The sequence below is a fragment of the Methanococcoides methylutens genome (genome assembly GCF_000765475.1).
In the GTDB taxonomy this organism is placed as follows: domain Archaea; phylum Halobacteriota; class Methanosarcinia; order Methanosarcinales; family Methanosarcinaceae; genus Methanococcoides; species Methanococcoides methylutens.
In genome coordinates this window covers 230,687-288,357 of the sequence record NZ_JRHO01000009.1, presented here as the reverse complement: position 1 = coordinate 288,357, position 57,671 = coordinate 230,687, and the positions used below count along the sequence as shown (strand labels likewise).

The window sequence follows — 57,671 nt, the reverse complement described above, 5'->3', positions numbered from 1 at the left end:
ATGAAATCATTATCCAGCAAATAGAAAGAACTACAATCCCTTACAAGGATACCGTGGGATGCAAGCCGTTCTGTAAGTTCCACTGAATCCATCAGAAGTTCACTGATGTCAACAAGAACATAGTTCACAGTGCTTGGAAGGGGTTTAAAGCCATAGATGCCAGAAAGCCGCTCTACAAGATAGTCCCTCTCCTGCTCAATGAAACTGCGGGACTCTGCAAGGTATTTGCTGTAACACCCACCTTCCATCTCCAGAAGGGCAGTACCTACAACATCAGGAACAGAACCAAGGTTCCAGGAAAGTCTTGCAGTGTTCAATGCAACCGCCATCTTCTCAGATGCAACACCAAATCCCAGACGTATGCCAGGGATTGCAAAGTTCTTGGTTAGAGAACGAAGTACAAAAATATGATCATTTGTCGCAGCCATATCAGCCACGCTCTGCAAAGGGTCAGCAAGTTCGATGAAAGCTTCGTCGACGAACAGAAGAGTACCGTTTGCCTCACACCGCTTTGCAAGGTCAAGGATATCATCCCTTGGTATTAATTTGCCCGTAGGATTGTTAGGATTACAGACAAAGAGGATCTTTACATCATCCAGTGCCTCATCTGAGATATCCATCAGCCCTTCGTGCTCAAAGTAACGGATGTTCGCACCCATTATCCTGCACTGCTGCTCATACTCATCAAATGTTGGCTGTGGTATCCCCACAGTATCGTTCGTATCAAGCATACACTCTGCAACAAGGCGAATGGTCTCGCATGAACCATTACCGGGAATAATGTTCACAGCACTTACCCCATCACCCAAAAAGGATGCTGCAGCCTCCTTGTACTGGAGATAACGGTTATCAGGATAGTGATACATCCCCGGCTTCGAAGCGGCAAAGAGAGAAGACAGGTCAAGACCATATTCCGGATGATCGAATGGGCTGTCTAAGGGGTTCAGGCTTGCGCTCATATCTATGATATCCGACTCAGATATCCCGTATTCCTGTGATGCCTTTCGCACAAGACCACCATGCGATGCAGGCACAAGACCCACGATATGTTTTTTGAGAGGTAAACTTCTTTCATCTTCCAGATTCATCGTCACATTAATCGTGCTATGATATGAACAAAAGCTATATTAATTTATGTAAACTTTTCTTTAGAAACTCCGACATTGTATTTCCGAACAGTTTTTTTCGAAGAAACGGCATCTATAGCAAACATACCATACAATTACTAAAATTGGACAACTGCAAATGTTCACAGATATGAATTGCATAAAAAACAATTAATCCGAAATTGTTAAATATGGAACCCAGCAATGAGAGTGTATCAGTGGTTTCATTGGGTATTATATCCACCAAATGACTACCACGAATATGTAAGGAAAGCCAGAGTATCCATAACCATTTAGCATACACAATATGGAGACTTGATCATGTAGATCGAACGGACTCTAAATCCGTTCAGCCGGGTTAGATTCCCGGAGTTTCCGCCAGATGGACATGGCTTTCCATTAAAACATATAGCGCCATGATGTGACAAACATCGTGCGTAAGTAAAGGATGATGATAATATGAAGTACTTCGCAATAGGAGCATAGGCCTATGGAAAAGCAATTACTGGATGTTCTGGTCGGGCTCAACGGAGTCTGGCTATCGCGAAGCGGATTACTTCATGGGATAAGAGACTTTGATATCACAAGGAATCATATTCATATTGAAACCGAGTGTGGGGCACGGTTCACAGTAAGAAATTCCAGATCCAGCCGTTCTGCAAGATCCCTAAGGAACAATAAGTACCGCAAACCTTGCAAGCGCTGTCGTCCAAGTGACGAACAGATCAATCGTTTTGTCAAAAAGACCTTCAAAGAGAGAGGACAGACCGTTAGTGTGTTCTCCACAAAGAAGCCTACTCCCAAGAAGCCAAAACAAGCTGTTGTTAAATCCGTTTCAGTTTCTACACCAACTCCGACGACTACAAGTGAAGCAGCCCCTGCTACACCTGAGAACAAAGGAGCAAAAGACAACAACAAGCCGGAAGTGAAATATTCACCTTCCCAGATCGAGAGGCTGAAGACACTGATGGCGCCTGATGACAAGATCCCGGTGCAGGGAGAATTACCGGAATTCAAGGATCTTGAAAAGGAACTGATCCAAAGAAGGCGCAACGACCTCATATCAATGTATGAAGAGGACAGGGAAGATCGCCTCGGTAAACTTGAAAGGACGATAACCGCTTTCTTCGTGGAAAGAGGTTTCCTTGAGATCAAATCCCCGATAATGATACCATTCGAATATGTCGAAAGAATGGGTATCGATAAGGACGATCATCTCTACAAGCAGATATTCCGTGTAGGAGACAACATGTGCCTGCGACCAATGCTGGCACCCTGCCTGTACAATTACCTGCGCAAGCTGGACAAGGTACTTCCTGACCCCATAAGGATATTCGAGATAGGACCATGCTACCGCAAGGAATCCGATGGCAGCAGACACCTGGAAGAGTTCACGATGCTGAACTTCTGCCAGATGGGATCAAACTGCACAAGGGAAAACCTTGAAGGCATCATCAGCGAGTTCCTCGAGCATCTGGGAATAGAGTATCAAATAGAAGCAGATGACTGCATGGTCTATGGAGACACTATAGACATTATGCATGGTGACCTGGAACTTTCCTCAGCAGTTGTCGGACCTATTCCTCTTGACAGGGAATGGGGAGTCAACAAACCATGGATCGGAGCAGGTTTCGGATTGGAAAGATTGCTTAAGGTAAAGCATGACTACACCAACATACGCCGTGCAAGCAGGTCCGAACTGTACTACAACGGAATCAATACTAATCTGTGAGGTGAACATCTTGTTTAATAACATGGATAACGAAGACCTTGACAACTATGCAGAGCAGATCATAGACGGGTCAGAGTTGTCCGATGATGATATCAGGAGACTTCTTGAAACACAAAGCCCTGATGAAATTGAAAAGCTGCACTATGTGGCACGACGTATCAGGGACCATTTCTTCGGAAATAAGGTGTTCATGTACAGCTTTGTGTACTTCTCTACATACTGCAAGAACAAATGCACATTCTGTTATTATCGGAATGCAAATGAAATTGACAGATACCGTCTTAGCGTAGAAGATATCAGGAAGATCTGCCAGGTGATCAAGACAGAAGATGTGCACATGGTCGACCTCACAATGGGAGAAGACCCATACTTCCACAACAAACCTGAACGACTGGCAGAGTTTGTCAGGACCGTGAGGGAAGAGGTCGGAAAGCCGATCATGATATCCCCCGGAGTTGTTGACAACGATACCCTTGAAATGCTCAGGGACAACGGTGCTAATTTCCTTGCCTTGTATCAGGAAACATATGACATGGAACTGTACAAGCAACTAAGGGTCGAGCAATCATTTGAAGGCAGGATCAATTCAAGGAACCATGCTAAAAGGATCGGCTATTGTGTTGAGGACGGCATCCTGACAGAGGTCGAGCCAGACATTGAATCCACGATCATATCATTAAGGGGACTGGCAACATCCAATCCAGACATGGTGCGTGTGATGACATTCCTCCCACAGCAGGGAACACCACTGGAAGGAAAGGAAATAAGGGACAGCTCATCAGAGCTGAAGATCATCTCAATACTCCGCCTGCTCTACCCGGACAAGCTTATTCCAGCATCACTTGACCTTGAAGGGATCGATGGAATGGTTCACAGGCTCAACGCAGGAGCAAACGTGGTCACATCCATAATATCTTCCAACTCATCCCTCGAAGGTGTCGTGAACTACGACAGGGAACATGCCGAGAGGGACAGGGATGTCAAGAGCGTAATCGCCAGACTGAAGACAATGGGCATGGAGCCCGCCGAACAAAGCGAGTTCGAGAAGTTGTTGGGGCGATAGGATGACGACGATCTGTTTAATAGGAGGCAAGCTACAGGGATTCGAAGTGAACTACCTTGCCAGGAAAGCGGGGATGAATGTTGTTCTGATAGACCGGAACGAGAAGCCCCTTATCAGCAATGTTGTTGACGAATTCTACTGTTTTGACATAATTGAGGAACCGGAAAAGTTCATCGACATCTCAAGGGAAGTCGATGCCATAATACCGGTAAATGAGAACCTTAATACCCTGAACTTCATAAGGGATATCAGCAGCAAGCTGGATTGTCCCATTCTTTTTGATTTTGATGCATACCACATCAGTATGGACAAGAACAGGTCCAAGGAATATTTTGTATCAATAGGAGTACCAACTCCGGATGACAAACCATCCCAACCACCATATTTTGTAAAACCTCCCTGTGAAAGCAGCAGCATCGGAACCAAGATAATCTACGACGATAGTGAACTTGAAGGGATCGACCCTTCCATGATGATCGAGGAATATCTGGAAGGCGATGTTGTATCACTGGAGATCATCGGTGATGGCAAGCATTTTGCAGTGGTGAAGGAAACAAAGGTACATATCGATGATACCTACGATTGTCATATGATTACGCCTATCGACCACGACCCTGAATTCAGGCAGATATCATACCAGCTTGCTGCCAACCTCAACCTGAAAGGTATCATGGATGTAGAGGCGATAGCTTCCGACAGGGGACTTAAAGTTCTCGAGATCGATGCCCGTTTCCCAAGCCAGACACCAACGGCCGTATACCATTCAAGTGGCATCAACCTTGTAGAGATGCTGATGCAGGCATTTACTGATGGCGTAACTGAGATAGAAAAAGCACCTGAAAAAGGATACTGTATCTTTGAGCACTTATTACTGAAAGAGGGGGAACTCATACCCGTTGGAGAACACGTCCTGTCCATGGGAAACAGCTATGACCTATTCCATGAGGAGAACGAACTTGAAATATTCAGGTCTGACGGGAAGGATACTGTATTCACCCTCATCTCGAAAGGCATCGATGAAGAGGAAGTACAAGTCGTACGTAACAGAGGAATTGCATATATCGGACAACATTATGGATTTTAAGAGGTAATCACTATGGCACTATTGACACCTGAAGACCTGGAAGACCTGTTGAACAAGCTCAACATGAACAATAACATCATCAAAGAAGCCACCGGAATGGATATTGCACAGATGTGTGAAGCCGTCTATGGTACGACCCCCAGCTCCCAGAAAGTAGGGATCGTACCCATAACTTCCGGAAACGGCATAATCGGGAATTTCTCAGCATCCCTGCTTGCAATAACCGAATATTTCGGTCTTGAAGGTTTTATTACCGAACATCCTGACATAACAGGATACCATCAGGCAGTAGCAGGTGGTGCAGACATCATACTAATGGCAGATGACCACATTTTCATTGCCCATAACCTTAGGAACGGTAAGATAGCAACCAACCATGTATGCACCGGCGTGATCTACTCGGAAATAGCTTCAAGATACAAGCACACTGATTCAAAGGATGTACTGGTCATAGGTCTTGGACGTGTGGGTTATGCCGGCGCGTCACATCTTGTAGAAAAGGGATTCAACGTATATGCTTGTGATCCGAACACCGATTTCATGAACAAGGCAATTGAAGAGCTTGGCGTGAAGGCATATGATGTTGACAAACCAAGGAAGTTCTCAATGGTCTTTGAGGCAACACCAAATGCAAATACCATATCAGAAGGAATGATCGCAGAACGCTGTCTTGTATCAACGCCCGGGATCCCATGCGCCCTACCGGATGAACTTGTTGAAAAGTATGATATCGACCTTGTAATGGAACCACTGGTAATTGGAGTAGCAGCAATGCTCTATTCAGTTTTCTAAGAAGTTACTAAAATAGGCGTTATGCTTTGGCAGGAAAAAAATGCCTGCTAAAAACATGCCTGAAATCAACATAATAAATCCATAATACTTGTCTAATGCGACTATTGCAGTTGATTTTTTCCAAACAAAAAGGTATATATATGGCAAATACATAGCGTATGTACCTTTCTAGCGATTATAAAGGATTTAAAGTAAGGAGAATGTAAATGTCCGAATACACACAGAAGGAAAGATTAATCCGCGTACTGAATGGAGAGAAAGTTGACAGAATGCCAGCTATCTGTGTCACACAGACCGGAACAGTAGACCAGATGGAAAAAATCGGTGTTTTCTGGCCAGAAGCAAACTATGATGCGGCACAGCTTGCTGCACTCGCAGAAGCAGGTCACACAGAAATCGGTTTCGAAGCAATCCGTGTCCCATTCGACATCACCGCAGAAGCAGAGTTCTTCGGCAGTGGAATCAAGGACGGTACAAAGGTACAGCAGCCATCCGTCATCACCCACGTTGTAAACAGCCTCGACGACCTCAAGCAGTTCGAAGGATACGATGTTACAGACACAAGCAAGAGAACATCCGTAGTCCTCGAGTCAATCAAGATCCTCGCTGACAAGTATGGAGAAGAAGTCCCAATCATCGGAAGTATGATCGGTCCTTTCTCACTTGCACAGCACATCACCGGTGACTCCTGGTTTATGGACATCATGACAAAGGAAGCATACGGTCTTGAGATCATGGAGTTCACAACCGACTTCGCAATCAAGTACGCACTCGCACAGGTCGACAACGGCGCAAGCGTATTCTCCATCATTGACCCAACAGCAAGCTACCAGCTTATCGGTGCAGACTTCTACGCAAAGTTCGTAGTACCATTCCACCAGAAGCTCATTGACGCACTCCACGAGCGTGGTGTACCAGCTGTACTCCACATCTGCGGTGACACAACCGAAGGTCTTGCACTCATGGAAACCTGTGGTGTAGACGCAATCAGTGTTGACCAGAACGTTAACGCAGCAACAGCAGTCAGCAAAGTCGAGAAGGCACTCATCGTAGGTAACCTCGACCCAGTCAACTGCCTCTGGAACACAGACGTCGCAAACGTCAAAGCAGAGTCCGAGAGAGTACTCAAGGAACTCGATGGCAAGGGACTTCTCGCACCTGGCTGTGGTATCGTAAGCCAGACCCCAACCGAGAACCTCCAGGCAATGATCGAAGTAGCAAAGACTTGGACATACTAATTGTCCAATTCTTTTTTTCTTTAATTTCTTTTTTTAATTCGTTAAGTATTTGAACTTTATTTTGTCCGTAGTATATCTTCTGCAAATTAATTCTGTTTGAACTTTTTATTTGGTTTTATTCTATTCTGAGCTTCACCCTTAGCTTATCCATATTCATTACATTTTTATCGGCATCCTTCAAAATCAAAAATTGACTATCATCAGGATCCATTCGGATACACAGGATTTCAGAGATCCAGATCCAGCCCTATAGAAACAGGAATACATCAGAAAGTGTTTTTTAAAAGATGGAAATGTACAGATGAGAGTAAATATATCAATGTTTCCCATCAACTTTAAATACTTCATCGTATATGAGCATAATACATCAAAATTAAAAATATACGAGGTAAAAAGATGAAAGTATGCGTACCTTCTGCAAAAACTGGTGGATTGGAAGATAATGTCGGACAGCACTTTGGAATGGTTCCGGTCTATACTGTACTGGATACAGAAACAGATGAGGTCCAGATCGTAGAGAACACAAGCCAGCACAACGGAGGCGTTGGACTGCCACCGGAACTACTATCAGAAGCAGGTGTCCATGTAATGCTTTGTGGAGGACTTGGAACAAAAGCTGTTAACATGTTCTCGGAATTTGGGATCGAGGTCTTCGTTGGAGCACAGGGAACTGTAGAAACAGCGATCGGCGATTGGAAAGAAGGCAACCTTGCAAGTCCAAACAGTGAGAATGTCTGCCAGGGACACGATCACGACCATGATCACCAACACTGAATGATATCATGAAGATTGCCATAGCAAGCGGAAAAGGCGGTACCGGCAAAACTACCGTAGCTGTGAACCTTGCCCTTTCGCTTCAGGACGCTCAGTTAATAGACTGTGACGTTGAAGAACCAAACTGCAACCTGTTCCTCAATAAGGAACTGGATCAGCTCACAGAAGTAACATCCATGATCCCTGAAATTGTGGAAGAGAACTGCACATATTGTAAGAAATGTTCTGACTTCTGTCGTTTCAACGCGATCGCAACCCTCCCGAACAAGATCCTGACGTTCCCGACATTATGCCACAGCTGCGGAGGATGCATTATGGTCTGTCCTGAAGGAGCCATACAGGAACATGAGATAGTCACAGGGATCATAAGGAAAACTTCCGGAGATGATAAAAAAAGCCCTGAACTCTACGAAGGTTTACTGGACATCGGACAAACTATGGCATCACCTGTGATCAGTGAGCTTAAGAAGAACATCGATCCTGACAAGACAGCCATCATTGATGCACCGCCAGGAACCGCATGTCCGGTCCTGACAACACTTGAGGATGTTGACTACTGCATCCTTGTTACAGAACCCACTCCTTTTGGATTGCATGACCTGAAGCTGGCAGTGGAAGTAGTTCGAACACTTGAGATCCCACACGGGATAATCATCAACAGAAGTGGTAGCGGTGATAATAGTGTTGAAGATTTTTGCATGAGCGAAAATGTAGAGATACTGATGAAGATACCACATGACACAAAGATAGCGCAATTGTATTCGGAAGGGATACCATTTGTGCAGGAAATGGAACATTGGAAAGAAAAGTTCATACAACTCTACAGCTCGATACAGGACAGATATGGCAGGGAGATAGAAGCATGAAGCAACTTGTGATCATCAGCGGCAAAGGAGGAACAGGGAAGACCACGATCACCGCTGCAATTGCATCAATGGCAGAGAATGCCATAATTGCGGACTGTGATGTTGATGCTCCGAACCTGCACCTGGTCCTGGAGCCTGAGATAATTGAGACCTCCGATTTCTACGGAATGGACATTGCACATATCGATACTGAAAAGTGTACCGGCTGCAACGTGTGTATCGAGAATTGCAATTTTGATGCTATCCATACAGACCATTCCATAAACAGTTGCAAATGCGAAGGTTGCGGGGTCTGTGAATATGTTTGCCCTGAAAATGCTATCAAGATGATAAATAACCCATCCGGAAGTGTTTTTGATTCCATGACCAGATATGGTCCAATGGTACATGCAGAGCTCATGATCGGGGAAGAAGCAAGCGGAAAATTGGTAACTGCAGTAAAAGAACATGCAGTATCACTTGCCAATGAGAAGGAGGCCGAGCTTATAATATGTGACGGACCACCCGGAACCGGATGCCCCGTAATAGCAGCCATTACCGGTGCAGACCTTGCTCTTATTGTCACAGAACCGAGCTTATCCGGAATACACGATCTGGAAAGGATCATACAGGTAACTGACCACTTCAGGATACCGGCAATCGTCTGTATTAATAAATATAACATCAATGAAGGGAACACAAAGCAGATCGAAAGTTCCTGTGAGGAAAATGGCATAATGGTAGCAGGAAAACTTCCATATGATACAGTTCCGAACAAAGCGATGATCGGTAAAAAGACCATCATTGAATATGAAGACAATGAGTTCTCAGAAAAACTCCGGAACATCTGGAGAACGGTAAGGTCAGAGCTCTGTGAAGGTCAATGATCCGGAAAACAGATTAACTTTTAAGAGGTGAACAGGTCATGAAATGTGCGTCCTGTGATACAAGAAGATGCAGACAGGGAAAAGATTGCACTCCAAGAGAAGTACAACCGGAATATGCTTCAGAAGACCTTGAGATGATGAAAGCAGCTTCAAAGATAGAGGCGAACTTCTACATGGAGAAAACAAGGCTTGAAGAGCTGGTCCTTTTTGCAAAAGAAATGGGATATCGTAAGCTTGGGGTCGCTTTTTGCGTGGGGCTTGAGAACGAGGCCAGAACCTTTTGTAAGATACTTGAAAAGGACTTCATTGTTGAATCCGTCTGCTGCAAGATATGTGGCGTAGACAAGGAAGAATACGGACTGGACAAGATAAGAGAAGGCAGGGAAACTACCTGCAACCCCATTGCACAGGCAATGATGCTCAACCGTGCAGGTACCGAACTTAACATCATCGTAGGACTCTGTATGGGTCATGACATATTGTTTAACAAGCATTCTGAAGCACCTGTTACTACATTCATTGTAAAGGACCGGATACTCACACATAATCCTGCAGGAGCACTTTATTCCGGATATTACCTGAAGAAACGTTTCGGCTTGGAGAAAATTTGATGGAAATTACCATTGTCTATGACAATGAAGCAAAGACTGGTCTCAAAAAGGGCTGGGGATTTTCTTGTTATATCGAAACCGAAGACCGGAAAATACTCTTTGACACCGGATGGAACGGTTGTGCTTTAAGGAACAATCTTTCAACACTTAACATCCCGATCGAGGATATCGACATCCTTGTACTTTCCCACCAGCACTGGGACCATATCGGAGGTGTTCCGGAAATACTGGATGCTAACCCTGACCTCGATATTTATGCCCCTGCATCATTTTCAGAGAAACTTAAAAATGAGATGTCAGCTCATTCAACCTTACACGAGATCACCGAAAAATGCAGGATATGCAACAACGTCTTTTCTACAGGTGAACTCGGGAATGGGCCGAAGGAGCAGTCACTGATCCTCAAAACGGATACCGGGATATATGCTATTACAGGCTGTGCACACCCGGGACTGGAAGCTATCGTAGGAGCAGCAGCAGCAGAAGGGGATGTCCATGGCATCATCGGAGGATTGCATGATAGCCAGGAATACAATATGCTGAATGGACTGAAATTCATAGGTGCCGGACATTGCACATCGAATATTGATACCATCAGAACAAGATTCCCGAATGCTTTTGTGCCTATTGCAGCAGGGTCCCGTTTCAAGCTCTGAATTGCCCGATCGTGCACATCCAGATGACTGAAAGCTTACATGATGCAGAAGTATATCAAACAGTGAGAACATATTCTTTCAGAGAAAAGGTGAGAATATGAAAATTGCTATACCCAGCACGGAAAAAGGCGGATTGGATGATGACATCGAACTCCATTTCGGAAAGGCTGCAACATATACGATCTACGACAGCGAAACAGAGGAAGTTGAGATCATTGAGAACACGAGTGTCCACGTGGGCGGGAAGGGGCTTCCACATGAACTGCTGGTCAAGAATGGAGTTGATATCGTCCTGTGTTCCGGGGTCGGTCAGAAGATCGTTGACCTGCTGAACAAGAAGGACATTGACATTTTCGTGGGTGCTGATGGTACGGTACAAGAAGCCATTAATTCCTGGAAAGCAGGGGATCTCTACCGACCAAAGAGCATAAACCTGAGCAAGGATCGCGGATTCGGGCTGACACAGCATAGCCTTTGAGAGGAAGAACAACGTTTGACCAGAAAAATATCCATGAAAGAGAAAACACAAGTAAATGTAACTCTTTTGTATTTTTTCTATATACGCGTTCTAAACTTTATAAACACACACAATAATATATAAATACTATTATTTTTATTATGTGTTGCTAACGATTTGATTAATTATATTTTAATAATATTATATTACCAAGTTCGGAATTAGCCAACAATATATGTTCCCTTTGAATTTTCCAACAATCGGGAACAATCAGGATTTGTTCTTATGCGACCTGTTACAATAATTACACTGACAATATTAATATTTTGTATAGCTAATGTTGCACTTGCTGCATCTGAGATCAATGATTCACCTCCAATAAATGAAACTATAAGTCCAGCACCAGAGTTGGCTCCACTTAATCCGGCATTCATTGAGTATATGGAAAAACTGGAAGAAAATAAGGATAATCAGGACTTCATAACATCATCCTCGCTAAGCACAAACGGATCAACAGAGGAAAGATATCCCGTAAATGGCCTGATCCCATCACCGGTTGGCAATTCACATATAGACAGAACCTATTCATCCGATGCAAATGATATTTTCTTTTTATCAGCATCTGAAGAAACCTTACTTTCATATTACGATCTTCGCAATGAGAGCAGAGTAACTCCTGTACGAGACCAGGGACAATCAGGAAGTTGCTGGGCACATGCAGTATACGCATCCCTTGAATCATGCATGATCCCTAATAACGGGGTTCATGATTTTTCCGAAAATCATATGAAGAATCTAATGTCAAATAATTACCCCGAAGGTTTTGACTATGAAGAGGGTGGAACTGCTGGGATGGCAGTTGCATATCTGTCCCGCTGGACCGGACCAGTCAATGAATCTGATGATCCGTATGATGATACATCAATTTATTCTGATACCAATATCCCTGAGAGAAGACATGTCCAGGAAGCCATATTTCTTCCGGAGAGGGATTATGAAACTTCACATGATGATGATTTTTTGAAAAATGCAATCATGGAATATGGGGCAATATACTCTCCTTTCCGTGTCAATTGGACTGGATTTGATGACAACTCTCTGACTTACTATTATAATGACACGAATTATATAGGAGGTCACGCTGTTGCCCTGGTGGGTTGGAACGATTCCTATCCAAAGGAAAAATTTAACATCACGCCTCCTGAAGACGGTGCTTTTATATGTAAGAACAGTTGGGGCACCAGTGTTGGTGATGAAGGGTATTTCTACATATCATATTATGAAACATCATTTGAGCCCAGAGCAGTCTTTGTAGGTGCGGAGGAGGTGGATAATTACGATAATATCTACCAATATGACCCCTTGGGACATGTACGTAATTTCGGGTATCTAAATACTACAACTAATGTTTCATGGGCTGCAAATATTTTCACAGCAGACTCAGATCAATATCTGAATGCTGTCAGTTTCTACACACCGGATGAGATGACAGACTATGGACTATACATACATAAGAATCCAGATCAGAGACCTATTAACTCCACCGGCCATGTATATTCCACATCAGGCACCATTGAGTACGCAGGATACCATACAATCGACTTAAGTAATCCTATAAAATTAGAACAAGGTCAGGACTTTTCTGTTGTAATTAAATTTACGGATCCGGATTATGCGTATCTTGTTGCAATAGAACGTCCAATTGATGGCCACAGCAGCAAAGCAACCGCCAATCCCGGTGAAGGTTACATCAGTCCAAATGGAACTTCATGGGCCGACATAACAACTGATTATGAAAATACAAGCATCTGCATCAAAGCATTTACTGATGATCCACATGTTGATGAGATCATACTTGATCCGGTAAATGATACCACATATGCAGGAGAAAATCTACATTTCAACGAGGAAGCATTCGACCAGTACAATAGTCCAATTGATGCTAATGTTGTCTGGAGTTCTCAGAATGAGACTGTTGGCACCATCGATGCAATCTCAGGACTGTTCACTGCAAACACTGCGGGAAACACCACAATATCAGTGACCAATGGTAGTGTGACAAACTCAACGAATATTACTGTCCTTGAAAGACCCTTATTTACCATAGAAATGGATGAACCACAGGAAGGTTACAACTATAGTACAGATTCAATATGTCTGAACGTATCTGCAAATTTAGATGTGGCAATATGGACATATAACATCAATGCCACAGGCATTCAACCGTTTGATCCCAACACCACATTATCTCTTCCTGATGGTGAACATAACCTGACAGTTATTGCTAAAGATACAATCGGCAATATGGCATCAGTGATGGCTAATTTCAGTATTGATACGACAGCACCTATTGTAACTATAGAACGTCCTCAAAACACAACATACACCTCAAATACAGTCAACCTGAACGTATCTGCTGATGAGGATGTACATACATGGATGTACAACATCAATTCCACAGGCAATCATACATTTACCCCAAACATTACACTAACTTTGCCAGAAGGTAAACATACTGTCACCGTGTTCGCCAACGATACAGTAGACAATGTGGGATTTGCACATACAAATTTCACAATAGACCTCCCTAACCCACGTAAAACCAGCTCATCCTCATCCGGAGGAGGTTCAGGCAACACCGGTGAAGCCTTCGGGAATATTGCACTGAAAGAAGTGAAGACCATATTTAACAATAAAGATTCAAAGATTATCTATCACTTCGAAGAGGAAGATGACAAGATAGAGTACATTGGGTTCTATTCATTGAAGAACTCAGGAAGAATATCAGCAACTATCGAAGTTCTTAACGGAAAATCAACACTTGTTACCGAAAATCCACCAGGCATAGCCTATCAGCACATGAATATTTGGGTTGGGAAAGCAGGTTTTGCAACAGAGACCAATATTGTGGACCCGGTCATTGGGTTCAGGGTCAGCAAGTCATGGATCGTTGAAAATGATATTAATGAAACAACAATAACATTATGCAGGAATCATGATGGAAAATGGACACAGCTTTCTACCACGATACTCAACGAAGATATGGAATATATCTACTTTGAAGCCACAACCCCCGGATTTTCACCTTTTGCCATTGTTGGCTCTGCACAGCAAGCAGAAGTTACAGATCCAAGTTCGGAATTAACGGATGTAACGGTGAGAAACAACACAGTGGAATCAAACACAGAAACAGCATCTGAAAGCATGTCTCTTCCACTACTGTCAAATGGTATATTGATGACAATATTAGGATGTGCTTATCTGGCATTGAGAAAGCGAAGCTGATACTTCACTTTCTCTTCAAATATTTGACCATAAACTGGTACTTTAGAAAACTCGGACGTATAGTTCATCCATCTTTCTTTTCTTTCCCGGAAGACAGCCATGGAAGTGCACACAGCGGACAATCGGGGCCGAAACCAGCAACATTGTAACCGGTCATCCCACCGGAAACATTGTGTACATCACTGAAACCTTTCTGTTGCAGGATACTTGCACCCATACTTGAACGCTGTCCGCTTCCACAGATGACAACTGTCTTTGCATCGGGGTCAAGTTCCTTATAAGAATCCCTGAGCTCGTGTACCGGAATGTTGATGGCATGTTGTATATGCCCGCCACTGAACTCAGAAACTGCCCTTACATCCACAAGAACGAAATCCTCGTCGTCCCTCACCATATTGTCAAGCTCTAAGCTCGATACCTGACAGAGATGTTCTGTAGGAAGGCCTGCCATGGACCAGGAGTGCATTCCCCCATCAAGAAATCCGACTATTCTGTCAAGACCAACCCTGTGAAGCCAGATCGCTGCCTCTGTAGCCCTTTCGGGCGAATCTACAATCAACAGTATATTCTTGTCAGGCGGTAGCAGCCAGCCTGAGAACGTGGCAAAGTTGCTATTAAGATCAATGCTATAAGCACCAGGTATGTGACGACCGCCAAATGCCTCATAGCACCGGATATCAAGTACTATATTATCAGGATCATCCAGCAGCTCCAGGAACTCCTCCGAAGGTATGGCCTTCAATGGAGGAAGATCCTCGACCAATTCCGGTCCAGCCCTGTTAACATCGCTACACCTGTTGAAATGAGCTGGAGTTGCAGGCATATCCTCCGTAAGTGAACGGATGAAACTTTTCCGATCACCTATGTTCAATGCATAATTGTAAAGTCTTTCATAGCCGATGGTCGTACTGCGCTTTGCAGCCATTGACCTGCCACATAAGGAGCCGGCACCATGTGCAGGATATACCTCACAAAAATCAGGCAGATCCAGCAGTTTCCCGTGGAGGGTGTCATAGAGTTTCGAAGCCAGTTCTTCCGCTTTTCCCGGGAAAAGATCAGGCCTGCCAATATCACCTACGAAAAGGGTGTCACCACAGAAGACACATACCGGAACCTCACCGCGTGAACTATCGGTCACCACATAGGAGACATGTTCAGGCGTATGTCCCGGAGTTTCCAGAACCTCTATGATCATGTCCTCGATCTCAAAGGAATCACCTTCTGATACTTCCATTGCATCGAATTTGCAATTTGCAGAACGTGGAAATACTATCGATGCGCCGGTCTTATTCTGAATTTCCATATGACCGGAGATGAAATCCGCATGCAGATGCGTTTCAAGGACATGTGTAATCTTCCAACCCATCTGAGCCGCAGCATCCATATAAACATCGATGTCGCGACCGGGATCGATCACTGCACAAGTATTGTTACCACCAAGAAGGTATGAACTATGAGCTATTCCACTTGTAAATATCTGCTGAACGATCAAATTAAGGACCTCCCACCCTGTTTGAGCCATCTATTAAGCAAATGGTAATTCTAAATGCTAAATATTGAATTATGAATGCAAGAACTGATGGCAATATCGTAAAGACTTCAAAAATACTATAAGGGTTCATGAGATATATATTATTAATATAAAGTGATCGAAAACAAGATTCTTTTACAACTTTGAGGGTGCGTTGTGTTAACATTTGACCTTGGGTTGGACCCTGAATTATATGATTTTCTGACAAAAGCGATCCTTTCCCTTTTGATAGGAATACTGATAGGTATAGAAAGGGAGCACCGACGCAAGGATCAGGAAGTGTTCGCAGGAGTACGCACGTTTGCAATAGTATGCCTTAGCGGCATGCTTGCAAGCTATGTTTCAGAGGTGATGCATATCGCCATACTGCAGATCACCACGGCACTGGTTGCAGCCTCCTGTTTTGTGCTCGTGTACAGGATATACACAGCCAGCGGAAAGCTTGGGATGACAAGTTCCATCGCCCTGTTCTCAACTTACCTGCTTGGTGTGCTGGTAGCTACAGGACGTTACCTGTTTGCCATTATTATAGCTGTGCTCATTACTTTACTGCTAATTGAGAAAAAACCGCTTCACTCCTTTGCACAACATCTCTCAGATGAGGAAATACTCAATGCGGTCCAGTTCCTTGTGGTCGCTTTCATTCTTTATCCACTGATGCCGGAAGAACCTGTAATGGGAGTTCTGAACCTGAAATCGTCAATCCTTATCGTGGTACTTGTCATGTTCATCGGTTTTGTCAGTTACATCTCCCTCAAAAGATTCGGAACCCGTGGAGGAATAACATATTCGGGACTATTTGGAGGGTTCATAAGCAGCGAGGCAACCACCGCTGCACTTGCAAACATGTCAAAGAGCAGATCCAGCCTGATGGATGCACTGTACATCGGGATACTGATGTCAAACATCTCAATGATAATCAGCAACACACTGATCGCATTGATAGTAGATCCCAGTGCAAGTACAATGCTCATGATGCTACCGCCGCAGCTGGCAATGCTCATCGTGACGATCGGGATAGTCATAATAAGGAGAAAAGAAAATGATATTATGACCGAGCCGCTGGAGATCGGTTCACCATTTGCACTGAAACCTGCTTTCAAGTTCGGTGCGATCTTCACAGTACTTCTTGTCATCACCAGCATTTCAAGCGAATTCCTCGGTACTGCCGGAGTATATGCATCGGCACTTGGCGGACTTGTCAGCAGCTCGGCTGTAACTGCATCCGTTGCCGCACTGGCTTTCAGTGGGAACGTATCATATAGTGTGGCTGCACAGACCGCAGTGATAGCAGGGATCATCAGTACGCTCAACAAGCTGGTCCTTGTAAGGATATCCGGATCAAAGGAGCTCTACTACCGCTCAAGGAATACAATGTTACTGATAGCTATTGTAGGAATATCCACATTGTACCTTTGGAGCAGCTACATCAGCAATATCGGATTCTAAAGATCAAGGGAAAGACTATATGCATTAGATGTGAACACCTTTCAAAACATCCCTTATGAAGTGATATCAATGAATACACAGTACCGACCTTCTTTTGCAACTGAAGAACTGGTGTTCCATGGCGATGAGAGCAATACAGAAGGAAAAGCACTCTATTTCCCTGTACATCAAAGAAAGATATTGATAGATGCTGAAAGACACCCCGATGACTATTTTTCATGCTATCAAAAAAAGCATATCTCCGACGGCACCGAAGTGATCTACATCGGAACACTTGATGGTGTACCATGTTACTGTTTTGAACTGGAAGAAGAACTGGAAGAAGGAAATATGCAGTACTTTGGCCTGCACGACCTCTATGGTGTAATCGATGAGGAAATGCTCGGTATTGCTTCCAGGGCAGTCCAAATGGCTGACTTCTATCGCACTCACCGATATTGCGGGCTGTGTGGAGGAGCTGCCCACTACGTCCCGGAAGAAACCGGAATGAAATGCCATAATTGTGACCACATAACGTACCCGCGGATAAGCCCTGCAGTCATAGTACTTATAGAGAGGGAAGATCACCTTCTTATGGCCCGCTCAAAGAATTTCCCGGATGGAGTCTATGGGCTCGTGGCAGGCTTTGTAGAAGCCGGGGAAACCATCGAGCACGCAGCTCACAGGGAAATAAAGGAGGAAGTTGGCGTTTCAATAAAGGAACTGAACTATTTTGCAAGCCAGCCCTGGCCTTTCCCGTCCTCGCTAATGTTAGGATTTACAGCGAACTTTGCAGAAGGAGAGATCAAAGTCGATGCTAATGAGATCGAAGATGCCTGCTGGTTCCATGTGGATGACATTCCGAAGCTTCCGGGAAAGAAGAGCATCTCACGTGCCCTCATTGACCATTTCATAGACAAACACGAAAGTTGCAAATAAAACAGATGGATCTTTGGCACCCACGCAAATTTTAAATAAATCTGTGTATAATCCTCCATATGGATGATATAACAGGATTGGAACTTTCACCAAGGAAGATCGAATACCTGAAGTACCTTTTTGAAAGGGGTGACAATGTACGCACCACCGAGATATCCAACCACATGAACGTGGACCCTTCCACCATTACCAAAGCTATCAATGAGCTTGCTTCATCAGGATATGTGAACCATGTTCCATACCGGGGTTTCAGTCTTACGGAGAAAGGAAAGGATTATGCACACTTCCTGTTGAGAAGGCACAGGATACTTAGCCTGATGCTTAACCATTACGGGCTCACTGCAGAGGAATCATGTGCAGAGGTTGCAAGGTTTGAAGGTTATGTGTCAAAAAAGGCCATAAATGCCATTTGCGATTCAATGGGACATCCAACCATAGGAGTTTGCGGCAGGATCGAACATGACAGCTGCAACCTTAAACATGAGCACCATGAAAAAAAAGATGAATGAGATTTATTTGCCTGCTTCGAGGATCTCTTTTACCTTCTGAAGCACCAATACTGCATCTTCCCTTTTTACATCTGAAGCATTGTTCCTGCAATATTCCAGAAGAGGTTCACGATCTTCCAGAAGTCCTTCCTCAACTGCTTTTTTAATTATTCCAAGGTAACTTCTCTGAGGATAGTGGATGCTTTTTGTTATCCTGATAAGACTTTCGCAGATCTCACTATCAATAATGCCTTTCGCAACTGCTTCCCTGAAGGTCTCCCTTATGTTAACAAGGGGTGTTGAGACCTGTTCAAAGGTTTCGGGATTGGTTGTCACTGCAACCTCATCATCCGCCTCGATGACACCATCCCTGTACCAGCTATAGACCTTGCCCACGCCGATCATGCCATGACTGTCAAGCTCAGAAGCACGCAACGCACCCATACTGCATCCGCCAACGACCTTGATGCCTTTTTTCATCGCACGGATTATTTCCTTGTGGGCTACTGCAGCCCTGTCAAAGAAAACACCATCGATGATACCAATTACACCATAGCCCTGACCTGCCACTTTATCGATGTCGCCTCTTGCCACAGGTGGCAGGTAAACTGCATCAAGGATAGCCTTTGAATCTTCATGGCTGATACTCGTACCTGCAAAGATAACTGCTCTCATTGGATCACTTTTGTTTGCCGAACCTTCTCTTCCAGGGTTTCTCGGTAGAGGTGGATCGTTTGCGTCCTTGTCTCACACGATGGCCTACACGTTCACGGTCAAGCGTGTACTGCTCGAATCCCGGAATTATCACCCTTACAACGGGGACACCTACGTTCTTGCGGGAAAGGTCGACCACGATGACACTGTCAGTGATCTTACGCAGTTCATCGAGCACAACATCGATGTTCTCTGCAGGAGTTGACCTGGAAATGTCATTCAATTCTCCGGTTGTGACGGAGTCTGCCCCTTCATACCAGAAATTGTTCATCCTCTTCATGCGCTCATAACCGATCTGCCTGACAAAAGATTCCCTGTCAGTGTCCTCACGGGCACCGTGAATCTGCACTACCCTTGACTGGGCAGCCTCGGTGATGGCCCTCCGTATTGCGATCTCAGGTTTCAGATGTGAACCTGCACCCATTACAAGCAAAGCAGGATCTTTCAGGTCAAGGTCATCTGTAGCTGCCACAACAGAGGTTATGCCTGTATCGTGTGAAAGTAGCCATAGTTTGAGCTGTACTCCGTTAGATTCGAACTTCTTCATCAGCTCATAATTGATACCATCCTCTTCGGTAAGGACAATTTCCCGGCCCGGATTCCTGTTGAACTCGGCAATACTCAATGCATCACGCTCGATGACCTCAAGCAGACCGTGCAATATTGCTTCCTCTATGACATTTCCCGATGCAAGGCCATTGGTATTGCTTCTGAAAAGCCTTGCGGACATTCCCGGGGAATCATATGGATGATATACTGCATTTGATGGAACATAGATCTCCTTCTCGCGTAAAAGGTCCCAGCCCTGAGTCCATTCTACCAGGCTTTCAGGAGGCAGAGGCTCAGCCAGAAGAAGGCTATGCGGATCAAGAAGTTCACATTCCTTTGCTGCATTTTCAACAGACTCAATGAACTCTTCTGCGAGCACATCCTCGACAATATCAGCATTTACGCCTACACGCTCCGCAAGACATCTCTCAAAGCTCTCCATCATAGCCGAGATCCTTGCCTGTGTCTCGCTTGCCCCTTTACCAGAGTAGATAGAAATAGCGCCTTCTGCAGCTGAAGGCCTGATGGCAGAGAATACCGGAATGCCTATCCGGTCCAGATCGGTGATACTGGCTATCCTTGTAACCCCTATATCTTCAAGGTGGGGTTTGGTGTTACCAAGAGTTGTCTCCTCGTCAAAAACTCGCTGCGTACCATCCATATACTGTAATGATCGATCGATTGGGATATGGGACATGCTAATCGGAAGTCTTTTGCAACTTATATTTCTTGCGACAAAACCGAGAAATACATTATCCAAAATGGTTATATATTATAGAAACATAATGATATGTTTAAGCCAATTCAAACAGGCTAAATTTTTAAGAACTCAATTGAAGAGACAGGAGGAAATATATGATGAGAAAATTCACGAAAATAAGTGATGAATGCCGACGATGTGAAGAGAACGGGAAATACCATTCAGTCGTAAGTGGCCAAACCACTGAAAATCTGAATGCTGAAGAATTGGAACTTTGCAAGTTCATTCTCGGCGGAATGCTGGCAAAATAACGCCTGCAAAACATATTTTTAGCTATCTTGCGTAAGGAAGTGTATGTATGACATTCATTCCGTACGCAAAGATTTCCCCGTCCTTGATGAAGTGATCTATCTGGACAATGGCGCTACAACCCAGACGCCTGTCCCGGCAGTCAATGCCATGAATGATTACTTCTTCAAATACGCAGCAAATCATGGCCGTGGAGCTCACAGGCTAGCCCGGCAAACTACTGATAATTACGAAGATGCAAGGGACAGAATTGCAGATTTCCTGAACACTACACCAGAGAGCACAGTCCTGACCAAAAATGCAAGTGAAAGTATCAACATGGTCGCCCTTGGTATCCGGTGGGAAGCAGGCGACCACGTTGTGACAACCCTTGTGGAGCATCATTCCAATCTCCTGCCCTGGATGAGATTAAGAGAAAAAGGTGTTGAGGTCACCATCGTTGGATCCGACAGAGAAGGATGTGTGGACCCGAAAGATGTTGATGCTGCAATTACTGACAGGACAAAGCTCGTCTCTGTCAACCACGTATCCAATGTATTCGGCTCAATAAGAGATGTTGAGAAAATAACACGGGTCGCACAGAAAAACGGTGCAATGGTGCTAGTGGACGGGTCCCAGTCAGCAGGACATATGCCTGTGGACATCAAAAAGATAGGTTGCGACTTCTTTGCCACACCCGGACACAAGGGACTGCTCGGCCCACAGGGAACAGGAATACTCTGCATCAAGGATCCAGATACCCTTGAACCAACCTACATTGGCGGAGGCACCGTCCATGCTGTCACTACAGAAGGTTATGAGCTGGAACCTTCACCTTCAAAGTTCGAAGCGGGCACACCGAACATCCCGGGAGTTATAGGCCTTGGCCGAGCTGTTGAGTATGTGCAGGAGATAGGTGTAGAAAATATAGAAAAATACGAGAAGGAACTAACCACAGATGCTGTAAAACGTCTTGCAGAGATCGAAGGCGTAGAGGTTTACGGACCAAAGGATAGGACAGGAGTCGTCCCTTTCAATGTGGAAGGCATGAACCCGCATGATGTTGCCATGATACTGGACGAGACCAGGAAGATCTGTGTTCGAAGCGGTTACCACTGTGCAATGCCATCCGTTGACATGCTAGGAGTTGAAGGGACTGTTCGGGCATCCTTTGCATTATATAACACAGAAGAAGAAGTCGACTCACTGATAGAGGGTGTTGAGCAGATAACAATGCTCGCCTGAGCTTTTTATTTCTGCTCATTGCTTAAGGATGTGCCAACTTCCCTTTCGGATGGCAAGGAGACCGTAAAGGTGCTTCCTTCCCCTTCCGTACTTTCCACCTGCACATAACCACTATGCATCTCTGCAAACTTCTTCACAAGAGCAAGACCAAGACCAGTACCTCCAAACTTTCTGGAAGTCGATGAATCAACCTGAACAAATGGCATAAATAAGCTACGCATATCTTCCTTAGCAATACCAATGCCATTATCCCTCACAAAAAAGTCAATATATTCACCAGATATTCTTACACTCAATAGTATGTCCCCGTTATCCGGTGTGAACTTAACAGCGTTGTTCGCGAGGTTATCTAAAATCTGGATGAGCTTGCCCCTATCAGCATTGATAGAAATGTCTTCCGGGTCAACGCTCACATTAACAGAAATATTCTTTTTAGTTGCAAGTGGATCTATGAGATCCCTGACATAACCGATCACTTCCCATACAACAACTTTTTCATATGACATGTCCATTGTTCCGGATTCTACTTTTGATATGTCAAGAAGATCATTGACGATACCAAGAAGATGGCGACCACTAACATGGATGTTCCCCACATATTTTCTTTGTTTTTCATTCAATTCGCCAAAAGTGCCCTCCAACATAACCTCTGAAAAGCCAAGAATTGAATTTAAGGGAGTGCGTAGCTCATGACTCATATTAGCCAGGAACTCGCTCTTTGTACGGCTTGCAGCTTCAGCTTGCAGTTTTGCCTGCACAAGAGCATATTCCGCATCTTTGCGATGGGAATTATCCATAATTATTGCAAGCACATCGTCTTCACCATATGCCAGGAGTATTGATTCAAAATTAAGTATCCGATCTCCAAAAGGGAAATTGTATTCCACAAATCCGAGTTCCTTAGATCTGATAATATCCTGTATCCTCCTTCTCGCAAGCTTTGCAGCATCTTCAGGGAGAATATCATAGATATTGTTAATATCCATAGAAGATAGGAAAGTCAGATCACCATACTGTGGACAATTACGGCTTATGATAGTACCATCAGGCTTCATTTGAACAAGCATGGCTGGCATAGCTTTCAGGATAGCACTATCCTTAGCTTTGTGCGATAGAACATATTCGTGCTTCCTTTCAAGCTGCTGCAGCATCAAGTTTATGGAATCAGATAAAAGAGAAAGTTCATCATTGCCCCCCATATGCAGACGAGAAGAAAAATCCTTACTTTTTCCAATGGATTGTACATCATCACTAATAATTGATATACGCCTAAGCACGGTAGAATCCAAAAAGAACATAAGATAAAATCCAAGTGCAAACCCCACAAAGAGAAGTAACAGAATAAAATAGTATAGTGTTTCAGATCCCTGTTTTGTAATTGAACGAGGAGTCCTCGTTTTGGCAACCATTGCCGGAGTACCGAAAACATCATGTATGGAATAATAGCCTGCAAGCATATCTTCATCAACAGTTTCTATGAAAATGCCAGAAGAATCTTCATTCCAAATTCCCGGAGGTAGCTGTGGATCGTTTGGAGATAGCAGATCTATTGAAATACCTGTACCTTCTGAAAGATAGTATAGTTCATCAGAGTCTAAGAAACGACCCATGAACAAAGTTCCACGAACTGGACCATCACCATTACTTTTTTTTATTGGACACGAAGAGATGAGCAATAGTCCCCCCTCCAAATTGACAAACCCGGAGGAAATACAATTTGGATCAGTAGGGGCGGTCAAACAATTTGAAAATGACAGGAACTCCGGCAAGCTACCAGATAATACATTCAATCCATTATTTTCATCATACATTGCCCCATAAACCATCTCCCCGGAAGAATCAACATAAACAAGTAGATCAAGCCGATTGCTCTCAAAAGTTTCTGTGATCAAATTAGATTTAGCATATTCTTCATCACGAGATACAATAAATTCATAGGAATCATCCCAGATAGCATAATCAACATTTAATACCCCTAATGACTTCAGATCAGACTCAATGAGCACCCTCATCCCGTTAGCATCTTTAAGTGCCTGCTGTTGCTCCAATTCAATATAACTTCCCTTTACAATGAATTGGGAAACCCCAGTAATAGCAAGGATCAGAAAAATAAACATGAGCCCTACCACAAGCAAAGTTTTATGCCGAAGAAGCACGATCAGACCTCATGCAAAAATTAATGTCATTTTAATTATAAAACTTTTGTCATAGAAAGAGTTGTGAAGAATAAAGGTAACAAGAAGTAGTATATATAGGCACAATAGAGCAATTGAGTTTGAAAAAATGAAAAATAAAGAGAAAGATGATAATGAAGATTATTCCATCATCAATCTTGTGAGACTTGCCCTTGCTTCTGCAATCTCTTTCAGGGAAAGAGATATGTCAAATTCCCTTCCCTTTATACGTAAGTCATCTCCGCCAACATTACCGATGACGGAATATGGGATATCACCAAGCATTTCGACAACCTTGTCTTTCTCAGAGGTCACAAGAAGAGCCCTTGCATGGGATTCTGAGAACAGGATATCATCAGGCCTGAGATCTTCACAGATATCTGTGATGTCGATGTTTGCACCAATTTCATTGCACATTTCAGCAAGAGCTGCTGCAAGTCCACCGGCAGACACGTCATGAGCTGCTACGACATTTCCACTTCTGATGACATTTATGATGGAGTCTACTATCTTTGGAGCGTCTTCACGTACCTTTGGTGCAAGACCATTGCTCCTGAGTCCTTTTATTTTATAATATTCCGAACCGCCCAGTTCATCAAAGGTGCTTCCCACGAGGATCACAGAACTGCCTTCCTCTTCAAAGAAAGAACCAGGGACGTTTCCAATGTCATCGGTTATTCCGATAAGACCGATGGATGGTGTTGGCACGATAGCTGTACCGTATTCACCACTCTCATTGTAGAGGGAAACATTACCTCCGACAACCGGTATGGAAAGGTCCCTTGCAGCGTCACCCAGACCGAGGATCGCCTGCTTGAACTGCCAGTAGATGTCAGGTCTTTCAGGGTTACCGAAGTTGAGACAGTCCACAAGGGCTATACCCTGTGCACCTTTTACAGCAAGGTTCATGCTGTTCTCAATGAGGGTTCCTTTTCCGCCTTCATACGGATCAAGAAGGGTGTGTCCCGGATTGCAACCACAGGACATTGCAAGACCCTTGCCATCTGCAATGCGAAGGACTCCTGCATCTGAACCGGGTTTTTCAACGGTACGGATCTGGACCTCATGGTCGTACTGCCTGTATATCCAGTCCTTTGATGCAATGTTATGAGATGAAAGAATGTCAATTACTGCCTGTTTCAGGTCAGCTGGAAGTTCCGGCTTGTCCCCTATATCGCGTTCCTGAGGAGCTGTTGATGGGCGCTCAAAGGTAGGTGCACCTTCTGTGAGAAGCTTGACAGGCATATCTGCAACGACCTCACCTTCGAACTCGACGGTGTAATAGAGACGCTCTGTAAGCTCACCGATCATGCTGGCGTGAAGGTCATACTTCTTTGCGATATCAAGAAGCTCATCCACGTTCTCAGGCTCGACCTCAAAGAGGATACGTTCCTGGGACTCGGAGATCATGATCTCATAAGGAGTCATTCCGGACTCGCGAAGTACCACATTGTCAGCCACCAGGCGCATTCCCAGATCGCCTTTGGATGCCATTTCAGAACTTGCACCTGCAAGACCTGCAGCACCAAGGTCCCTGCATGAAAGCACATGACCGGTACCTATTGCCTCAAGGGTTGCCTCGATGAGGAGCTTTTCGGTGAAAGGATCGCCAATCTGGATGCTTGGACGGTCTTCTGCCTCTGCTTCTTCAGAGAGGTCACGGGAAGCGAACGATGCGCCACCAAGACCATCGCGTCCTGTGGTGGAACCCACAAGGACCAGTTTGTTGCCTGCCTTCTGTGCACAGGCGGTAACGATGTTCTCCTCGCGGGCAAGGCCAACACAGACGACGTTGACAAGTGGATTTCCACTGTAGGTCTCGTCAAAATATGCTTCTCCCCTGACGACAGGAACACCGATACAGTTACCGTATCCTGCAATGCCTTCCACGATATGCTCAAAGAGGTAGAGGTTCTTAGGAGTGTCCAGCGAACCGAAATAAAGAGGATCCATCAGTGCGATAGGTCTTGCACCCATGGAAATGATATCACGCACAATACCACCAACACCAGTTGCAGAGCCGTTGTAAGGGTCCACATATGAAGGATGGTTGTGGCTTTCCATACCAATAGCAAGTACCCAGCCATCACCAAAACGGATAATTGCGGCATCATCACCAGGTCCTATTATCACACGGTCGCCAACAGTTGTAAAGGTCTTCAGCAAAGGAGCACTGGAACGGTAGGAGCAATGTTCACTCCATAGGTTCAAAAAGCATCCCTGTTCAACAAGGTTTGGTTCTCTGCCCATCTCTTCTGTTATGATCTTCAGGTCATTTTCCGGTAACATTTGTGCGCCTCATTATATAAGGAGTATGATTTAGGCTTAAATAAACCATAGATTAGATAAAGATTTCCAACGGTAATAACAGTTTCAGAGTTCATCGAACATAACCTGATCGCCAACCGAAAGATCCGAACGGGAAACTGTGCCTGCAGGAAGCTCTATTATGTACTTTACTTTTTCACCGGAGTCCCCCATACCCACCCAGGGTCGAAGATAAGTTGTCTTCACTATTATTTTATCTTCATTCAGGAATAGAACGTCAAGAGGAAAAGGAACAAAAAGCATATGCAGGGAGATCTTCTTTGGAGAAGAGAGAACAAAGATCATAGCATAGCTATCCGGAACAGAGCTTCTGAACATCAGGCCCTTTGACTGACTGAACATGCTTTTAGCATATTCAACATCCGATGCGATTGTATAACCATTAGATTTTAATAGCATAGTTGACAAGATACAATATCTGTTTATAATTTATATAAGTAGTATACAGGTGAGTAAATAATCGGAGGAAATACCAGAAGATGAGTTCAGAAATGTGCCCGGTTTGCGGTTTGCCATCAGAGCTATGTATATGCGAAGAAGTGGCAAAAGAGCAACAGCGAATTACAGTGAAAGTGAACAGAAGACGGTACGGTAAAGAAGTTACAGTTGTGGAAGGATTCGATGCGAACGAGATCGACCTACATGAGCTATCCACATACCTTAAATCAAAGTTCGCATGTGGTGGAACTGTAAAAGGAAGTGCCGTTGAACTACAGGGCAACCATCTGACCCGCATGAAGGAAGTCCTTGTCCAGAAAGGTTTCTCTCCGGAACAGATCAAAGACTGATCAGTGAATATGCACATTGTGCATCATCAACTCATTTAACTTTTCGAATACATAACATGGCCATACAAAATTGCCATGTTTCCTTTTTTAAATTTGAAGGCATCCACCCATAAAGCTGAAATGCTCAAACTTGAACGCCTGACAAAAAAAACATATAGTACGAAAAAAGGAACTATAATTATGAAACCTACCTGCGAGATAATGGTACAGAAAGTATTGCCTGCCATACGTGCCGAACTTGCACGTTCCATGATGATCGATCATGGATGCACCCAACAACAAGTTGCAGACATATTAGGCCTTTCAAGAGCAGCCGTCTCCCAGTACGTCAGTGCGAAAAGAGGAGCAGAGGTTGGTTTTTCAGACGAGACATTGGAAGAGATAAGAACATTTGCTACAAAACTTGTGAATGGATCCTCTGACAAGGTACTGACCGAAGGGATGTGCAATGTATGCAAGTTCGTACAGCGTTCAGGTTGGCTATACAAAAATGTACCCGGAGCAGAATACTGCATCCTTTGCAAAAGTGACGAGGAAGATTGAGCAAAAGCCTTTGTATTAAATGTAAGGGAAAAGGACTTTGCGGGCGACCCCTATGTCCAATCCTTGAAAAATTCAGGTCAGCCGAGAATACCACAGCGACGATCTCGGCCGACGGTTCTGTTTTTGGTGCATCCCCACCAGCTGTTTTTGTGGGAAGATACGGCTATCCCCAGGTGAAAGCAGGTCCGATGATTCCACCCCAAGTGGATGCAAAGGACGCCATGGCACTTGAAGATCCAAAAGAGTGGTTATCCATGGATATCCAGGACGTGATCTCCGCCCGCTGCCAGCTTGTCAGGGCAAACACCACCATCAATATAAAAGATGCGATGAAGCCACACAAATTGCTGGAAAAATCACAGGAGCTGGCCCTATCCAGGTCACCGGTGGACACAGAAGCATGGTTCACGAAACCCCTTCAACAAAAACTGAAGTTTGACAGTGTCCTGACACCAATGGGACCATCCGGAGCGGTAAAGGACTTCGATATAGCAGAGAACCCGAAGGTCCCGAAGAAGGTTGACTACCTGGCATATGATACCGATGCACTTGCAAAGGATGCCATATGCGAACTTTTCAGGAGCGACATACCTACCGAACACATCACAAGGCTGCTTTCAATCGGCCTTCTGGGACAACAGCGCAAGCTCGTACCCACACGATGGGCCATAACAGCAACCGATGATATGGCAGGAAAAGATATCATCGAGCGCGTCCGGGACATGCCACTGGTCAGTGAGATATCCGTGTTCAGTGGCGGATGCTTCGGCAACTATTTTGAGATAATGCTCGTTCCAAGAGTGTACTCCTTCGAGCTTCTGGAGATCTGGATGAAACGGTCGGTCTGGTCAGGAGGATCCTCCTGGATAGGACAGGACATGGAAGACATCAATGGCAAGAAGGGATACTCGAACCTTGCAGGTGGTTACTATGCAGCCCGCATCGCTGCCCTAGAATATATGGAAGACGTTTGCAGACAGGCATCGGTTTTCATGATAAGGGAGATCACACCTGAGTACTGGGCACCACTTGGTGTCTGGGTAGTCAGGGAAGCTGCCCGAAATGCAATGTCCTCTATCCCCCGCACCTTCGAGACAATCGAGGAGGCGCTTGATGATATGGCGAAGCGTGTCCGTACGCCTGCACCGGAATGGAAAGCTAAGACCAAAATGCTTTCAGACGTCCGTTTCCAGAGAACACTGGACTCTTTTTTGTAAGCTTTCCGCAAGACATTAAAATGGTACGATACAATTGGGCATTATGTCTGAGAACCAAGACAATATGTCACCACAGGAACTAGCAGATTTCCTGCTTAACAAAGTACGTCTTCTGTGCAGGGAAAGCCAGCATGAGCAGGCGCTGGATGTTGTGGAACAGGCTATCCAACACGCCCCGGACCCCACAGTAGCATGGCTCATTAAAGGACAGATCCTCTTTGGACTTCACCTTCTTGATGAAGCCATTGAAGCTACCGAAGAGGCGCTTAAACTGGGTGACGACGCAGAAGTGCTTAAACTCAAAGGCAATATCCTTGCTACAAAGGGAGACCTTGCAAGTGCACTTGAGACATTCAACAAACTTGCCGAGATCGCTGCCGATGATGCTGATGCTTACTTCTTAAGAGGCAGCATTCTTGCGGAAATGGGAAATGCGGATGAGGCGATCGCAAACTTTGATCATGCCATAGAGCTTAAGCCTGATATGGGACATACATGGTACAACAAGGCAATGGTCTTTTTCAACTTAGAAAGATATGGCGCAGCAATCAGCGCACTGGATTCTGCAATAGATCTGATGGAAGATGCTACTGAACCTATATTCATAAAAGGAGTGGCACATCGAAGACTCGGACAAACAAAGGATGCACTGGAGTGTTTCCTTACAGCTGCCGAGATATGGGAGATGAAAGCACTCGTTACCAATAGTCCGGATGCATACATGGATGCACTGAATGCGATCGAGAGCGCCATTGAAATAGATGTTACCAACGTGGACCTCTGGAGACAGAGAGGGAAATTGCTATACAAGCTTGGCCACAAAGAAGAAGCAAAGGAGATACTTGCCAATGCCGCTGAACTTTGCGTACAGGAAGACAACATCGCTGATGCACTGAAAACCTATGAACTCCTGCTTGAGCTTGAACCTGATAATGAGGAAGCCAAAAAAGCAAGGGAAGAGATCGCATCCATTGCATGAGTAAAAAATGAGTATTGATACATTTATAACAGATGTAACCTTAACGGCGTGAAGACTAAGATCAGGAAGAGTAGTATGATAGAATTATTCAACCCAATTGTGGTTTTATTAGTGCTCGCAGGTCTTTATATGGCCTGGAACATAGGGGCCAATGACCTTGCTAATGCTATGGGAACATCGGTTGGAAGCGGAGCGCTCTCACTCAAACAGGTAATTATAGTAGCTGGTGTCTTTGAGTTTGTCGGAGCTGTTTTCTTCGGAAAGAGGGTCACATCCACCATTGCAAAAGGAATTGTGCCCATTGATGCCATAAAGGCGATCGATCCGAACCTTGTGGCGATCGGGATGCTTGCAGCAATTCTTGCAGCAGGATTCTGGATCACATTTGCTACATTTTATAATCTGCCGGTATCGACAACACATTCTATCGTAGGAGCTGTCCTTGGATTTGGAATTGTTGCAGTATACCAGGACATTATTTTACTCTCAGACATCAACTGGGCAGTGCTGATGAAAATCGTAGGCAGCTGGCTGGTATCTCCTGTTCTGGGAGCTGTATTGGCATATCTGATATTCTCAGTTATCCGAGTACTACTACTGCAAAAAGCGGAGAACCCGTACCACATCGAGAAGAAGTTCGTATTTCTGCAGGTCGGAACCGCCTGTTTCATTGCGTTCGCACATGGTTCTAACGATGTTGCAAATGCTGTTGGACCACTCTATGCAGGTCTTAATGCACTTAACTTAGCAGAAGCAGCGGTGCCTATATGGGTACTTATTGTTGGTGCTATAGGAATGGTGATCGGACTTGCAACATGGGGATACCGTGTGATCGAGACCATTGGTACAAAGATAACCGAACTTACCCCTACAAGGGGATTCTCAGCAGAATTTGCAACTGCATCCGTTGTCGTTCTTCACAGCTATAGTTCCCTGCCCATCTCCACCACCCACACCCTTGTGGGCTCAGTAATTGGTGTCGGACTCGCAGGAGGTCTTGCTGCTGTTGATCTTAGTGTTATAGGAAAGATCGTTATGTCATGGATCATCACAGTGCCTGTTGCAGCACTTACATCGGCACTTGTCTTCGTGGCATTATTGGGGGTTGGATTATGAAGAAAATGGAATACATACGTTCTGTACTTGACGTGTTCGCAAGATCACCATTCAAACCACTCTACCTGCATGCATCCAAGGGAGTGGAAACCGTAAGGATACTGGACCAGGCAGTCAATGCATACTGTAGTAACATGCCACTTGTGGAAGAGCTAAGCCATCAGATAGACGGTATCGAACATGAGGCAGACATCATTAAGCAGACCATCAGGGGACAGCTATCATCTTCCATTATGCTGCCTGTAAAAGCAGAAGATCTGCTCAATTTCCTTAAGCCGCAGGACTCCATTGCAGATGTGGCACAGGAAGCTGCATTTATATTGACATTGAGACCCTGCGATATGCCGGCCCCAATTAAAACAAAACTCTGTGAGCTATCAGCACTTACACTTGAGACAGTCGAAGCATACGAGAAGCTGGTGGATTCATTAAGCGAGCTCCTGGAGACGTCCTTCAGTAAACGTGAGGTGGAAGAATCCCTGATACTGGTACCTACTATTGAAGAAATGGAGCACAGAGTAGACCTCATCGAGAAAGATCTCCTCAAAGAGATATACTCACATGAAGAAGAGCTGGGTGCTGTGGGAGTGTTCCACCTTGTAGAACTTGTGCGTACTATTGCAGATATCGCAGACAAGGCAGAGCATGCAGCCGACAGGCTAAGGACAATGATACTCAGACGGTAATCAGTGAAGATTACCGTCCTCGTTCAGTACTTTCAATAATTCAATGACAGAATAAGCAGCTCGGGTAACACCCATGCTGCGCTTGTCAGTATCCGTTCCTGCAATGTACAGGTTCTTAACAGGGGAGCGGATATCAGCAAATTTACCATCAATTGTCACTGCTGCCTTTTCGGGCACAAGTAACTGATCGTGGTTCATTTCCACGCGGTCCTGTATAGAAGGGATCGCACTGTAGATGGTCTCATAAGCATTTTTTATTCCTTTTTTTATGTCCTCTTTCTCATCAAGGAAGAAAGCAAAACCAACAAGTTGTTTGTCCTTTGGAGCAAGAGATGCATCATAATTACTGATTGGCATGGCCCAATACGGGGTGTCCTTGAACCAGATCTCTGAGCCCATGTAATTGAACTCATCCATGACCCTGTCAAGACCCAGCCATACAGTAAGGCTTTTGCTATGAACGATGCCATCCAGAAGTTCCAGATATGATGAAGGCAGATCCTCCATAAGGGATGGTAAAGATGATGCAAAGCCTGTGTATATCACAAGATCGCTCTCATAGATCGTATCCGCTTCAACACCATATGCTTTCCCTTCCTTTGTAAGTATGCGCTCCACCTTGCACCCCGTCTTGATCTCCACAGATGAAGGAAGCGAATAAAGGATCGCATTAAGCAGTGCCTTTAGCCCTTTACGAGGATAGCCCTGGGATACATGGACCTTGTTGGTCGCAAGCCTCCCAAGACTGGAAACATTGTTGATCCTTGAATGAAGGGATGTGTGCAAATTCGAAGGCAGGACGGACTGGAGAATTGACTCCGGGCGTGGTACTTTCTCTTCTTTTATGAATTCCTCGAATTGCTCCTGTGTTACACTATCCCTGACAAAACTGCTGCCTGCAAGTACTCTCTGAGCAGAGGTCTCACTCATGGAGCGACCTGAAAGGAAATAGGAGATCGCATCTGCAAACTCATAGGTCTCCTTTGAGAGATTTGCCGGAAGGGAGTCAGAAACAGACTGTCTTGAGAGATCGACACCGAACGAGGAAAGAGTAAGGGCCTTTGTGATGGACTGAGTGATAGCAAGGCGATCAAGCCTTGGGAACACATCAAAGGTCACGAAGTCACGGATAGTGGATGGAACCTTAAGGAAACGGTCCTCTGTCCTCACATAATAGTGACCATAGTTCTCAAAGACCGGCTGGTAATCAAAATAATTATCCATCAGGCGCCTGAGCGGCCCCTCTACAAGATGAGTGATAGCATGAGGACCGGTGTCCACCTGATAACCATCTACCGTATAGCTGTTGCAGTTTCCCCCCACATCATGCATCTTTTCAAGCACGAGCACTTTCTTGCCATGCTTGGATAATGTAAGTGCGGTCAGCAGCCCGCTTGCGCCGGCTCCGACCACGATGACATCATATTTTACCATTTACCCCTCAGAAGATCTCAGGGACAAGGCGACGTGCAACCTCTTCATATGCTTTTGAAAGGTCACCCTTGTCAAACCTGAATATATCCTTATCCATGGACGCTCCGGTCTCGACATCCCAGAACCTGCAGGTGTCACATGAGATCTCGTCTGCAAGTACGATCTCTCCATCCACCCTTCCGAACTCCAGTTTGAAGTCAGGAAGCAGGAAACCTTTGCTTTCGAAGTAACTCTTAAGGATGTCGTTGATCTTGAATGCCATACTGCGTATGTAGTCGATCTCTTCGCGGGTTGCAATGCCCATTGCGACAGCAATATCATCGTTGATCATCGGATCGGCATACTCGTCACTCTTGTAATCAAATACCAGCACCGGTTCCTTGAAAACAGTACCCTCTTCTATTGGATACTTGCGTGTGATAGAACCTGCTGCAATGTTCCTTGGAATTACTTCTATGAGAACGATCTCCACTTTCTTCACGAGCATCTCTGTGTCGGATACCATGCCAAGATAGTGAGTCTTGATACCTTCTTCCTCAAGCATCTCGAAGATCTTCCTTGAGATCTGGGCGTTGTAATAGCCTTTCTTTGCTGCCTCGCTCTTCTTCTTTCCGTCAAAAGCGGTGAGACTGTCTCTGAACTCTGAAATAAGCTCAGAGGGGTTGTCAGTCTTGTAGATGGTCTTAGCTTTGCCTGAGTAAAGTTCTTCCGTTTTCATGAAATTCATCTCCGGATTTTAACTACTATATAGGAATGCTGAATATAAATACGTGTGCCATGTGTAATTTTTAGGACAGAAACGCAACAAACATAAGAAAAATGATACATAATGTTATTACCTTTTATGCCAATTACGCGATTAGGTGAAAAAATGGAACAGGAACTTATGAGAATAGGGGTGTCACTTCCAGACAACCTTCTGACCAAATTTGACTCGATCATTGAACGCAGAGGATATTCATCCCGCTCCGAGGGGATCAGAGATGCCATTCGGAACTACATAAACCAGTACGAATGGATGAGCGACATAAGGGGACGCCGTGTTGGCACCATCACAGTGATATATGACCATACAAAAAGAGGACTTTCCAATGCTATTGCAGATATCCAGCACGATTATTCAGAACTTATAAAATCCTCCGTACACATCCACCTTGACCATGACAATTGCCTTGAAGTAATAATATTTGATGGGGAAGGGGAGCATGTAAAGGATATGGATGAGAGGCTCATGGCGCTTAAAGGTGTCAAATACGTTAAGCTCAATACAGCACCACCGGCAGAAAAGATCTGAAGCTCTTTTCACTTTTTTCTTTTATAATTCATAAACTAATGACCTGAGTCAAAGTTCTCAAAAATAGAGGGGATGAAGGGGGACTGGATATGTCCCCCGATTCGGTCATATAAATGACGAAACAAAGAACGTTTTTCTCGTACGATAATACCACTGTACAACGCAATAGCATTGATCGTACGCTAGCCCCCACTACATAGCAATAGTATATTAGCGTGTCGAATGTTTTTTGTATGTGACTATTATGATAATTATGACATCTAACCGATTTTAATAAAATGAAGAAAATAGATGAAACAACATGAAACAAAGAATAGGGGATAGGTGGAACACCCCCATAGTCCCACCGTTCGCACATTCTGCTCCTCCCATGCCACCAAAGTCGTACCACCACAACCTTTTTTTTAAGAAACACAGATTTTATCGCGAAATTGAAGCATCTTTTATAATATATAATAATAAAATAATAGCATATGGACATTGCGAATGAATTTTTAATGTACTCATTTTTATCATGATTATACACCATAAGAGACCACACATCCCAAATAATTATAAATGAAGCACCCGTTGTACATATTATGCAAAGGATCCTCATAACAGGAGGCCTGGGACAGGTCGGAAGCTACCTTGTTGATCGATTCCATGAAGACAATGAAGTTGTTGTAGTGGACAATCATTCATCCACCACACGGGAAGATGTGCCTGAAAATGTGGAAGTGGTAAAGATCGACATCCAGGACGATGTTTCGGATCTTGTGAAGAATTCCGACATACTTATACACACCGCTGCTCAGATCAGCGTTGCAAGGTCTATGGAGGAACCTTTTTTCGATGCACAGAACAATGTAATAGGCACACTTAACCTGCTCGAGGCGTCAAGGGATGCAGATCTTGAGAGGTTCGTATATTTCAGTTCAGCTGCAGTATATGGAAACCCTGTAGAAGTGCCGATCAGCGAGGAGCACCCGCAAGACCCTCTTTCACCATATGGTGCCAGCAAGCTCTCAGGTGAAAAATATTGCCTCATGTACAACAGGGCATACGGGTTACCCACTACATGCATACGACCATTCAACATATACAGCCCCCGGCAGGACCCTTCAAATCCCTATTCTGGAGTCATCTCAAAGTTCATGGAGAGAGTAAGAAACAGTCAGAACCCGATGGCTTTTGGCGATGGGAAGCAGACAAGGGACTTTATCTCAGTGCATGATATTGTCAACATGGTGGAACTTGTCATTGACAAAGAAGAGGCTGTTGGGGAAGTGTTCAACGCAGCGACCGGCAAGAGTACCACGATCAATGAGCTTGCGAGCATCATTATAGAACTCTTTAAAAAAGATGTTGAGGTCGAGCACAAAGAACCACTGGCAGGAGACATCCGCCACAGTGTTGCAGATATTTCAAAGGCACAGGAACTTGGTTTTGTACCGAAGGTGGACCTTAAGCAGGGGCTTGAAGAGTTCCTTAAGATTTAATCAGAGACTGAACACGGGGAAACGTATCAAGGTCTTTTTTAGTTTCATATTGCTGGCATACCAATACCCATAAACGGATGTATTGGAATGCAAAAGCATGGCATAGAACCAGATATTATTTATGCCTTGGACAGAATAAAATAGTAAAACAATTAAGGATGAGACCAATGGAAGAACTACAGATCAAAGTAGAAAAAGCACATCCGATCGATTTCGGGCGTGGAATCATAAGGCTTGATCCGAGCACTTTACTCAGCTTGCAGCTTTCGCCAGGGGATATCGTTAAGATAGAAGGCAAGAAAACAACGGCTGCAAAAGTCTGGCGTGCAGACAGACAGGACTGGGGACAGGGAATTGGTCGCATTGACGGGTTCACCCGGCAGAATGCCGGCGTTGGAATAGGGGAAAGGGCCTTTATCAAAAGGGCAGAAGTCACCCCTGCGGAGAAGGTAGTACTTGCACCTCCCGAAGGAATTACAATGGAATTCGGGACAAACATCCAGGCCATTATCAAACATAATATCCTGAAACAACCCTTTGTTGCAGGTGATGTCATTCCAATCACAAGTTCGATGACACAGCCAACACCGGGTAACCAGGCAATTCCTCTTGTTGCTATTGAGACAACGCCTGAAGAGGGAATACTTATCATTACTGAAAATACGGAGATCGAACTGCGCCAGAAACCTGCAAAGGGTTATGAAGACGCTGCCCGCGGTATCGCCTATGAGGATATTGGCGGACTTGGTGATGAGATACAGAGGGTACGCGAGATGATCGAGCTGCCCCTCAAGCATCATGAAATATTCCAGCGTCTTAATATCGAGCCTCCAAAAGGAGTAATACTGTACGGCCCGCCGGGTACCGGAAAGACGCTTATTGCGAAAGCTGTTGCAGGCGAATCAAGGGCAAATTTCCTCTACATTGCGGGACCGGAGATCATGGGAAGGTTCTACGGAGAAAGTGAGGAACGCCTGAGAAAGATATTCGAAGAAGCTGCAGAGAATGCACCTTCTATTATATTCATAGATGAGATCGACTCCATCGCACCAAAACGTGAGAACGTAACCGGGGAAGTGGAGCGCAGGGTGGTTGCCCAGCTGCTCACACTTATGGACGGTATGGAAGAGAGGGGACAGATCGTAGTTATCGGTGCCACCAACCGTGTGGATTCCATTGATCCTGCTTTGCGACGCCCTGGAAGGTTCGACAGGGAGATCGAGATCGGTGTTCCTGACAGCGATGACCGTCTGGAGATCTTGCAGATCCACACCCGTGGAATGCCTCTTTCAGAGGATGTTGACCTTGAGTACCTGGCCGACCACACCCAGGGATTCGTGGGTGCAGACCTTCTTTCACTTGTACAGGAAGCTTCCATGAGATCCTTAAGAAGGATCATACCGGAGATCAACCTGGACGAGGAAGAGATACCCGATGAGGTCCTGGAGAAACTTATAGTCACCACAGAGGACATGGAGGATGCACTTACAGAGGTCGAACCATCTGCAATGAGAGAAGTGCTGGTAGAGATCCCATCCATTAAATGGGATGATGTCGGAGGTCTTGATGAGGCAAAGCAGGAGATCGTGGAGGCTGTGGAATGGCCTCTCAAGCGTCCTGACAGGATAATGGAGATGGGCATCAAGGCACCAAAGGGAATACTCCTTTATGGCCCGCCGGGAACCGGAAAGACGCTTATTGCACAGGCCGTTGCCAACGAGTCCAATGCGAACTTCATCAGTATCAAGGGACCACAGATGATCTCCAAGTTCGTGGGAGAGTCCGAAAAGGCGATCCGTGAGACATTCAAAAAGGCAAGGCAGGTCTCACCATGCATCATATTCTTCGATGAGATAGACTCCATTGCAACCACCCGTATGGCAGACAGCGAGACCGGAAGGGCTTCACAGCAGGTCGTGAACCAACTGTTGACCGAACTGGACGGACTGGAAGCACTGAAAGAGGTAGTGGTAATTGCAGCCACTAACAGGCCGGACATGATAGACCCTGCACTTATGCGCTCAGGAAGGTTCGACAGGCTCGTCCTTGTGGGCAACTCCACAATGGAAGGAAGGGAGAACATATTCAACATACACACACGTAATATACCACTGGACAGCGAGGTCAGCATAACAGAGCTTGCCGCAATGACCGAAGGATATGTGGGAGCTGATATCGAGGCCGTATGCAGGGAAGCTGTGATGCTTGCACTGCGTGAGAACTTCGAAACGGAGTCTGTGAAAAAGAGTCATTTCCTTTCAGCAATGGGCAAGGTCAAACCTACTATCACCGAGGATATGGCTGAATTCTACGGCAAGATGCAGGAAAAGCTAAAGGGAAGCACCCATAAACAAGAAACAAGTTCTTATATGGGATATATGTAAATAATCTGTTAATTACTTAGGGAGACGAAAGATGGCAAAAGTGTTTGCAAAGAACCTGTCCAACAAACAGGTAATGGCTACTGACGGAACCGAGCTTGGCATATTGAACAACATCGTAATGGATGGAAAGACCGGAGAACTGGAAGACCTTATCGTTAAGCCTGATATCGGTCTTGACACTTCCAAGTACCAGAAGGACGGTCAGTACATTATTGTACCTTTTGAGTCCGTTAGCGCGATAAAGGACTATATCGTAGTGGACAAGGTCCTGGCAAAGGGACTCCCATACGATCGTCAGTAAGGTCCTTTACTTTTTTCTTTTATTCAAGCAGGCCATTGGAAAGAGCATATTCGATCGCCTCCAGCGTACCCTCACCAAATGAGGCTTTCGTTATCATGGATGCGGCCTGCCTGGCCTCATCATCAGCATTGCCAACAGCTATGCCAAGGCCTGCCTCACGCATCATCTCAGCATCGTTGCAGGAATCCCCTATTGCCAGGAAATCAGAGGCTTGAATACCCATCAGTTCGGCCACTGTGTGAAGCCCTGTACCCTTGTTCATATTACTGTTCTTGATATGAACGGCATAGCCGGTATCGATTATCTCCACACCCATGCCGTTGTCCTCAACGATCTCGCGAAGCTGTGAGACATCCATGCCCCTGCGCAGTACGACCTCGGTCTTGCGATATGTGGCATCGAGCTTTACAAGATCAAAATACCGAGAGAGCAGTTCATACGCCTCTTCACATTCTTCCATGCCATCGGCTATGATGGAGGAACTATCAAAACCGGTGGATACAACACCACCGTTCTCTGCAATGACCATACCGCTGATGCCGATGAGCCGGGCTACAGCGTGGACGTAACAAAGAGGATTACCTGTGGACAGGATGACAGGAACCCTGAGCTCACGGAATTTCTTTGCGACCCGAAGGTCCAGTGTCCTGTCGTGATTGGTTATAGTTCCGTCAATATCAACTACAAGGGCTTTGAAGACCATGTATTCAAATATGACGGAAGGTATCTTAAACTTATTCTTGAGGGTTGTCTTAAGATGAGATTAAATTCAACTTAAGTTCCAGCTTCAATATCAGTTCATCTCAAGCATCACCAAGTCCATCCGTGGTGATGGACATGATGGCCTCCCCGTCCGGAAGGTTGGGTGAGTCCACCAGTTTGACGATCCTCTTGTCTCCCTTGGACTTCCTGATGTACAGCCTGAAGGTGGCTGTGTGGCCCAGGATGTGACCGCCGATAGGTTTGGTGGGGTCCCCAAAGAATGCATCCGGCTTGGACATGACCTGGTTGGTAACAACCACGCAGGAGTTGAACAGGTCACCAAAGCGCTGAATGCCATGAAGGTGCTTGTTAAGCTTCTGCTGCCTGTCGGCAAGCGTACCCCTGCCGATATACTCCGCCCTGAAGTGGGCCGTGAGAGAGTCCACGATCAACAGGCGCACAGGCATCTCGGAATCCTTAAGCTCATTTGCAAGCTCAGAAGCTGAGTCCACAAGAAGTATCTGGTGATTGGAATTGTAAGCACGTGCCACGTGGATGTTCTTAAGGAACTCCTCAGGATCATACTCCACGCCGTGTTTCTCGGAAAGCCCATTGACCATCTGTGTAATTCTCTCAGGCCTGAAGGTGTTCTCGGTATCGATGATCACAACAGAACCACCCAAACCACCCTGCTCAGGAGGCAGCTGGACGTTAACAGCCAGCTGATGGGCGACCTGAGTCTTACCACAGCCGAACTCGCCGTACATCTCTGTGATGGACTGGCTCTCAATGCCACCGCCCATCATTTCGTCGAACTCCTCACACCCGGTGGTGAGCTTGCCCACGAGTTTCCTGCGCTCAAGCACAAGGTCCCCGGTTTCAAAGCCCCCGATATCCGCAGCCTGTCTGGCAGCGTTGATGATCTTGGCCGCAGTGGACTCCCCGATCTCAGCACTGTTGGCAAGTTCTGCAGGGGATGCCACAGCGATGGCCTCCACTGTAGTAAAACCGGCGTCCTTAAGTTTCTGCGCCGTAGCCGGCCCCACATTATCAAGATCTTCCAATAAAACTTCACTCATTTTGATAGCTCCTTATGGTGCACAGTTTTTCTCGTAGCGTGCACATTCGTTCTTCTTTATCTCCTCGGAGTATTTAAGGATGAGCTAAGCGGTGTGAAAGTATTCAGGGGGGAGCAACGTCTTAATTCTAATTTTAACAAAATAAGTGATCATTAGTAATCAGCAATCAGTGATCAAAGCTCGATTAACAAACAGGCACACCTTTTGCAGATACCGCAGGCACGACCTGAAAAGAGGACCGGACATTAACATAAAGAATATCTGCAAACGGGAGGATCAAAAAATGATGAGAAGGGTTTGTAGATCCTTGCTGATGACAATTCTTCAAGTGGATATAATAAAGACATATTAACAACTGGTCAACGTTTTTTCAGGAATGTGCCGCCTGCGGCGGGATGATTTTACTGGTTATTAGAACGTGTATTTGTTCTATCCTGTACCTGTTATTTGAGATCCAACCGACAAAACCAGCATAAACAACACCTGACACAAACACTTATGTTACACAAACCCCTTTTCAGACAACAATGGGCAGAACAGCGGTAGGAGGAACCTTCGAGCAACTCCACGACGGACACAGGAAACTGATAAGAAAAGCCTTCGAGACAGCCGGAGACGACATTCTGGACATCGGCCTGACATCAAACGGCATGGCCGGAGAAAAGAACCGCGACATCCCCGACTACCCCACCCGCGAGAAGAAGCTCACCGATTTCATTAAAGAACTCGGCATCCCGGAAGAACGCTATCATATCCGGATGCTCACCACCCCCTACGGAACCACCCTGGAAGACGACTACGATGCGATAGTGGTCTCACCCGAAACCTACCCCGTAGCCCTGAAGATCAACGAACTGAGAAAGAAATCCGGCAAGCCCGAGATCAAGATCGTCAGAATAGAGTACGTCATGGCCGATGATGATATTCCTATTTCTTCTACAAGAATCGTACATGGGGAGATTGATGTACATGGGCATTTGAAAGGATTACAGCATTAATTTGAATGATACGATTTTAGCATCATAATAATGCATTTCTCTGATTAAGGTCAGGAAAATGGACTTAAAATAGTGCTCTAAAAAGTTGCAACGTACTATGCACATACATCCAAAAAACCAATTGGCTTAAATAAGTGTACCCCTAAAACAATTAGGTACTTAACAAATTAACTTTAAATTAAGCAAAACGATGACGGATGAATAGTGATTTTTTTATCAGTATTGCAACTGCATCCCATCTCACCTCCTACTTTAGATTAGTATATCAACAAATAATTACAATCTGATGCATTTCCATTCCAGCTTCCGAAAAGATTCACTCACGTTAAGTAACATGAACAACATATTTTAAACTGGTAATGACAATGATATCAAACAGAGATCAAGTAACTTATGGGGAAGTAGCTGGATATTACCATAGTAATAAAATTTTGTTTGGTATTAAATATCTTAAAAATTGGTTTTTAGAACAACTTGCATCAAGTTGTCCCGTCCCCTCTTGGAGATCGAAATTGCATAGAATGCGGGGCGTAAATATTGCAAATAATGTATACGTCGGCTATAATGTGGTTTTTGATAGACTTCATCCCGAATTAATTACAATAGAGGAATATGCTGAAATTGGTGATCGGAGTATATTATCTGCCCACTCAAGAGGGAGTTTAACTACAAGAAATGCGTATCCAAGAACAACGGCACCCATAAAAATCGGACGCGGTGTTTGTATTAATCCAGGATGTATAATCACTCAGGGAGTTACAATTGGAGATAATTCCATAATAGGAACCGGATCTGTAGTTAGTCGTGATATTTCTCCAAATTCTGTTGCATTGGGTTTTCCGGTTCGAGTTATCAAAAAATTGAATATCGAAGAAGATTCAAAGTAATAAAGTGCCATAATATTATCGCCTACCAATGATTTTTTTTCACATATATGGAGTTTAGTGTAATAAATTGAGGCACCCAGCATCTCAAATCTATCAAACCCAAGTATGACTGTTACAATTGGATTACAAGCTAAGACTTTATCATATGTAAATAATTACGTATAATAAAATAAAAAGAAGATGTGTGGCAAAATCTCAGCTTTTGATGCAGATATTATAAAAGAAGAAAAAAGAGATGCATGTTATGCATCTCACTGTGGAATTATTTCACCGAAGTAATGTGCTACAATGGTAAGATCCTGAATGTTCACTACACCATCATTATTCACATCCCAGCTTGGATGCGGCTTGTCATTGCCAAGGTTCTGAGATACTATAGTAACATCCAGAATGTTCACCACACCATCCTTATTCACATCCCAGGGAGGGAGGATTTTGATGATAGTGACGACGTTTTGGGAAGTTACTTGAGCATTTCCATCGCTAACAATAGCTTCGATAGTATAAGTTCCAGATTTAACACCATCAGTATTCCATACATAACTGGAAGTTGTGCCGACAGTAGCACCGTTAATCTTCAGGAGATAGGACAATTCATCCCCATCTGCATCGGAAGCGGTTACTTCGATGTTGATAACATCCCCATCCTCAAAAACTGCATCATTAGCAGGAGAGAATGACGTAATAACCGGAAGATTATTGACCAGAGGATCATTGTTTACCGCATTAACATTAATCGTCACGGATTCTGAATCAGTGAGGTCACCATCACTAACTTCAAAGACAAGACCATAGCTACCTACCTGATACTCGGAAGGGGTCCAGCTGAATTCACCTGTGATAGCATCAAATGATGCACCATCCGGAAGACCGCTTACTGAGTAGGCGAGAGAGTCAGCTTCAGCATCTGAGGCACTGACAATAAAGCTTAGAGTGCTTCCTTCATTCACAGAAATGTCATTAATGGAGTTCATAACAGGTGCTGTGTTGCTTGCAGCTGCAATGATTGCATTACCCCAGAAATCAGGGACAGCGTAGGAGGTGGTCAGATCGCACCAATTAAGGAGATATACAGCATCGGTATTATCCTGGTCATTTACTGCAAGGAACAGACCAATAACATCGATGGAAGGTTTTCCACCGACGTCACTCCATGGAATTGCAACCTCGATGATGTAGCCAGTATCCGTAATGGCATCGTTCTTGGTACCCTGCAAATTCACACTGGAGAGAATATTGCTTGAGTAACTGTAATCCTTTCCACCACCAGTACCCACATCATCCAAAACGACACCATTCAGGTTTATGATGAATTGATAATCATCTGCCTGCATTGAAGTCCCAGCGTTGTGCAAAGTGTCAAGATAGATCTCAACACTATCATCTAAATGAAGACCATCCATCTCAGCCAGACCATCTGACTGGAGGTTGGTATCTGTCACATCATATACAACGTAAAGATATGAGTCATCATACATTGCTTTCACTGTTGCAGTATTGTCTTCTTCAGAACTTCTGCCGGAATCGCCTTGTATTGTAACTCCAGAGATATATTGCCAGTCAGTCAGATCACCATCAATCGTAGCTGTACCACGCACGACATCCATTTTTATGTTGCTGGTGTCCAATGGAAGTTCTTCCACTGTTACAAGAACAGTGTCCGAGTCAATCTCACCATCACCATCTGTCACCGTCAATGTTGCCGTATATACCCCAGCTAAACTATATGAGTGCTGTACAACAGCACCAGTAGCATCCTGCTGGAGACCATCAGAAGAATCGAAGTCCCATACGTAAGATGCAATGCCAACATCGTCTGTTGATGCAGAACCGTCAAGGGTAACGATCTCACCAGAGGTAATCACTTGGTCAATACCTGCATTGGAAAGAGGAGCATTAGAAGTGATTGGGCCTTCAGGAGAAGTGATTGGGTCTTCAGGAGAAGTGATTGGACCTACAGGAGAAGTGATTGAGCCTTCTTCAATAACGACATTTGGATAGCCACCATTATACACTTCCACCGGTGCATCAATGGCATTGTGTGAAATGAGAATTTGTTTTGCTGTAGGACTGCCATCTAAATTCTCAAGTGAGACTCCTTTTGACCCACTTACAAGTTCATTAGATGAAATAGTATAGGTTCCTTCTGCATCCCACACACGTATGCCGTAACTTGAAGAAGAGATATGGTTATTAGCTATTCTTACATTATCACTTTTTCCAAGTTCAACATAGCCATTCAAGTCATTGTTCGCCAGATAAATATCAGTACAATATACTAATTTTATTAAGCTACTCACACTTCCTTCAAAGATATTGTTGGTAATCACCATTTTTTCTCCGGCAGAAGATAGATATATGCTTAATCCTGAATAATTCACAAACCTGTTATTATCAATTACAGTGTCAAATCGAGGTCTGATATAACCTCCATTATCAAACGTATTGCCCCTAATAACAGAACTAGCACCGGAATCAATCGCAACAGTATTTCTCTGGAAATAGTTATTCTCAAAAAGGTGAGTACCAGTACCAAGCGTGTGGACTCCAAAGAGACAATCCGTAATAGTATTGTCCCTTACGATACTATCACTGTTAGAAAATTCTAAACCCTTTCCACAATTAGTGATCTCGTTACCAATAACCGTGACAACGGCTCTTGTGGTAGCGTGTGTATTTACGGCTTCCTGAGTGGCATCTCTAAAAATATTGTTAATCACATCAACGTTCCTAACCATACCATATGAGGCTGAACCACTTGTGCCAGCACCTGCAGCAATGTAATGCCTTCCATTTTCCAGGAATGAATTGTTCCTTATCATGATATTATCGCATGCATTTACAAGATTAACACTATACCCCATACCAGTTTTGAAGTTATTTTTGAAGACATTGTCCTCTACAACAGCATCTAAGCAATCCCACAGCCTTATAGCCTGTGTTCCAAAATTTGATACTTCACAATCTGATATGTGAAAATTTCTTGTGGCATATAAGCTGATACCAACTGAATTCGTCTCAATACCATAGCCTACAAAATCAATATTTTCAATATTGATGTTTTCAAGCATTGAGATCTTCCTTATCATGGCATTGTTTGCTGTTGCATAACCATCGTACAAGGGCCTATCAATAGTGATAGTATTACCATCAATTGAAATTATTTTTATAATTTCTCCATTTTTATAATATTGGTCCTGATGTACGGAGAGAACATCATCTGAGATTTTAATATAGTCTCCAACATTGAGACCTGTTGTGCTTGATAATTTAATGATTGTATCCGCCGAAGCTACGTTACTTGATAATGTCGATGTCAGTGAAGAATATCCACCTGTTGAGACAGTGAATGCAAGACCATTGAAGCAGTCAAACACAACTCCTTCCTCTCCAATCAATGAAAGATTAGATTTTAAAAGAAGGGTACGATCTATATCGTAAACACCCTTTTTAAAGAGTATAATTCCGCCATTATTTAGTTCTTTGATCGCTGCCTCGATTGCATCGGCGTCATCTGTACCACTATAAATAACCGTTCCATAAGCATTTGAAACAGTTACAATTTCATTGGTTTTAGATATCTGAATATCAAATGAACCAGCTTCTGCAGTAGCAATCCCTATACTTAATATCATTAATGTAAATAGTACTACACTAATCATTCTTTTACGCAATAGCATTTTTGAATCCCCTCTATGGGCACATAGTTTTGTCATATCATACTTGAATTAATCATACGAATGATAGCGTTTTCTTTATTTTCCGAATAATTAATCGTATATTTTTTTATTTATATGTCCACGTATATAAAATCCATGAACATGAAAATGACAACATTAGGTCATTGAATTTGGTCATAGTTTACCCCCATTGTAAATAAAGGATTCGATTAATATCCATTGATTTTATAAAAATATAAAATAATACATTTAATTCGGATTTACTCAGATATTCAATCCAAGTTCACATCATTCGACCCTTATTTAATGAAAATACCATATCTTCAAGCCAATTTTTACATTAGTACGACTATATTCGATAAGAGGTTGAAAATGAATTATTGTGAGATACAGAAAAAGGTTTTAATAAATATCATTAATGATGCTGATTAAGGATTTAGGATACAATCGATTACAAAATTGGATACTAAAACAGCGAAAGCTTACAGATTCAAACTTGGACTTCACCATCTGTGGGAAATCAAAAATGTAGAAGTAGCAAGGAAGTATTTCGATAAATGGCATTATTGGAGAATACATAGCAACATCAAGGAAATTACCACATTAGCTAAGATGATAAAAATGAATTCTCATGGGATAATTGAATCAATTAAACAATATCCATAATGGTGTTGTTGAAGGATTGAACAACAAGAACAAGAATGCTTTTAAGAGATCATATGGATTAAAGACTGAGAAGTGTAGGACTACAATGATATTTCTTGATGGCAGGTAAACTGAGTTTACCCACACGATCTTAAAGAGAGCTAAAAAATCTAACAACAAAAAGCAATTAAATTTTCATATAAAGCAGATCAGTTAAATCCTATAACACTATTTGAATCATATATTTTGTTATATTTTGGAAGCTCATTCCATAAAGTAGTATCCTGATAATAATACTCTAAATCATTTCCCCATGACGGCATTAATATAAAGTCATCACCCGATAAAGAATATAATCTCAAAGGCCTTTTTTCCAATTCCAGTTTTCTAATTAAAAATACATCATCAGAATCATTCCTTAAAATGTTCATACTTTTATTGTCCACCTCCAAAATATGAGCTTTATCTTCATATTTGGAAAAGGAAAGATAACGAGTGGTCACATAGTCAGACATCACATATCCTTCAGTAACGGAAGCAATGTATACAAAAGAGGTCTCTTCTTCATCTGTTAAATAGAATGTATAAAATGGCCTTTTGACTAAAGGATTATCTGAAGCTACAAAGTCATTAGATACTGACAAAAATGCCATCGATATAAAAAGGATTAACAGAATAACCTTCCCATATTTTTTTGACTTGTTAAATATTTCATAAAAACCTATTGCACCAGTTAATCCAATAAACAAAAAGCTATATTGTCCAAATCTTGCAAAATTAAGATTGTCGGCAAGCCTGTTGAAAAGCAAACTTGGACCAGGAAAACTAACTGATACCGACAAGAGGCCTAAGAAACAGAAAACTTTTCCTAAAGTACAGATCCTCTTTGATTGGAGAGTTGCAAAAAATCCAATTATTACAAAAAGTAATAGTGGCGTATATTGGAGATAGTTAAATAATTCACTTAACGGAGTAAAAAATACAGATGCTGTTGAAATTCCTGTTGGGGCTGGCCTTACAATGTTCCCTATTAATGCCTCAAATAAACCCTGTGCATAATACATCCAATAAAATAATGTCATTCCAAAATACAAAATTATAAAGTTATATGAAAAAGGTAGTTTATCATTTTCCTGGGTATATATTCTGGAAAGAGTATAGATACCTAACAATATAAGGAATACATATGGTACTGAAGCAGTATGATATATAATAAACGAGAAAGTTAAGATGATAGCTATTAATTTCTTTTTTGAATCATTAGAATACAGCAAGACGAATATTAGAACAATCTCTAAGAAAGATGAAACACTTCTTGGAATTGATGTCATTCCATAAAGTATGACATCAGGATTAAGTAAGACAAATAATGCTGCTAATAATGCGATTTTTTTATTATCAAAGATCTTTTGGCATATTAGGAACGATATAATGGGTACAAATGAATAGATAATTCCATTAGTGAAGAACATAATCTTCTGAGTCGATAAGGACGTCCCCAGGATATTTTGGACAAATGCACATAAAATATGCCACAAAGGAAATGGTTTATAAACAGCAAATATATCAGTTATATAAGCATTGTCTATTGCATTTTGAATTAACCATGCATGCCCCATTGGATCTGTTCGCCCGATAAAAAAATTATAATTAAGGGTCACCCCCCAAATTAGGTCCAAACTTAAGATGACCATCTGAATTATGATTACAATTCCTTTTTTTTCAGAGATATCAAACAGAACAATTTCCAATAAAATTAAACTGGCCATGACAGAAATAACAAAGTAATACACAAGTGGCCTCACATCAAATGTATAGAATAGAATTATTGAAATAAAAAGACAAATGAAATAAGCACTCAAGAATAAATTAAAAGTTTTCGGATCTAATGAAGTGAAGTTGTTTTCATTTTTACTTTGTTTAACGTAGATAAAAGGAGCTAATATCAAAGGTATAGCAAGATAGGAACCCAAAAGTGAAAGATTACTTTGTCCAAACAATAATGGAATTACCACTCCAGTAACCCCTACAAAAGGCAATATGTAAAGGAATAATCTATGTGTGAACATAAATTTATCATTAAATCTTCCAATCGAGTTTAACATATAATCTAGAGCCCCTACATGAATTAAATTAAAACATTGTCCCCATTACTCAATGATTTCAACCATACATACTTTTAGTATATTTGTATATAAAATGTGCCCTAACTAATGCTGCAAATATCAATCCAATTGAAGTGGCAATTGCAGCTCCCAATATACCAAATTCAGGGATTAGGAGAATATTGAGGAGGATATTAGTCAAACCACATAGTAAAGCTATCCTAAATACCAAAGTCACCTTACCCATTCCTGAAAGAACACTGGTAATAGAATGAATAGGATAATATAGAGAGTAACCAATTAATAGAACCAACAGAGGTTTGTAGGCGAATAAAAAATCTTCTCCAAACAAAAGTCTGATTATGAACTGACCAAACAAAACCAATACAGCAGATATAAGCATGGTAACTAAAAATACTTTCAAAAAACTATTTTTTAGTAGATTGGATAAATTCTCATAATCATTCTTTACATAGTAATTTGCACTTGCAGCATATGTGATCCTATGAACAGACATTGGGATCAGACTTAACCCTTGAACCAGGATTACCGCAACTGCATAATAACCTACTTCCACCTCATTAAGATAATGTCCTATCAGCAAACTATCGATCTCTGTGTTAAGAAGTCCTACAGAGTTTGCAAGAACAATGTAGAATCCAAACCATGATAATTCTTTTAGGGCTTTTCCCAAGATTGTTGATCCAGCTGTAAAATAGGTCCTGACAATAATCAATGATAATAGACCCACTACAATTGTTGGCAAAACAAACCCAATTACAGCACCTTTAACAGCCATGTTCAGTGGTATCACAAAAACAATAGAAACAACCATCACCGAAACATTTTGAATAATGTTTACAAAAGCATATAATTTCATGCTTCTCAAACCATTAAGAGTACCTACAACGGCTTTTTGTAAGGCTATAAAAGGCAAGCAAAGTGCAGTAATTCTCAATAGACCTACAATATCGGGATTGTGGAAAAAACCTATACCAATGGTGTCTGATAAAAGATACAGCAACAATCCCATTAAAGACCCGTATATTAAAGATCCAACGATACCGGATGAAATAAATTTATTTCTTTTTGAGAGGTCCTCGTTGAATTCGGCAACATACTTTGTCAACGCTGAACCAATTCCAAATGCTGCAAACTGCATACCAAACATGTATACAGTAAAAACCAGAGTATACACTCCAAGCCCTGATGGACCCAGTTCTCTGCCAAGTACCATGCGAAGCAAAAGGTGTGCAAAGGAAGCCGTTGCAAGACTAACAAAAGCCCATTGGACATCCATCATGGTCTTGCTTAGTTTTAAACTGAACATAGAATTACCCTAAAACGTATATGATTGTCAACAATAATACCCACATACTCCTTCCTAATTTTAATTATGCAAGAAGGTCCAGAATAATTAACATCATTTATTGAGACAGGCAGCATTTTGACTCTTAAATACCATTCCCCAGTTACTATTGTGCAGCATACTATATATAAGGCCAGTTATGTTCGCACACTTAATATATAGAACAACGAATAAAACGTTTCAGGGCAATCAATGCAAATCTCCACTAATTTCAGAGCTAACACTTATTTCATAATCAACATCATTTGCCTGAAAATAATTTACTTCTATGAGGTGACTTCCTGTGCCGCGGATATGAATTCCAATACCGCAGTTCGTAAAAGAATTGTTTGAAATAACGCTATCACTGTTAGTGAATTCAATGCCTTTACCACAGTTAGAAAATTCATTATCAACAACTCTGAACATGGCCTGTGTAGTTGCGTGTGTGTTAATAGCTTCCTGCGTAGAGTCTTCAAAATTATTATTGATCACATCAACATTTCTACACATGCCGTCGGAGATTCTGGCTCCTGTACCAGCACCAGCAGCAATGTAATGTCGTCCGTTTTCTAAAAACGAATTGTTTATTATTGTAATACCATCACATGCATTCACCAGGTTGACACTGTATCCCATACCTGTTCTGAAGTTATTTTTAAAAACGTTATTTTCTATAGCAACATCCAAACAATCCCAAAGCCTTATGGCCTGGGTTCCAAAGTTTGATATTTCGCAGGAAGAAATCTTAAAGTTTTTAGTAGCATATAAGCTAATACAAATAGAATTTGTCTCAATGCCATAACCAACAAAATCAATATTTTCAAAATTAATGTTTTCAAACATTATGATTTTTCTAATAATTGCATTGTTTGCTGTGGAATAACCATTGTACAAAGGCCTATCTATTGTGAGAGTATTACCATCAATAGCAATTATTTTGACAATTTCTCCGTTTTTATAATACTGCCCCTGATGAATAGAAGGAACATCATCTGCTATTTTTATATAGTCTTCAACATCTATACCTGTTGTACTTGATAATTTAATGCTTGTATCCGCTGAATCTGCATCAATTGACAGTGGCAGTGTTGATGAAGAATATCCAAGGGTTGAAACCGAAAATGCCACACCATTAAAGCAATTAAATACGACTCCCTCATCCCCAATTAATGATAGATTCGATCTTAAAATAACTGTCCTATCTATATCATAAACACCTTTTTGAAAGAATATGACACCGCCATCACTTAGTTCATTAATAGCTGCTTCGATGGCTGCGACATCATCTGTACCATTATAGATGACATTTCCATTCCAATAAGTTGTTGTCACAATATCATTAATTTTAGATATATGAATATCGGCGACAGGATCACTATTAATGGTCTCTTCATTAATAGTGATTATAGCTAGTATTACTAAGAAAAATACCAACATATAAATTACGCTTTTATGTGTGAGCATTTTCAAATTCCTTTATGAACTTATCATATGTTGCATAGTTACCAAATTCCTTTATGAACTTATCATATGTTGCATAGTTACCAAATTACTTTATGAACAATAATCATATATGCTTTTGCCTAAATGTTCACATAGAAATGACAAGAACTAAAAAATGATGAAGTCAGGATCCAGATAAGTTTACTTCTTTTAAGCTTATGAATATAAGTATGATTTCTATATTATAAATTAATATCCATTTTTTTATTTTCGATTTTCAAAAAAAGAGTACTTGTTCTTAAGTAAAAGTAATCAATAAGTAAAAAAATATGGTATGATAATAGCCATACAAAATGGATGTTACAAATAATGAATCAATTGATATAGCATTTGAATTCATAAATGTAAATAATTAGAGTAATTTTCTACAAAACCGACCATGAATGCATTTACATCTATTTTTTCTCTCAACAAATGATTCCTTTTAAATTTCCAATCTTCTTTAAGATTTGGCTTTTGAATTAGCTCAACTGCTTTACCCAAAGCTTCATCAGAATCATTAAAATTTAATAATAATCCATATTTGTCTTCGAGTTCAATTAGATTACCCATTGTCCCAACAAGAGATGAAACATAAATCGAGGGAGTTCCTAGAATTGCACTTTCGACTGCAGTTGTGCCACCATCACCAACACATAGGGTAGCATAATATAGCAGATCATGCAACTTATCAGGAGACACATTAATCTTATACTTTTCAAATTCCAAACCAATATCTTCTTCAGAAGTAATCAGAACACGACCATATTTTTCAAGTTCTTTGACAAATTGACCTTTATTTTGAACACCGTGCTGGCCTACATCGTGAGTTGCATTCCAAGAGACAAATCTGAGGACAATAAATGTATCTCCTTCTCGGAGGTTTAGCTCATTGAGAACTTCTGGGTTGGGACCAAAATTATAAGGGTGCAAATAAGCAAGTTCATGATACCCGTTGTAACGAATTTGCTTACCGCCCAAATTTTTTATAAAGCAAGATGGAGTCAGTACAACATCTAAAAATGGGAAAACTATGGAATCCACTAATGAAGAATGTTCAGTATCATTGAAAGAAATGCATGGTTTCCTGAAAATGCTACTTATATGAGCCGAAATCGGAGAACCCCTGCATATAAATAAATCTGGATTGAACCTCTTGGAAATCAAGTACATTTTCAATTCCGCACCAATAAGGAGAGGAAATTTACGTATAATTCCGCTAGATTTGTTTTTACCTAGAACTTCATAAGTAAAACCATATTTATCTAACAGATCCAAGGTAACCTCTTTATCCATCGTACAAATCTGTACCTTATGACCCTTTTTTTCTAGATCCCAGATCATATTTTTGAAATGATGGACGTGGCCAGGATGACCCATTTCTACAATAATTTTCATAAAATCACCCGAATTTTGAAAAAATGTTGTTACTAAACTGTTCATATAACGACATCGGCATTTTTTTAATTCCTTTTGTTCCAATATTGTAAAGAAAACCACTTCTGTTATCAGTTAAAGATTTTGGATTTTTTGGAAAGTAAGAATAGTAGAGCTTTTTTTCAATTGTCCCCCATCTAGACTTAAAAAACATCAACCCTTCATTTTGATATGAGACCCTCCCCAGATCATAGTATTGATATCCATTATTTGATGCGTCTTGTATAGATTTCCAATTCAATAGATTATAGGGGTTCATGTGTTTATATTCAGGGTGAGATGCAGCATATCCTGCAATGATTGTATCCTTATAATATTCCCTAATTCCACCTGCAATTATTTCATCATTATATTCCACAACATAGAGAGATACATTATTGCCCAAAATATCAAACATATTTTTGAAAAATTTCCACGGATGGCAGGGGACTCCAAGCTCCTTTTTAGTCATAGAGTTTAGCTTGTAGAAATATTTTAGTGCATGAGGATCATCAGTTTGATGAGCAATTAGACCAAGTTTCTCAGATTTTCTAGTTGCCCTTCTAGCATTACTAGATAAATTTTTCCACAAGTTTTCTACATTATCAGAGACATCTAAAACATAAGTTGAATAATAATTTTGCGTCTCAAAAAGAGGAGAACTAACACTATCCCTTATTTCAAAATAATGAGCATTTGTGCTTTCAAAATAATTCATCGCTTCATCAATTAAAGATTTTACAATATTAATTTCACCAAGGATACCACACCTATGAGAAAAAGGAACACAACATAGTCGATTACCAGTCAATTTGCTTTTAACATAGAATAAAGGCAATAATCCAGTGATATTGTCATTTTCATCTTTTGCAAATAGATAATTTGACTCATAATTGAACGTTTTTTCCAAAAATGTTTTCCATTGAGGAGTGTGATATATGGTAGCAGCATTAGAATTATCCAAAAAATATTCCCATTCTTCTTTCCCAACATTCGTTACTATTGTTGTTATTTTCCTACCCCCAGTTAAAACAATTTTCACCGAATTAAATAAGAGATTCGGTGATTGTGAATAAATCCAATGAATAACATTTGAGGTTCATGCGACTAGATATGAGGACATACAGTAGATACTGATTTCATTACATTCATCTTCTTTTGTAGTTAATGGATTAAATCTTTTACATTTTCAACATTACATATAGAATCATACAATTTACCTAATTTTTGAATTAAACTTGTGAGAAGTTTGGATAACTTTCTATTAATTCCAGCATAAATGCAGTTACATCAATTTTATCTTTCAATAATTGCTCTCTTTTCAGTTTCCAATCTTCTTTTAGATTTGGTTTTTGAATAAGATCAACCGCTTTATCCAGAGCTTTATCAGGATCATTATAATTAAATATTAAACCATAATTATTTTCGAGCTCTATAAAATTACCCATTGTACCAACAAGCGATGAAACATAGATCGAAGGAGTGCCAAGAATTGCACTTTCAACTGCCGTTGTTGCCCCATCTCCAACATACAGACTTGCATAATACAACAAATCATGTAACTTCTCAGGTGATGTTTCTATGCGATACTTCTCCAACCCATCATCCAACTCACCTTCTGAAGTAATTAATACTTTACAATATTTTTCAAGCTCCCTTACAAATTTAATTTTGTTATTTATACCATGTTGTCCAACATCATGACTCGCATTCCAGGAGACAAAACGCAAAATTATAAATGGTTGATCTTTGTTCAATCCAAGCTCATCCAAAACTTCTGGATTTGGAGTGAAATAATTGGGATGCAAGTATGCAAGTTCATGATAACCATTATATCGAATTTGTTTCTTTCCAATATTTTTTTTGTAACAGGATGGAGTACAAATTACATCTATAAACGGAAAAGTAATTAAATTTGATAATTTTGCATGCTCCGTATCTGTAAAACCAATTGATTTTGCTTTTGTTATTTTAGAAACATGTGCTCCAAATTCATTGGGGATTCCAATAATAAGATCTACATTATGTTGCCTTTGCATTTTGTATGTTTTCAAATCCCCTTTTACTAACTGAATTACATTTCCAAAGAAATTAGTTCTCTTTTTCTCAGAAACCTCATAACTAAAATTATATTTTCTTAAAAGATCCAGAGTAACTTCTTTATCGATTGCACTTATATATATTTCATGACCACTTTTTTGAGCTTCCCACATGAAATTTTTGAAAAAATGTACATGTGCAGGATGGCCGATTTGAACTAAAATTCTCATATATTAACCCCCATTAATTATTAGTTAGTTCTTTAAAGAGATGCTCCTAAATTTTGAAGAACATTTCATATGTCAACCCGATTATTCAATAAATCTATTATCTGATCAAGATTATCATTCGTCAATCCAGGATGAGTTGGAATTGTTAACGTATTGCTTGTCATTCTATCAGCCCTTGGATAGTCTGTAGAGCCTTCAGCAAATAAAAATGGAAGCGACTCCCTTAATAAATAAGGAGTGATTTCTATCCCCGAATGCTTAAACATGGTTATAATTTTATTTCTATTTGCCCGGTTTACATTTTCAAAATAAATTGGCAAACGTAAAAAAATAGGTTTTGTTTGCTTAGATATTTTTGGAAAAAACAACCCATACGGCTTCAAATTATCCATTAAGTAGTTCGCATTTTTGATTCTTATATTGTTAAAGGTATCTAACTTAGATAATTGTTGTATGCCCAAAATTGATTGAAATTCTGTGAATTTATACATTAAGTCCTGAATCTCAAAATACGAATTAGGATGTTTTTCTCCAATCAACTTATAAATTAGTGAATAAAAATTGCGATTATTACAAAATGAGTATCCGATAAGATGTGCAAAAGTATTCATTTGTTGCATTATGCTACAGTCATTAAAAGTAGCAATAATTGCCGATATCTTTTCAGAAAAATCCTTATTATTAGTACAAATTATTCCACCATGAATAGTAGAGATGGGTTTACCCATATTCAGACTGAATAACCCGACATCCCCAAAAGTACCTACTTTCTTACCATTGTATTCGGCACCCATTGATTGACAGGAATCTTCAACTACAATAGCACCATAATCATGGGAAGTTTCTGTAATATCAACTATGGAACACGGATAACCAAACATATGGGCTGCAATCACAACCTTTGTGTCTTTTGAAATTTTATCATGGAGATCGATTGGGTCCATATTACAAGTGCAAGGCTCAATATCAACAAATTTAACCTTGTAACCCATCTCAATAACAAGTCTTGGAACATCTTCACACGTATATGCAGGAACAATTACCTCATCACCCTTTTTCAAATCGGAAGACCTTAATATAGAGTATAAACCAGAAAATCCAGAACTTGTGAGATTTATATGCCTGCACCCCAAATAATTGGAAATTTGATCTTGAAAATCTCTGGATTCAGTTGAATAATTTGTAGAATAAGCAAATACTGTCTTCAAAATCTCCCGAATATAAATAGGTGCCTGGGAAACTGGTATCATAGTATAACTCCTATTGATCTTTTTTCGATATTAAAAACAGGAAAAGTATACAACTAATCCAAATTTTTGATATTGAAATATTCAGATTTTACAATTAATTGCAAACAAAGGAGCTTCCATAGATCATGAATCATGGCACAACACCCCTAACCTTCGGACCAATTTTATTTACCAGAGGTAAGGGTAATTTAGTCCAAAATTTTGACAATTTTCCATATTTGTCTTGTGGTGAAATCATCTTTGATGGAGGATAACAATAACAGCTCAATGGAATGACATCACAACCCCATCGGGTTTTAAATACCTCATTACCGGAATTATTCAGACTTCTACCAAAATCAACACATCGAAAATTGTTTTCAGATGCATACTTAACGCAATTCCAGTACATGAAATCATTAGGTGCAAGTTTAAAATATGCAGACAAAGATGCACCCCATGCAGTAATCAATGTATTTTTAAACGTTATTAAATAAAAAGAAGATACTGGAATATCACCTAGATCTGCTTTTGAAATAAAGACGTTGTCAGGAAATTGCTTATGAATATTTCTAAAAAGATTGATATCATGAGGCGGCGTACCCAAACGCTTCATACTTCTGGCATACAAATCATAGAATGTGGATAATGAATTCAAGCTGGAATCCATTTCATAATTTAAATTGCTTT

At 42.1% G+C, this 57,671-nt stretch carries 49 protein-coding genes and 1 pseudogene (2 of these 50 running past the window's edge); 30 read left to right on the top strand and 20 right to left on the bottom strand.

The features are described from left to right. A protein-coding gene (gene cobD, locus LI82_RS03815) for a threonine-phosphate decarboxylase CobD (RefSeq protein WP_201770294.1) crosses the window boundary here: on the bottom strand, nt 1–1,088 show its 5' portion. It extends 409 nt beyond the left edge of the window; only the first 1,088 of its 1,497 coding nucleotides appear in the window; its start codon is at nt 1,086–1,088; the stop codon falls past the left edge of the window. Between the two features lie 508 nt (nt 1,089–1,596). Here cobD and pylS point away from each other — a divergent pair. The 12 genes from pylS (at nt 1,597) to LI82_RS12385 (ending at nt 14,530) form a co-directional block, all read left to right on the top strand. Continuing rightward, nucleotides 1,597–2,838, top strand: coding sequence for a pyrrolysine--tRNA(Pyl) ligase (pylS, locus tag LI82_RS03810; RefSeq protein WP_048193608.1), 1,242 nt, complete (start codon nt 1,597–1,599; stop codon nt 2,836–2,838). 22 nt (nt 2,839–2,860) lie between these two features. Beyond that, nucleotides 2,861–3,901, top strand: coding sequence for a methylornithine synthase PylB (gene pylB / locus LI82_RS03805; RefSeq protein WP_048193607.1), 1,041 nt, complete (start codon nt 2,861–2,863; stop codon nt 3,899–3,901). A 1-nt stretch (nt 3,902) separates the two neighbouring features. After that, complete coding sequence (pylC, locus tag LI82_RS03800; RefSeq protein ID WP_048193606.1) at nt 3,903–4,985, top strand: 3-methylornithine--L-lysine ligase PylC; 1,083 nt, start codon at nt 3,903–3,905, stop codon at nt 4,983–4,985. Between the two features lie 12 nt (nt 4,986–4,997). Next, on the top strand, nt 4,998–5,777 hold the full coding sequence (gene pylD, locus LI82_RS03795) for a 3-methylornithyl-N6-L-lysine dehydrogenase PylD (protein ID WP_048193605.1): 780 nt from the start codon (nt 4,998–5,000) through the stop codon (nt 5,775–5,777). A 206-nt stretch (nt 5,778–5,983) separates the two neighbouring features. Next, the gene (mtbA, locus tag LI82_RS03790) at nt 5,984–7,015 is read left to right on the top strand and encodes a methylcobamide:CoM methyltransferase MtbA (protein WP_048193604.1); all 1,032 of its coding nucleotides are present in this window, start codon (nt 5,984–5,986) and stop codon (nt 7,013–7,015) included. A 396-nt stretch (nt 7,016–7,411) separates the two neighbouring features. Further along, a complete protein-coding gene (locus LI82_RS03785) occupies nt 7,412–7,789 on the top strand; it encodes a NifB/NifX family molybdenum-iron cluster-binding protein (RefSeq protein WP_048193603.1) in 378 nt (125 codons plus the stop codon). Between the two features lie 8 nt (nt 7,790–7,797). Beyond that, nucleotides 7,798–8,655 carry an ATP-binding protein gene (locus LI82_RS03780; protein WP_048193602.1) on the top strand — a complete coding sequence of 286 codons (858 nt, stop codon included), beginning with the start codon at nt 7,798–7,800 and terminating at the stop codon, nt 8,653–8,655. Further along, nucleotides 8,652–9,521 (top strand): ATP-binding protein, encoded by an 870-nt coding sequence (locus LI82_RS03775; RefSeq protein ID WP_048193601.1) that lies wholly within the window; start codon nt 8,652–8,654, stop codon nt 9,519–9,521. Before LI82_RS03780 ends, LI82_RS03775 begins: the two co-directional genes overlap by 4 nt. A 38-nt stretch (nt 9,522–9,559) precedes the next feature. Next, nucleotides 9,560–10,132 carry a DUF1847 domain-containing protein gene (locus LI82_RS03770; RefSeq protein ID WP_048193600.1) on the top strand — a complete coding sequence of 191 codons (573 nt, stop codon included), beginning with the start codon at nt 9,560–9,562 and terminating at the stop codon, nt 10,130–10,132. After that, a complete protein-coding gene (locus tag LI82_RS03765) occupies nt 10,132–10,788 on the top strand; it encodes an MBL fold metallo-hydrolase (protein ID WP_052402707.1) in 657 nt (218 codons plus the stop codon). The genes LI82_RS03770 and LI82_RS03765 overlap by 1 nt, the downstream gene beginning before the upstream one ends. A gap of 97 nt (nt 10,789–10,885) precedes the next feature. Next, nucleotides 10,886–11,266: a NifB/NifX family molybdenum-iron cluster-binding protein gene (locus LI82_RS03760; protein ID WP_048193598.1), complete on the top strand. Its 381-nt coding sequence runs from the start codon at nt 10,886–10,888 to the stop codon at nt 11,264–11,266. A gap of 264 nt (nt 11,267–11,530) precedes the next feature. Further along, nucleotides 11,531–14,530 (top strand): PGF-pre-PGF domain-containing protein, encoded by a 3,000-nt coding sequence (locus LI82_RS12385; RefSeq protein WP_052402705.1) that lies wholly within the window; start codon nt 11,531–11,533, stop codon nt 14,528–14,530. A 64-nt stretch (nt 14,531–14,594) separates the two neighbouring features. Here the strand turns inward: LI82_RS12385 and LI82_RS03750 are convergent, their stop codons facing one another. Next, complete coding sequence (locus tag LI82_RS03750; protein WP_048193597.1) at nt 14,595–16,022, bottom strand: MBL fold metallo-hydrolase; 1,428 nt, start codon at nt 16,020–16,022, stop codon at nt 14,595–14,597. 195 nt (nt 16,023–16,217) lie between these two features. Here LI82_RS03750 and LI82_RS03745 point away from each other — a divergent pair, with 195 nt between their 5' ends. The 3 genes from LI82_RS03745 (at nt 16,218) to LI82_RS03735 (ending at nt 18,937) form a co-directional block, all read left to right on the top strand. Further along, nucleotides 16,218–17,510 carry an MgtC/SapB family protein gene (locus LI82_RS03745; RefSeq protein ID WP_081955722.1) on the top strand — a complete coding sequence of 431 codons (1,293 nt, stop codon included), beginning with the start codon at nt 16,218–16,220 and terminating at the stop codon, nt 17,508–17,510. A 69-nt stretch (nt 17,511–17,579) separates the two neighbouring features. Continuing rightward, nucleotides 17,580–18,428 carry an NAD(+) diphosphatase gene (nudC, locus tag LI82_RS03740; RefSeq protein WP_052402703.1) on the top strand — a complete coding sequence of 283 codons (849 nt, stop codon included), beginning with the start codon at nt 17,580–17,582 and terminating at the stop codon, nt 18,426–18,428. Nucleotides 18,429–18,487: 59 nt separating this feature from the next. Then, nucleotides 18,488–18,937, top strand: coding sequence for a metal-dependent transcriptional regulator (locus tag LI82_RS03735; protein WP_048193596.1), 450 nt, complete (start codon nt 18,488–18,490; stop codon nt 18,935–18,937). Nucleotides 18,938–18,940: 3 nt separating this feature from the next. On the opposite strand, the gene LI82_RS03730 is transcribed toward LI82_RS03735, so the two are convergent. Together LI82_RS03730 and LI82_RS03725 are read right to left on the bottom strand one after the other, a co-directional pair. Next, the gene (locus LI82_RS03730; RefSeq protein ID WP_048193595.1) at nt 18,941–19,591 is read right to left on the bottom strand and encodes a TfuA-related McrA-glycine thioamidation protein; all 651 of its coding nucleotides are present in this window, start codon (nt 19,589–19,591) and stop codon (nt 18,941–18,943) included. 4 nt (nt 19,592–19,595) lie between these two features. Next, the gene (locus LI82_RS03725; RefSeq protein ID WP_048193594.1) at nt 19,596–20,876 is read right to left on the bottom strand and encodes a YcaO-related McrA-glycine thioamidation protein; all 1,281 of its coding nucleotides are present in this window, start codon (nt 20,874–20,876) and stop codon (nt 19,596–19,598) included. A gap of 158 nt (nt 20,877–21,034) precedes the next feature. Here LI82_RS03725 and LI82_RS13000 point away from each other — a divergent pair, with 158 nt between their 5' ends. Together LI82_RS13000 and LI82_RS03720 are read left to right on the top strand one after the other, a co-directional pair. Continuing rightward, on the top strand, nt 21,035–21,190 hold the full coding sequence (locus LI82_RS13000) for a hypothetical protein (RefSeq protein ID WP_160174933.1): 156 nt from the start codon (nt 21,035–21,037) through the stop codon (nt 21,188–21,190). Between the two features lie 43 nt (nt 21,191–21,233). Continuing rightward, nucleotides 21,234–22,412: a cysteine desulfurase gene (locus tag LI82_RS03720; RefSeq protein ID WP_048193593.1), complete on the top strand. Its 1,179-nt coding sequence runs from the start codon at nt 21,234–21,236 to the stop codon at nt 22,410–22,412. Between the two features lie 5 nt (nt 22,413–22,417). Here LI82_RS03720 and LI82_RS03715 read toward each other — a convergent pair whose 3' ends face one another. The 3 genes from LI82_RS03715 to LI82_RS03705 all read right to left on the bottom strand — a co-directional run bounded on the left by LI82_RS03715 (nt 22,418) and on the right by LI82_RS03705 (nt 27,313). Beyond that, nucleotides 22,418–24,529 carry a sensor histidine kinase gene (locus LI82_RS03715; protein WP_048193592.1) on the bottom strand — a complete coding sequence of 704 codons (2,112 nt, stop codon included), beginning with the start codon at nt 24,527–24,529 and terminating at the stop codon, nt 22,418–22,420. A 198-nt stretch (nt 24,530–24,727) separates the two neighbouring features. Next, on the bottom strand, nt 24,728–26,875 hold the full coding sequence (gene purL, locus LI82_RS03710; protein WP_048193591.1) for a phosphoribosylformylglycinamidine synthase subunit PurL: 2,148 nt from the start codon (nt 26,873–26,875) through the stop codon (nt 24,728–24,730). 84 nt (nt 26,876–26,959) lie between these two features. Further along, complete coding sequence (locus LI82_RS03705; RefSeq protein ID WP_048193590.1) at nt 26,960–27,313, bottom strand: DUF192 domain-containing protein; 354 nt, start codon at nt 27,311–27,313, stop codon at nt 26,960–26,962. Nucleotides 27,314–27,393: 80 nt separating this feature from the next. Here LI82_RS03705 and yciH point away from each other — a divergent pair, with 80 nt between their 5' ends. The 6 genes from yciH to LI82_RS03675 all read left to right on the top strand — a co-directional run bounded on the left by yciH (nt 27,394) and on the right by LI82_RS03675 (nt 32,243). Continuing rightward, nucleotides 27,394–27,702 carry a stress response translation initiation inhibitor YciH gene (gene yciH / locus LI82_RS03700; RefSeq protein ID WP_048193589.1) on the top strand — a complete coding sequence of 103 codons (309 nt, stop codon included), beginning with the start codon at nt 27,394–27,396 and terminating at the stop codon, nt 27,700–27,702. A gap of 180 nt (nt 27,703–27,882) precedes the next feature. Then, nucleotides 27,883–28,245, top strand: coding sequence for a transcriptional regulator (locus tag LI82_RS03695; RefSeq protein WP_048193588.1), 363 nt, complete (start codon nt 27,883–27,885; stop codon nt 28,243–28,245). After that, nucleotides 28,242–29,462 carry an Nre family DNA repair protein gene (locus LI82_RS03690; protein ID WP_048193587.1) on the top strand — a complete coding sequence of 407 codons (1,221 nt, stop codon included), beginning with the start codon at nt 28,242–28,244 and terminating at the stop codon, nt 29,460–29,462. Before LI82_RS03695 ends, LI82_RS03690 begins: the two co-directional genes overlap by 4 nt. Before the next feature lie 43 nt (nt 29,463–29,505). After that, nucleotides 29,506–30,441 (top strand): tetratricopeptide repeat protein, encoded by a 936-nt coding sequence (locus LI82_RS03685; protein WP_048193586.1) that lies wholly within the window; start codon nt 29,506–29,508, stop codon nt 30,439–30,441. Nucleotides 30,442–30,516: 75 nt separating this feature from the next. After that, the gene (locus LI82_RS03680) at nt 30,517–31,557 is read left to right on the top strand and encodes an inorganic phosphate transporter (protein WP_048193585.1); all 1,041 of its coding nucleotides are present in this window, start codon (nt 30,517–30,519) and stop codon (nt 31,555–31,557) included. Continuing rightward, a complete protein-coding gene (locus LI82_RS03675; protein WP_081955721.1) occupies nt 31,554–32,243 on the top strand; it encodes a TIGR00153 family protein in 690 nt (229 codons plus the stop codon). Before LI82_RS03680 ends, LI82_RS03675 begins: the two co-directional genes overlap by 4 nt. Here the strand turns inward: LI82_RS03675 and LI82_RS03670 are convergent, their stop codons facing one another. Next, nucleotides 32,244–33,677, bottom strand: a complete 1,434-nt coding sequence (locus LI82_RS03670; protein ID WP_048193584.1) for a protoporphyrinogen/coproporphyrinogen oxidase — start codon at nt 33,675–33,677, stop codon at nt 32,244–32,246. It lies immediately after the preceding gene. A gap of 7 nt (nt 33,678–33,684) precedes the next feature. Beyond that, nucleotides 33,685–34,395, bottom strand: a complete 711-nt coding sequence (purC, locus tag LI82_RS03665) for a phosphoribosylaminoimidazolesuccinocarboxamide synthase (protein ID WP_081955720.1) — start codon at nt 34,393–34,395, stop codon at nt 33,685–33,687. 153 nt (nt 34,396–34,548) lie between these two features. Between purC and nikR the strand changes: the two genes are divergently transcribed. The 4 genes from nikR (at nt 34,549) to LI82_RS03645 (ending at nt 39,137) form a co-directional block, all read left to right on the top strand. Further along, nucleotides 34,549–34,971, top strand: a complete 423-nt coding sequence (nikR, locus tag LI82_RS03660) for a nickel-responsive transcriptional regulator NikR (RefSeq protein WP_048193582.1) — start codon at nt 34,549–34,551, stop codon at nt 34,969–34,971. A 581-nt stretch (nt 34,972–35,552) separates the two neighbouring features. After that, the gene (locus LI82_RS03655; protein WP_048193581.1) at nt 35,553–36,452 is read left to right on the top strand and encodes a GDP-mannose 4,6-dehydratase; all 900 of its coding nucleotides are present in this window, start codon (nt 35,553–35,555) and stop codon (nt 36,450–36,452) included. Between the two features lie 167 nt (nt 36,453–36,619). Beyond that, the gene (locus LI82_RS03650; RefSeq protein WP_048193580.1) at nt 36,620–38,836 is read left to right on the top strand and encodes a CDC48 family AAA ATPase; all 2,217 of its coding nucleotides are present in this window, start codon (nt 36,620–36,622) and stop codon (nt 38,834–38,836) included. A 31-nt stretch (nt 38,837–38,867) separates the two neighbouring features. Next, nucleotides 38,868–39,137, top strand: a complete 270-nt coding sequence (locus LI82_RS03645; RefSeq protein ID WP_048193579.1) for a PRC-barrel domain-containing protein — start codon at nt 38,868–38,870, stop codon at nt 39,135–39,137. 19 nt (nt 39,138–39,156) lie between these two features. On the opposite strand, the gene LI82_RS03640 is transcribed toward LI82_RS03645, so the two are convergent. Together LI82_RS03640 and radA are read right to left on the bottom strand one after the other, a co-directional pair. Beyond that, nucleotides 39,157–39,840, bottom strand: coding sequence for a phosphoglycolate phosphatase (locus LI82_RS03640; protein WP_048193578.1), 684 nt, complete (start codon nt 39,838–39,840; stop codon nt 39,157–39,159). A gap of 100 nt (nt 39,841–39,940) precedes the next feature. Continuing rightward, nucleotides 39,941–40,918, bottom strand: coding sequence for a DNA repair and recombination protein RadA (gene radA, locus LI82_RS03635; RefSeq protein ID WP_048193577.1), 978 nt, complete (start codon nt 40,916–40,918; stop codon nt 39,941–39,943). Between the two features lie 527 nt (nt 40,919–41,445). Here radA and LI82_RS03630 point away from each other — a divergent pair. Beyond that, on the top strand, nt 41,446–41,916 hold the full coding sequence (locus tag LI82_RS03630; RefSeq protein WP_048193576.1) for a phosphopantetheine adenylyltransferase: 471 nt from the start codon (nt 41,446–41,448) through the stop codon (nt 41,914–41,916). A 365-nt stretch (nt 41,917–42,281) separates the two neighbouring features. After that, complete coding sequence (locus tag LI82_RS03625) at nt 42,282–42,803, top strand: acyltransferase (RefSeq protein ID WP_048193575.1); 522 nt, start codon at nt 42,282–42,284, stop codon at nt 42,801–42,803. 251 nt (nt 42,804–43,054) lie between these two features. On the opposite strand, the gene LI82_RS12380 is transcribed toward LI82_RS03625, so the two are convergent. Then, complete coding sequence (locus LI82_RS12380) at nt 43,055–46,438, bottom strand: sugar-binding protein (protein ID WP_052402702.1); 3,384 nt, start codon at nt 46,436–46,438, stop codon at nt 43,055–43,057. A 483-nt stretch (nt 46,439–46,921) separates the two neighbouring features. Here LI82_RS12380 and LI82_RS12690 point away from each other — a divergent pair. Beyond that, a pseudogene (locus tag LI82_RS12690) lies at nt 46,922–47,283 on the top strand (transposase); the annotation flags it as partial. A 54-nt stretch (nt 47,284–47,337) separates the two neighbouring features. Here LI82_RS12690 and LI82_RS03610 read toward each other — a convergent pair. The 8 genes from LI82_RS03610 to LI82_RS03575 all read right to left on the bottom strand — a co-directional run. Then, nucleotides 47,338–49,233, bottom strand: coding sequence for a hypothetical protein (locus LI82_RS03610; protein WP_048193573.1), 1,896 nt, complete (start codon nt 49,231–49,233; stop codon nt 47,338–47,340). Nucleotides 49,234–49,291: 58 nt separating this feature from the next. Next, nucleotides 49,292–50,563, bottom strand: coding sequence for a flippase (locus LI82_RS03605; protein ID WP_048193572.1), 1,272 nt, complete (start codon nt 50,561–50,563; stop codon nt 49,292–49,294). A gap of 228 nt (nt 50,564–50,791) precedes the next feature. After that, nucleotides 50,792–52,048, bottom strand: a complete 1,257-nt coding sequence (locus LI82_RS03600) for a NosD domain-containing protein (protein ID WP_048193571.1) — start codon at nt 52,046–52,048, stop codon at nt 50,792–50,794. A 375-nt stretch (nt 52,049–52,423) separates the two neighbouring features. Then, nucleotides 52,424–53,464, bottom strand: a complete 1,041-nt coding sequence (locus LI82_RS03595) for a DUF354 domain-containing protein (protein WP_048193843.1) — start codon at nt 53,462–53,464, stop codon at nt 52,424–52,426. 4 nt (nt 53,465–53,468) lie between these two features. Further along, a complete protein-coding gene (locus tag LI82_RS03590; protein ID WP_201770292.1) occupies nt 53,469–54,524 on the bottom strand; it encodes a lipid II:glycine glycyltransferase FemX in 1,056 nt (351 codons plus the stop codon). Between the two features lie 190 nt (nt 54,525–54,714). Then, nucleotides 54,715–55,752: a DUF354 domain-containing protein gene (locus LI82_RS03585; RefSeq protein WP_048193570.1), complete on the bottom strand. Its 1,038-nt coding sequence runs from the start codon at nt 55,750–55,752 to the stop codon at nt 54,715–54,717. A gap of 65 nt (nt 55,753–55,817) precedes the next feature. Then, entirely contained in the window at nt 55,818–57,002 is a 1,185-nt protein-coding gene (locus tag LI82_RS03580; RefSeq protein ID WP_048193569.1) for a DegT/DnrJ/EryC1/StrS family aminotransferase, read from the bottom strand. A gap of 130 nt (nt 57,003–57,132) precedes the next feature. Next, nucleotides 57,133–57,671: the 3' portion of a GNAT family N-acetyltransferase gene (locus tag LI82_RS03575; protein ID WP_048193568.1), read on the bottom strand. The gene runs 493 nt beyond the window's last position; 539 of the gene's 1,032 nt are visible here — the last part of the coding sequence; its start codon lies off the right edge, out of view; it ends in the stop codon at nt 57,133–57,135.

Excerpts from the sequence above, each read along its gene's own strand:
- yciH (WP_048193589.1), top strand. The coding sequence starts at position 27,394 with ATGAGTTCAGAAATGTGCCCGGTTTGCGGTTTGCCATCAGAGCTATGT.
- LI82_RS03695 (WP_048193588.1), top strand. The coding sequence starts at position 27,883 with ATGAAACCTACCTGCGAGATAATGGTACAGAAAGTATTGCCTGCCATA.
- LI82_RS03730 (WP_048193595.1), bottom strand. The coding sequence starts at position 19,591 with ATGAGAGCAGTTATCTTTGCAGGTACGAGTATCAGCCATGAAGATTCA.
- mtbA (WP_048193604.1), top strand. The coding sequence starts at position 5,984 with ATGTCCGAATACACACAGAAGGAAAGATTAATCCGCGTACTGAATGGA.
- LI82_RS03630 (WP_048193576.1), top strand. The coding sequence starts at position 41,446 with ATGGGCAGAACAGCGGTAGGAGGAACCTTCGAGCAACTCCACGACGGA.
- LI82_RS03650 (WP_048193580.1), top strand. The coding sequence starts at position 36,620 with ATGGAAGAACTACAGATCAAAGTAGAAAAAGCACATCCGATCGATTTC.
- purC (WP_081955720.1), bottom strand. The coding sequence starts at position 34,395 with ATGAAAACGGAAGAACTTTACTCAGGCAAAGCTAAGACCATCTACAAG.
- LI82_RS03580 (WP_048193569.1), bottom strand. The coding sequence starts at position 57,002 with ATGATACCAGTTTCCCAGGCACCTATTTATATTCGGGAGATTTTGAAG.
- LI82_RS03780 (WP_048193602.1), top strand. The coding sequence starts at position 7,798 with ATGAAGATTGCCATAGCAAGCGGAAAAGGCGGTACCGGCAAAACTACC.
- LI82_RS03595 (WP_048193843.1), bottom strand. The coding sequence starts at position 53,464 with ATGAAAATTATTGTAGAAATGGGTCATCCTGGCCACGTCCATCATTTC.
- radA (WP_048193577.1), bottom strand. The coding sequence starts at position 40,918 with ATGAGTGAAGTTTTATTGGAAGATCTTGATAATGTGGGGCCGGCTACG.
- LI82_RS03655 (WP_048193581.1), top strand. The coding sequence starts at position 35,553 with ATGCAAAGGATCCTCATAACAGGAGGCCTGGGACAGGTCGGAAGCTAC.
- LI82_RS03760 (WP_048193598.1), top strand. The coding sequence starts at position 10,886 with ATGAAAATTGCTATACCCAGCACGGAAAAAGGCGGATTGGATGATGAC.
- LI82_RS03770 (WP_048193600.1), top strand. The coding sequence starts at position 9,560 with ATGAAATGTGCGTCCTGTGATACAAGAAGATGCAGACAGGGAAAAGAT.
- pylB (WP_048193607.1), top strand. The coding sequence starts at position 2,861 with ATGGATAACGAAGACCTTGACAACTATGCAGAGCAGATCATAGACGGG.
- LI82_RS03605 (WP_048193572.1), bottom strand. The coding sequence starts at position 50,563 with ATGTTCAGTTTAAAACTAAGCAAGACCATGATGGATGTCCAATGGGCT.
- LI82_RS03715 (WP_048193592.1), bottom strand. The coding sequence starts at position 24,529 with ATGTTTATTTTTCTGATCCTTGCTATTACTGGGGTTTCCCAATTCATT.
- LI82_RS03720 (WP_048193593.1), top strand. The coding sequence starts at position 21,234 with ATGTATGACATTCATTCCGTACGCAAAGATTTCCCCGTCCTTGATGAA.
- LI82_RS03685 (WP_048193586.1), top strand. The coding sequence starts at position 29,506 with ATGTCTGAGAACCAAGACAATATGTCACCACAGGAACTAGCAGATTTC.
- nikR (WP_048193582.1), top strand. The coding sequence starts at position 34,549 with ATGGAACAGGAACTTATGAGAATAGGGGTGTCACTTCCAGACAACCTT.
- pylS (WP_048193608.1), top strand. The coding sequence starts at position 1,597 with ATGGAAAAGCAATTACTGGATGTTCTGGTCGGGCTCAACGGAGTCTGG.
- LI82_RS03600 (WP_048193571.1), bottom strand. The coding sequence starts at position 52,048 with ATGCTCACACATAAAAGCGTAATTTATATGTTGGTATTTTTCTTAGTA.
- LI82_RS03775 (WP_048193601.1), top strand. The coding sequence starts at position 8,652 with ATGAAGCAACTTGTGATCATCAGCGGCAAAGGAGGAACAGGGAAGACC.
- LI82_RS03725 (WP_048193594.1), bottom strand. The coding sequence starts at position 20,876 with ATGTCCCATATCCCAATCGATCGATCATTACAGTATATGGATGGTACG.
- LI82_RS03785 (WP_048193603.1), top strand. The coding sequence starts at position 7,412 with ATGAAAGTATGCGTACCTTCTGCAAAAACTGGTGGATTGGAAGATAAT.
- LI82_RS03705 (WP_048193590.1), bottom strand. The coding sequence starts at position 27,313 with ATGCTATTAAAATCTAATGGTTATACAATCGCATCGGATGTTGAATAT.
- LI82_RS12385 (WP_052402705.1), top strand. The coding sequence starts at position 11,531 with ATGCGACCTGTTACAATAATTACACTGACAATATTAATATTTTGTATA.
- LI82_RS03645 (WP_048193579.1), top strand. The coding sequence starts at position 38,868 with ATGGCAAAAGTGTTTGCAAAGAACCTGTCCAACAAACAGGTAATGGCT.
- LI82_RS03640 (WP_048193578.1), bottom strand. The coding sequence starts at position 39,840 with ATGGTCTTCAAAGCCCTTGTAGTTGATATTGACGGAACTATAACCAAT.
- nudC (WP_052402703.1), top strand. The coding sequence starts at position 17,580 with ATGAATACACAGTACCGACCTTCTTTTGCAACTGAAGAACTGGTGTTC.
- pylD (WP_048193605.1), top strand. The coding sequence starts at position 4,998 with ATGGCACTATTGACACCTGAAGACCTGGAAGACCTGTTGAACAAGCTC.
- LI82_RS03735 (WP_048193596.1), top strand. The coding sequence starts at position 18,488 with ATGGATGATATAACAGGATTGGAACTTTCACCAAGGAAGATCGAATAC.
- LI82_RS13000 (WP_160174933.1), top strand. The coding sequence starts at position 21,035 with ATGATGAGAAAATTCACGAAAATAAGTGATGAATGCCGACGATGTGAA.
- LI82_RS03585 (WP_048193570.1), bottom strand. The coding sequence starts at position 55,752 with ATGAGAATTTTAGTTCAAATCGGCCATCCTGCACATGTACATTTTTTC.
- LI82_RS03610 (WP_048193573.1), bottom strand. The coding sequence starts at position 49,233 with ATGTTAAACTCGATTGGAAGATTTAATGATAAATTTATGTTCACACAT.
- LI82_RS03765 (WP_052402707.1), top strand. The coding sequence starts at position 10,132 with ATGGAAATTACCATTGTCTATGACAATGAAGCAAAGACTGGTCTCAAA.
- pylC (WP_048193606.1), top strand. The coding sequence starts at position 3,903 with ATGACGACGATCTGTTTAATAGGAGGCAAGCTACAGGGATTCGAAGTG.
- LI82_RS03680 (WP_048193585.1), top strand. The coding sequence starts at position 30,517 with ATGATAGAATTATTCAACCCAATTGTGGTTTTATTAGTGCTCGCAGGT.
- LI82_RS03625 (WP_048193575.1), top strand. The coding sequence starts at position 42,282 with ATGATATCAAACAGAGATCAAGTAACTTATGGGGAAGTAGCTGGATAT.
- LI82_RS12380 (WP_052402702.1), bottom strand. The coding sequence starts at position 46,438 with ATGATATTAAGTATAGGGATTGCTACTGCAGAAGCTGGTTCATTTGAT.
- LI82_RS03670 (WP_048193584.1), bottom strand. The coding sequence starts at position 33,677 with ATGGTAAAATATGATGTCATCGTGGTCGGAGCCGGCGCAAGCGGGCTG.
- LI82_RS03675 (WP_081955721.1), top strand. The coding sequence starts at position 31,554 with ATGAAGAAAATGGAATACATACGTTCTGTACTTGACGTGTTCGCAAGA.
- purL (WP_048193591.1), bottom strand. The coding sequence starts at position 26,875 with ATGTTACCGGAAAATGACCTGAAGATCATAACAGAAGAGATGGGCAGA.